The 57671-nt window shown below is 44.7% G+C and carries 54 protein-coding genes and 1 CRISPR repeat array (1 of these 55 running past the window's edge); of the genes, 28 read left to right on the top strand and 26 right to left on the bottom strand.

Going from position 1 to position 57671, the window contains the following annotated elements; translation table 11 throughout:
* The 3 genes from QT990_RS20095 to QT990_RS20085 all read left to right on the top strand — a co-directional run.
* On the top strand, positions 1–1756 hold the 3' end of the coding sequence (locus QT990_RS20095) for a PAS domain S-box protein (RefSeq protein ID WP_333147092.1). It extends 3713 nt beyond the left edge of the window; only the last 1756 of its 5469 coding nucleotides appear in the window; the start codon falls outside the window, past its left edge; its stop codon occupies positions 1754–1756.
* 281 nt (positions 1757–2037) lie between these two features.
* The gene (locus tag QT990_RS20090; RefSeq protein WP_333147090.1) at positions 2038–5112 is read left to right on the top strand and encodes a response regulator; all 3075 of its coding nucleotides are present in this window, start codon (positions 2038–2040) and stop codon (positions 5110–5112) included.
* A 10-nt stretch (positions 5113–5122) separates the two neighbouring features.
* The gene (locus tag QT990_RS20085; protein ID WP_333107148.1) at positions 5123–6097 is read left to right on the top strand and encodes a diguanylate cyclase; all 975 of its coding nucleotides are present in this window, start codon (positions 5123–5125) and stop codon (positions 6095–6097) included.
* A 566-nt stretch (positions 6098–6663) separates the two neighbouring features.
* Here QT990_RS20085 and crcB read toward each other — a convergent pair.
* Positions 6664–7062, bottom strand: coding sequence for a fluoride efflux transporter CrcB (crcB, locus tag QT990_RS20080; protein ID WP_333147087.1), 399 nt, complete (start codon positions 7060–7062; stop codon positions 6664–6666).
* 273 nt (positions 7063–7335) lie between these two features.
* Between crcB and QT990_RS20075 the strand changes: the two genes are divergently transcribed.
* From QT990_RS20075 to vapC, 5 genes are all read left to right on the top strand, one after another.
* Positions 7336–7965 carry a macro domain-containing protein gene (locus QT990_RS20075; protein ID WP_333144174.1) on the top strand — a complete coding sequence of 210 codons (630 nt, stop codon included), beginning with the start codon at positions 7336–7338 and terminating at the stop codon, positions 7963–7965.
* 381 nt (positions 7966–8346) lie between these two features.
* Positions 8347–8934 (top strand): hypothetical protein, encoded by a 588-nt coding sequence (locus tag QT990_RS20070; protein ID WP_333465672.1) that lies wholly within the window; start codon positions 8347–8349, stop codon positions 8932–8934.
* Positions 8935–9088: 154 nt separating this feature from the next.
* Entirely contained in the window at positions 9089–10876 is a 1788-nt protein-coding gene (aspS, locus tag QT990_RS20065; protein ID WP_333409514.1) for an aspartate--tRNA ligase, read from the top strand.
* Positions 10877–11105: 229 nt separating this feature from the next.
* The gene (locus QT990_RS20060; protein ID WP_333144170.1) at positions 11106–11318 is read left to right on the top strand and encodes a type II toxin-antitoxin system VapB family antitoxin; all 213 of its coding nucleotides are present in this window, start codon (positions 11106–11108) and stop codon (positions 11316–11318) included.
* Positions 11305–11712 carry a type II toxin-antitoxin system VapC family toxin gene (gene vapC, locus QT990_RS20055; protein ID WP_333144169.1) on the top strand — a complete coding sequence of 136 codons (408 nt, stop codon included), beginning with the start codon at positions 11305–11307 and terminating at the stop codon, positions 11710–11712. The genes QT990_RS20060 and vapC overlap by 14 nt, the downstream gene beginning before the upstream one ends.
* Positions 11713–11761: 49 nt before the next feature.
* Here vapC and QT990_RS20050 read toward each other — a convergent pair whose 3' ends face one another.
* The 3 genes from QT990_RS20050 to QT990_RS20040 form a co-directional block, all read right to left on the bottom strand.
* Positions 11762–12028, bottom strand: coding sequence for a type II toxin-antitoxin system RelE/ParE family toxin (locus QT990_RS20050; protein ID WP_333144168.1), 267 nt, complete (start codon positions 12026–12028; stop codon positions 11762–11764).
* On the bottom strand, positions 12025–12234 hold the full coding sequence (locus QT990_RS20045) for a hypothetical protein (RefSeq protein WP_333144167.1): 210 nt from the start codon (positions 12232–12234) through the stop codon (positions 12025–12027). Before QT990_RS20045 ends, QT990_RS20050 begins: the two co-directional genes overlap by 4 nt.
* Before the next feature lie 301 nt (positions 12235–12535).
* Positions 12536–16762, bottom strand: coding sequence for a HEAT repeat domain-containing protein (locus QT990_RS20040; RefSeq protein ID WP_333300622.1), 4227 nt, complete (start codon positions 16760–16762; stop codon positions 12536–12538).
* A gap of 106 nt (positions 16763–16868) precedes the next feature.
* On the opposite strand from QT990_RS20040, the gene QT990_RS20035 reads away from it, so the two are divergent.
* Entirely contained in the window at positions 16869–17084 is a 216-nt protein-coding gene (locus QT990_RS20035; RefSeq protein ID WP_333144165.1) for a hypothetical protein, read from the top strand.
* 68 nt (positions 17085–17152) lie between these two features.
* Here QT990_RS20035 and QT990_RS20030 read toward each other — a convergent pair whose 3' ends face one another.
* From QT990_RS20030 to QT990_RS20020, 3 genes are all read right to left on the bottom strand, one after another.
* Positions 17153–17605, bottom strand: coding sequence for an HNH endonuclease signature motif containing protein (locus QT990_RS20030; protein WP_333144164.1), 453 nt, complete (start codon positions 17603–17605; stop codon positions 17153–17155).
* Positions 17602–17835: a hypothetical protein gene (locus QT990_RS20025; protein WP_333144163.1), complete on the bottom strand. Its 234-nt coding sequence runs from the start codon at positions 17833–17835 to the stop codon at positions 17602–17604. Before QT990_RS20025 ends, QT990_RS20030 begins: the two co-directional genes overlap by 4 nt.
* Before the next feature lie 214 nt (positions 17836–18049).
* Entirely contained in the window at positions 18050–18283 is a 234-nt protein-coding gene (locus tag QT990_RS20020) for a hypothetical protein (RefSeq protein ID WP_333144162.1), read from the bottom strand.
* Positions 18284–18454: 171 nt separating this feature from the next.
* Between QT990_RS20020 and QT990_RS20015 the strand changes: the two genes are divergently transcribed.
* From QT990_RS20015 to QT990_RS20000, 4 genes are all read left to right on the top strand, one after another.
* Positions 18455–18631 carry a plasmid partition protein ParG gene (locus QT990_RS20015; protein ID WP_332983430.1) on the top strand — a complete coding sequence of 59 codons (177 nt, stop codon included), beginning with the start codon at positions 18455–18457 and terminating at the stop codon, positions 18629–18631.
* Entirely contained in the window at positions 18615–18884 is a 270-nt protein-coding gene (locus QT990_RS20010) for a ribbon-helix-helix domain-containing protein (RefSeq protein WP_332957635.1), read from the top strand. The genes QT990_RS20015 and QT990_RS20010 overlap by 17 nt, the downstream gene beginning before the upstream one ends.
* Before the next feature lie 175 nt (positions 18885–19059).
* Positions 19060–19266: a ribbon-helix-helix domain-containing protein gene (locus QT990_RS20005; RefSeq protein ID WP_083888202.1), complete on the top strand. Its 207-nt coding sequence runs from the start codon at positions 19060–19062 to the stop codon at positions 19264–19266.
* 118 nt (positions 19267–19384) lie between these two features.
* A complete protein-coding gene (locus tag QT990_RS20000) occupies positions 19385–19591 on the top strand; it encodes a ribbon-helix-helix domain-containing protein (RefSeq protein WP_333144161.1) in 207 nt (68 codons plus the stop codon).
* A 111-nt stretch (positions 19592–19702) separates the two neighbouring features.
* Here the strand turns inward: QT990_RS20000 and QT990_RS19995 are convergent, their stop codons facing one another.
* On the bottom strand, positions 19703–21169 hold the full coding sequence (locus QT990_RS19995) for a glycosyltransferase family 87 protein (protein ID WP_333465671.1): 1467 nt from the start codon (positions 21167–21169) through the stop codon (positions 19703–19705).
* Positions 21170–21601: 432 nt separating this feature from the next.
* Here QT990_RS19995 and QT990_RS19990 point away from each other — a divergent pair, with 432 nt between their 5' ends.
* The 4 genes from QT990_RS19990 to QT990_RS19975 all read left to right on the top strand — a co-directional run bounded on the left by QT990_RS19990 (position 21602) and on the right by QT990_RS19975 (position 30300).
* Positions 21602–22792, top strand: coding sequence for a M20 family metallopeptidase (locus QT990_RS19990; RefSeq protein ID WP_333144159.1), 1191 nt, complete (start codon positions 21602–21604; stop codon positions 22790–22792).
* Positions 22793–22923: 131 nt separating this feature from the next.
* Positions 22924–24306, top strand: a complete 1383-nt coding sequence (locus tag QT990_RS19985; RefSeq protein ID WP_333465670.1) for a P-loop NTPase fold protein — start codon at positions 22924–22926, stop codon at positions 24304–24306.
* 4 nt (positions 24307–24310) lie between these two features.
* On the top strand, positions 24311–28318 hold the full coding sequence (locus tag QT990_RS19980; RefSeq protein WP_333465669.1) for a WD40 domain-containing protein: 4008 nt from the start codon (positions 24311–24313) through the stop codon (positions 28316–28318).
* Between the two features lie 326 nt (positions 28319–28644).
* A complete protein-coding gene (locus QT990_RS19975) occupies positions 28645–30300 on the top strand; it encodes a SpoIID/LytB domain-containing protein (RefSeq protein WP_333465668.1) in 1656 nt (551 codons plus the stop codon).
* Positions 30301–30562: 262 nt separating this feature from the next.
* Here the strand turns inward: QT990_RS19975 and QT990_RS19970 are convergent, their stop codons facing one another.
* The gene (locus tag QT990_RS19970) at positions 30563–30862 is read right to left on the bottom strand and encodes a ferredoxin (protein WP_333109645.1); all 300 of its coding nucleotides are present in this window, start codon (positions 30860–30862) and stop codon (positions 30563–30565) included.
* Between the two features lie 947 nt (positions 30863–31809).
* A complete protein-coding gene (locus QT990_RS19965; RefSeq protein WP_333144155.1) occupies positions 31810–32109 on the bottom strand; it encodes a ferredoxin in 300 nt (99 codons plus the stop codon).
* Positions 32110–32635: 526 nt separating this feature from the next.
* Between QT990_RS19965 and QT990_RS19960 the strand changes: the two genes are divergently transcribed.
* Positions 32636–33649, top strand: coding sequence for a Gfo/Idh/MocA family oxidoreductase (locus QT990_RS19960; protein ID WP_333144154.1), 1014 nt, complete (start codon positions 32636–32638; stop codon positions 33647–33649).
* 69 nt (positions 33650–33718) lie between these two features.
* On the opposite strand, the gene QT990_RS19955 is transcribed toward QT990_RS19960, so the two are convergent.
* From QT990_RS19955 to QT990_RS19930, 6 genes are all read right to left on the bottom strand, one after another.
* Complete coding sequence (locus QT990_RS19955; protein ID WP_333144153.1) at positions 33719–34108, bottom strand: glycosyltransferase; 390 nt, start codon at positions 34106–34108, stop codon at positions 33719–33721.
* Between the two features lie 168 nt (positions 34109–34276).
* Complete coding sequence (locus QT990_RS19950) at positions 34277–34582, bottom strand: glycosyltransferase (RefSeq protein WP_333144152.1); 306 nt, start codon at positions 34580–34582, stop codon at positions 34277–34279.
* Between the two features lie 35 nt (positions 34583–34617).
* Positions 34618–34857, bottom strand: a complete 240-nt coding sequence (locus tag QT990_RS19945) for a hypothetical protein (protein ID WP_333144151.1) — start codon at positions 34855–34857, stop codon at positions 34618–34620.
* 763 nt (positions 34858–35620) lie between these two features.
* A complete protein-coding gene (locus QT990_RS19940; protein ID WP_333412240.1) occupies positions 35621–36718 on the bottom strand; it encodes a HAMP domain-containing sensor histidine kinase in 1098 nt (365 codons plus the stop codon).
* Between the two features lie 362 nt (positions 36719–37080).
* On the bottom strand, positions 37081–37353 hold the full coding sequence (locus QT990_RS19935) for a hypothetical protein (RefSeq protein WP_333307969.1): 273 nt from the start codon (positions 37351–37353) through the stop codon (positions 37081–37083).
* A 517-nt stretch (positions 37354–37870) separates the two neighbouring features.
* On the bottom strand, positions 37871–38050 hold the full coding sequence (locus tag QT990_RS19930) for a hypothetical protein (protein ID WP_333465667.1): 180 nt from the start codon (positions 38048–38050) through the stop codon (positions 37871–37873).
* A gap of 712 nt (positions 38051–38762) precedes the next feature.
* Positions 38763–39468: direct repeats of the CRISPR family, unit length 36 nt; unit sequence GTTTCCATTCAATTAGTTTCCCCAGCGAGTGGGGAG.
* Positions 39469–39799: 331 nt separating this feature from the next.
* On the opposite strand from QT990_RS19930, the gene hemE reads away from it, so the two are divergent.
* The 3 genes from hemE to QT990_RS19915 all read left to right on the top strand — a co-directional run bounded on the left by hemE (position 39800) and on the right by QT990_RS19915 (position 44660).
* A complete protein-coding gene (gene hemE / locus QT990_RS19925) occupies positions 39800–40864 on the top strand; it encodes a uroporphyrinogen decarboxylase (RefSeq protein WP_333144146.1) in 1065 nt (354 codons plus the stop codon).
* Between the two features lie 475 nt (positions 40865–41339).
* Positions 41340–42305 carry an NAD(P)-dependent oxidoreductase gene (locus QT990_RS19920; protein WP_333144145.1) on the top strand — a complete coding sequence of 322 codons (966 nt, stop codon included), beginning with the start codon at positions 41340–41342 and terminating at the stop codon, positions 42303–42305.
* Between the two features lie 762 nt (positions 42306–43067).
* On the top strand, positions 43068–44660 hold the full coding sequence (locus QT990_RS19915; protein WP_333307974.1) for a B12-binding domain-containing radical SAM protein: 1593 nt from the start codon (positions 43068–43070) through the stop codon (positions 44658–44660).
* 110 nt (positions 44661–44770) lie between these two features.
* Here the strand turns inward: QT990_RS19915 and QT990_RS19910 are convergent, their stop codons facing one another.
* The 3 genes from QT990_RS19910 to QT990_RS19900 form a co-directional block, all read right to left on the bottom strand.
* Positions 44771–45151, bottom strand: a complete 381-nt coding sequence (locus QT990_RS19910) for a type II toxin-antitoxin system VapC family toxin (RefSeq protein ID WP_333144143.1) — start codon at positions 45149–45151, stop codon at positions 44771–44773.
* Position 45152: 1 nt separating this feature from the next.
* Positions 45153–45374: a type II toxin-antitoxin system VapB family antitoxin gene (gene vapB / locus QT990_RS19905; protein ID WP_333144142.1), complete on the bottom strand. Its 222-nt coding sequence runs from the start codon at positions 45372–45374 to the stop codon at positions 45153–45155.
* A gap of 83 nt (positions 45375–45457) precedes the next feature.
* Positions 45458–45700, bottom strand: coding sequence for a hypothetical protein (locus QT990_RS19900; protein WP_333144141.1), 243 nt, complete (start codon positions 45698–45700; stop codon positions 45458–45460).
* Here QT990_RS19900 and QT990_RS19895 point away from each other — a divergent pair.
* From QT990_RS19895 to QT990_RS19885, 3 genes are all read left to right on the top strand, one after another.
* Positions 45688–46587 carry a M48 family metalloprotease gene (locus tag QT990_RS19895; RefSeq protein ID WP_333307976.1) on the top strand — a complete coding sequence of 300 codons (900 nt, stop codon included), beginning with the start codon at positions 45688–45690 and terminating at the stop codon, positions 46585–46587. The genes QT990_RS19900 and QT990_RS19895 overlap by 13 nt on opposite strands.
* A gap of 127 nt (positions 46588–46714) precedes the next feature.
* Positions 46715–47161, top strand: a complete 447-nt coding sequence (locus QT990_RS19890; protein WP_333267386.1) for a DUF6932 family protein — start codon at positions 46715–46717, stop codon at positions 47159–47161.
* Complete coding sequence (locus QT990_RS19885; RefSeq protein ID WP_333144138.1) at positions 47158–47676, top strand: DNA-binding protein; 519 nt, start codon at positions 47158–47160, stop codon at positions 47674–47676. The genes QT990_RS19890 and QT990_RS19885 overlap by 4 nt, the downstream gene beginning before the upstream one ends.
* A 94-nt stretch (positions 47677–47770) precedes the next feature.
* Here QT990_RS19885 and QT990_RS19880 read toward each other — a convergent pair whose 3' ends face one another.
* The 3 genes from QT990_RS19880 to QT990_RS19870 all read right to left on the bottom strand — a co-directional run bounded on the left by QT990_RS19880 (position 47771) and on the right by QT990_RS19870 (position 49707).
* Entirely contained in the window at positions 47771–48295 is a 525-nt protein-coding gene (locus QT990_RS19880; protein ID WP_333144137.1) for a hypothetical protein, read from the bottom strand.
* A 30-nt stretch (positions 48296–48325) separates the two neighbouring features.
* Entirely contained in the window at positions 48326–48769 is a 444-nt protein-coding gene (locus QT990_RS19875; RefSeq protein WP_333144136.1) for a Tse2 family ADP-ribosyltransferase toxin, read from the bottom strand.
* A 194-nt stretch (positions 48770–48963) separates the two neighbouring features.
* Complete coding sequence (locus QT990_RS19870; protein WP_333307978.1) at positions 48964–49707, bottom strand: hypothetical protein; 744 nt, start codon at positions 49705–49707, stop codon at positions 48964–48966.
* Positions 49708–49969: 262 nt separating this feature from the next.
* Between QT990_RS19870 and QT990_RS19865 the strand changes: the two genes are divergently transcribed.
* Both QT990_RS19865 and QT990_RS19860 read left to right on the top strand, forming a co-directional pair.
* Complete coding sequence (locus QT990_RS19865; protein ID WP_333144134.1) at positions 49970–50287, top strand: hypothetical protein; 318 nt, start codon at positions 49970–49972, stop codon at positions 50285–50287.
* A 110-nt stretch (positions 50288–50397) separates the two neighbouring features.
* A complete protein-coding gene (locus QT990_RS19860; protein WP_333105033.1) occupies positions 50398–51051 on the top strand; it encodes a Uma2 family endonuclease in 654 nt (217 codons plus the stop codon).
* A 232-nt stretch (positions 51052–51283) separates the two neighbouring features.
* Here the strand turns inward: QT990_RS19860 and ftsH4 are convergent, their stop codons facing one another.
* From ftsH4 to QT990_RS19840, 4 genes are all read right to left on the bottom strand, one after another.
* Positions 51284–53158, bottom strand: a complete 1875-nt coding sequence (gene ftsH4 / locus QT990_RS19855; RefSeq protein ID WP_333307980.1) for an ATP-dependent zinc metalloprotease FtsH4 — start codon at positions 53156–53158, stop codon at positions 51284–51286.
* 205 nt (positions 53159–53363) lie between these two features.
* Entirely contained in the window at positions 53364–53837 is a 474-nt protein-coding gene (locus QT990_RS19850; RefSeq protein ID WP_333144131.1) for a tryptophan-rich sensory protein, read from the bottom strand.
* A gap of 112 nt (positions 53838–53949) precedes the next feature.
* Positions 53950–54795: a M48 family metalloprotease gene (locus tag QT990_RS19845; protein ID WP_333144130.1), complete on the bottom strand. Its 846-nt coding sequence runs from the start codon at positions 54793–54795 to the stop codon at positions 53950–53952.
* 87 nt (positions 54796–54882) lie between these two features.
* Positions 54883–55080: a hypothetical protein gene (locus QT990_RS19840; RefSeq protein WP_333307982.1), complete on the bottom strand. Its 198-nt coding sequence runs from the start codon at positions 55078–55080 to the stop codon at positions 54883–54885.
* A 163-nt stretch (positions 55081–55243) separates the two neighbouring features.
* Between QT990_RS19840 and QT990_RS19835 the strand changes: the two genes are divergently transcribed.
* Positions 55244–56848 (top strand): HAMP domain-containing sensor histidine kinase, encoded by a 1605-nt coding sequence (locus QT990_RS19835; RefSeq protein ID WP_333307984.1) that lies wholly within the window; start codon positions 55244–55246, stop codon positions 56846–56848.
* A 172-nt stretch (positions 56849–57020) separates the two neighbouring features.
* A complete protein-coding gene (locus QT990_RS19830) occupies positions 57021–57587 on the top strand; it encodes a hypothetical protein (protein WP_333307986.1) in 567 nt (188 codons plus the stop codon).
* Positions 57588–57671: the final 84 nt, after the last annotated feature.

The raw sequence follows: 57671 nt of genomic DNA, 5'->3' as shown, positions 1-57671 counted from the left end.
TGAAAACATTTTAGGTTGGCCGCTAGAAGATTGGCAGCAAAAAAATATCTTAGCTGAGTGTTATCCTGACCCGGTTTATTGCCAAAATGTCTTAGAACATATGCTATCGGCAACCGGGAAGTGGAAGGATTTCACAACACTGACTGCCACCGGACAGCAGTTAGAGACATCTTGGGCAAACGTGCGGCTTTCTAGCGGGCATTTTTTGGGCATTGGGCAAGATATTAGCGATCGCAAACAAAAAGAACTGACACTGCAGCACGCAATGGAAGTCGCAGAAGAAGCGAACTTGGCAAAAAGTACCTTCCTAGCCAATATGAGCCACGAATTACGCACTCCCCTCAACGTGATTCTAGGATTTGCTCAGGTAATGACCCATGACCCCTCTCTAACTCCAAACCAAAAAGAAGACCTGCAAACAATTCGGCGGAGTGGGGATCACCTCTTGAGTTTGATTAACGATGTGTTGGATCTTTCCAAAATTGAATCGGGACACTTCACCGTTGAAGAAAGCGGATTGGACTTAATTGCGCTACTGCATTCCCTCCGAAATATGTTGGCGGAACGAGCAAGTTCTAAAGGACTTGACCTTTGTTTCGAGATTGCGCCAGAAGTCCCCCAATTTATGCTTGTCGATGCTCAAAAACTGCGTCAGGTTTTGCTCAATCTGCTGAGTAATGCTATCAAATTTACCCATCAGGGAACCATTACTTTGCAAGTCAGCATTGAGGCGAACGGTACAGGGGAATTAGCCACAACTCGGCCGATTCTCCAGTTTGTAGTCGCTGACACAGGTGTAGGGATTGCACCGATCGAACTCAATACCATCTTCGATGCGTTTGTGCAAGCCCAAGCTGGGAAGCTATTGACCGGCGGTACTGGGCTAGGTCTAACCATTAGCCGCAAATTGTTGGAACTCATGGGCGGAGAAATTTCTGTCACCAGCACTCTGGGAGAGGGGAGTACCTTCACTTTTACCCTTCCCGTCAGCCCCATCAGTGGAGTTAATGTTACGCCCGAAGAGAATAATCGCCTCGTGATTGGGCTGGCTCCCGGTCAACCGGATCGTCGCATTTTGGTGGTTGACGATCAAGCAGAAAATCGCTTGCTAATGGTCAGATTACTGACACAATTAGGATTAGAGGTAAAAGAAGCTACCAACGGACAGGAAGGGGTGCAGATTTGGCAAGAATGGCAACCCGACCTAACCTGGATGGACATTCGGATGCCCGTGTTAGATGGATACGAGGCTACGAAGCAAATTCGGGCAATGGAAGACGGACAGAACAGTACCATTATTGCACTTACGGCCCAGGCTTCCCAGAGCGATCGCACCCTAGCCTTGGCTGCTGGCTGCAACGACTACATCAGCAAGCCCTTCCGGGAACAAACCCTATTTCTTAAGATGGCGGAATACCTAGGTTTAGAATATGTATATCTGGAAGAGGAAACAGAAAACGGGGAACGGGGAACAGATTGTTTTCCTTCTTACTTCTGTTCTGTTGCCTCTGGGCTTTCAGATTCCCTCGATCCAACGCTTCTGGCGACATTACCAAAAGAATGGGTGGTTGAGTTGCAAGATGCTGCTTTATGTGGGGATGATGTGGCGATCGTTGAACTGGTAGCTCAACTTTCCTCTGACCTCGCTCAATTGGGTAGTTATGTGACGGAACTCGCCAACCAGTATCAATTTGAGAAAATCCTTAATCTAATTCAAGGTAATTTCCAAATAGGAATTTCTCCATTGGAGTTATAAGCTGTTGTGCAGTTAAAACTGTTTATTCCCCGGAGATCCCCCTAAATCCCCCTGATTGTTGGGGAGTAGGGGTTGACTTTGAGTAAGTTCTTGTCCCCCCCTTAAGAAGGGGGGCTAGGGGGGATCGGGCTTAACTGAACCGTATTGATTTATAAGCTGTTGTGCAGTTAAACGTTTGATTAGGACTAGGGAATTAGGAACAGCTAACAAGAATTAAATTTAATTATTGGTAAATCCTGAAAAAACTGTCCTTAATTTTTATTGATAATTACTGCTCTAAAATGCCTCAGAAAAATCCCAAAATTTTCCAATTCACTCCTTTAAATTTAAAAATTTTAGAGGAATGCAGTGAAGAATCCGTGTATGCTCCCGGTCATATTCAGCCACACGGAATCGTTTTATTGATGCAACGAAACAGCCTCAATATTTTACAAGTCAGTGAAAATGTAGAACAGTTTTTGGGCATTTCTGCCGAAGAATTGCTAGGTCAGCCATTGCCAGAGTTATTGGGTCACGATCGAGTACAAGAAATTGTTAGGTATTTAACTCAAGAACAACTAAACATTCATAAGGGTTTCGATCTAAAAATCCCTCTCAAAGACGGCTCGATTCAAACATATAGAAGCACACTGCATCAGCTACCAGATGAGTTGATTCTGGAGATCGAACCCCAATTGACTATTGAAAATAATCATTCAATCGATTTTTACGATCGTCTGCAAACAGTTATCCTGAACTTTCGCAGTGCGATCGGTCTTTCGGATTTAGCTCAAACCATTGCTAGAGAAGTGAAAGCCATGACCGGGTTCGATCGCGTGATGGTCTATCGCTTTGAAGCCGATGATCATGGGGTGGTGATTGCTGAAGAGAAAGAAAGCTATCTAGAAAGCTACCTGGGATTGCATTACCCGGCGATCGATATTCCCGTACCCGCCCGCCAATTATTTTACAGCAATTGGGTGCGCCAAATTCCCAATATTAATTACACCCCCGCCCGCCTAATTCCCACCAACCATCCCCTAACCAATACACCCCAGGATCTAAGTGCTTGTGTGTTAAGGGGAGTATCTCCCTACCACATTGAATATTTGCAGAATATGGGAGTGGCTGGGACACTGACGATTTCGTTAATTGACGATCGGCGCCTCTGGGGATTAATTGCCTGTCACCATTACAGCCCGCGATTGGTAGATTACGAAACTCGTAAAACCTGTGAATTTTTAGGACAATTTGCCTCGATCGAACTGGTGCATCAGCAAGAGCGAGAATTGAACGTTTACCGATCGCAGGCGAAAACTATTCAGGATCAACTTCAGCAGGCATTCCGGCGAGATTCTAATTTTATCGCACAGGTATTGACCGAAAATGCTTCTCAATTGCTAGATTTAGTTCATGCTCATGGAGCTGCAATTCTGCTCGATGGTCGTCTGACATTGGTAGGTAAAACACCATCTGAAGCTGAGGTTGACGAACTCGTGCAGTGGTTGCTGCAACAGAACAAAGAACGAGTGTTTGCAACAGCTTCTTTGTCTCAGTTTTATCCCCAAGCGAAGCAATTCAAAGATCGAGCTAGCGGTGTTTTAGCAATCTCAATCTTGCTATGCTACGCCAAACAAAAGTCATACCACATCCTTTGGTTCCGACCAGAGCAAATTCAAACAGTAAACTGGGCAGGTAATCCACAGGATGCTGTGTCGATCGACGAAATTGGAAAAATGCACCTGTGTCCCCGCAAATCCTTTGAACTGTGGCAAGAGACAGTGCGGGAGATGTCTTATCCGTGGCAGATTGCAGAGTTAGAAGCTGCTGCCGAAATGAGACATATCCTCATGCTGGCGGTGTTAGAATTTTCGCAAGCTGCCCTAGAACACGCTGCAGAAAGGGCCGCCATCGCCAACCGTGCCAAAAGCCAGTTCCTTGCCAACATGAGCCACGAGCTCAGAACGCCACTCAACGCCATTCTGGGATTTACCCAGCTTATGAACCGCAGCCCCCATATCCCAGAAGAATTTCAAGAGCATTTAGGCATCATTACCCGTAGTGGAGAACACCTGCTGACATTGATCGACGATGTTTTGCAAATGTCTAGGATTGAAGCAGGGCAATTGGTACTGAGTACAAGCTGTTTTAATCTGCATCGACTGCTGGGTTCTATTAACGAGATGTTCACTCTCAAAGCGGGTGAGAAAGGGTTACATCTTAGCAGCGAGTGGGATGCTACTGTCCCCCGTTATGTCTGTGGCGATCAAGCAAAACTTCGCCAAATCTTGATTAATCTGCTTGGGAACGCGCTCAAATTTACAACAACAGGAAGCATAGCCCTGCGGGGACGAGCTTTTTCATCTGATGATATGCCATGCGGTACAAATTGCGATCGCCCCACTAATCCATCCGATATTAAACCCACTATTACCCTGTCTCTCGAAGTTGAGGATACCGGATCTGGCATTTCTCCCTCAGATTTAGAATCAATTTTTGACGCCTTCAGGCAAAGCAATCGCGATCGTCACGATCGAGGAACAGGTTTAGGACTGTCTATCAGTCGTGAGTTTGCGCGTCTGATGGGAGGCGATATCACCGTGCGAAGCACCCTGGATCGAGGATCGACTTTTACCTGCCAAGTCGTTTTGGAACTACCAGAATCCCTTGATTTAGAGGAACCTGAAATTAGCGATCGGATTATCGGGATCGAACCTGGGCAACCTATCTACCGAATTCTAGTAGTAGAAGACGTTCCAGAAAATCGGCAACTGCTGGTGACGCTGCTGGAGTCAGTTGGGTTTGATGTGTGTGCGGTGGAAAATGGGGTAGAGGCGATCGATCGTTGGCAAACATGGCACCCTGACCTGATTTTGATGGACATTCAAATGCCTGTCATGGATGGTTATGAAGCGACGAGACAGATTCGAGCACAAGAGTCATTAGTCATGAGTCATGAGTCATCAGCAGACACGAGAGAGCAAATGACACGCATCATTGCCCTCACTGCCTATGCTTTTGAAGACGATCGCATCGCCAGCCTGCAAGTCGGTTGCGATGACTACATTGCCAAGCCGTTTACTGAAGGCACACTTTTCGACAAAATAGCTCATCACTTGGGCGTCCGCTACTGCTACGCCGAAAAAAATTCACCAGACTCATCAGCTTCGCCACCAAAGATATTTACTCCCGACGTAAAAACCATGCCCACCAAGTGGATTGCAGAAGTTCATGAAGCAGCACTCGATCTTAGTGATAATAAGCTTTATGAACTTATCGCTCAAATTCCCAAGGAGAAACAAGATTTCATCGAGGCGATGACATCTCTGGTCGATAACTTTCAGCTTGAAGCGATCGCAACTCTCACCCAGATTTAGGAAAAAGACCATGACAGCTTTATTCAAACTTGCCGCCCAAACGAATATTCTCATCGTGGATGATACCCCAGACAATTTGCGCCTGTTAGCCAAAATTCTAGAGTCACAGGGCTATATTGTGCGTAAAGCGCTCAACGGCAGAATGGCACTCCAAGGTGTTCATCGCGACCCACCGAGTCTAATTTTACTTGACATCAATATGCCGGAGATGAATGGGTACGAAGTCTGCCAAAAGTTAAAAGCATCGGAAGCGACTGCTCAGATACCGGTTATTTTTATCAGTGCGCTCGAACGACTAGAAAACAAGGTACGAGCCTTTGAACTGGGTGGTGTAGACTATATTACCAAACCCTTTCAAGAGCAGGAAGTGCTGATGCGAGTAAAAAATCAATTACTCATCCAACAGCAACGCCAACAACTGCTCGAACAAAATAAACGTTTAGAACACGAAATCCAAGAACGTCTGAGGGCAGAAGCAGAAGTAAGGCAGCTATCCGTGACCGATCAATTAACTGGATTATATAACCGACGAGGCTTCTTTTTACTAGCCGATCAACAACTAAAAATTGCTCGACGCACACAAACATCCTATTTTATTTTATTCGCTGACTTAGATGGTTTGAAAAAGATTAATGACACTTTCGGACACGAAATGGGAGACAGAGTAATCGTTGACGCAGCTCAAATATTAAAGCAAACCTTTCGTGAGGCGGATATTGTGGCTCGACTGGGAGGAGATGAATTTGCTTTATTTATTCCTAACTTTTCGGGAGATTCATCTACTAATTTCCATGCTCGGCTGCAAGAAAATATAGATCGCTTTAATCAAAAGTCTGAGCGAGCTTATATATCAATAAGCCTGGGTGTGGAGTTTGGGGATTTAAACAATGAAGTTTTATTAGAGCAATTGCTGGCCAAGGCTGACAAACTCATGTACGAGCATAAACGCACCAAACACTGTTTAAATCCTCAACCGTTCTTTTGAGAACAGCGATATCGGAGGGCCATAAGCATTATTTATTAAACGTGAGTTTAACCGAGAAAGAGTAAACTGAAAACAAGATAGGGAAACAGCTTGAAGACTTTAGCCCCTCAGCCGCCAAACACGATTCTCTCCCTGTATTAGGTTAAGGGTGTGTGATATCATGTCCAGTCGAGCGAGATCGATTTTTGTAGGGGCGGGTTTCCCAACAATACCTGCCAATAATTGACAATCTCAAAAACCCGCCCCGACCGGGATATTAGCGTTAATCGATCGGACATGATATGAGATCAAAAAACTTAGTAGGTATTGTCCACAATCCTGAGATCAAATCGAGTGACTGATGCTATATGGGTGGGAGCATCTCATATTGGTAAAAATACTTCTTCTAGCTCCTTCCTTATGCCTCTTTCCTCCTGCCTCCTGCCTCAAAACTCCTGCCTCACAACCTCAAAACTCCCATTTCTAGCTGGGCTGCTTTCATTGAGATGCTCCAGTATGGGTGGAGAGTTTGCCTACAGTTGCATTTATTTCTTAAACTGGTATTATTTGGAAAAAACCGATTTTATCTATTTGCCAATTCGTGCTATAATCACACCTAACTGAACTGCAATTACTCCTAGTATGGCACTGCCGGCCCAGTAAAAAGCGGCGATGCTGTAAGATCGATCGCGCCACAAGACATTCGTCTCTAAACCGTAAGTTGAAAAAGTAGTATAAGCTCCCAAAAAGCCCGTTGCTACCATTAACCGTACTTCCGACGGAATAGTCGGCACTCGTTCAAAAGCGAGGGTGATAAAAAATCCCATAGCCAAGCAACCCGTGATGTTAATAAAAAAAGTTCCGTAGGGAAAAGCCGTCCCGAAACGATTGGCAAACCACAAGGTGATATAATACCGGCTCAAAGCGCCGGCAACCGCACCTAAACTAATTGCGATCGGGTGGCGCAGATTGGGGTATTGCAGCATACAGCTATTCAATATTTGCTACTTGATATAGAGATGGATTTTAGATTCAGCGGACTTATGTAAAGTATTGTAGGATTAAATTGGCGATCGCTCTATAGCAATCCTAAATCATTCTCATAATTATTGTAGGGGCAATCCGACCCCTACTCCCCGTGGTTGCCCGATAGATAGGGGGTAGGCACGGGGAGTAGGGGTAGCACTACCCCTACAAATTTATCGGAATCATTTAGGAGCGCTCTAGCTGTTCGCAATTAAAATTAAGAGAGAGTATTTATGCAAATTGTGCTGGCTACCTTAGACGATGGCTTAGTTAGAGCCTGGGAAAGCACTTGCGGCAGTATGGAAAATGTCAAGATACATCACGGTTCAATATTTGATGTGAAATGTGATGCTATTGTTAGTCCGGGGAATAGTTTTGGTTTCATGGACGACGGCTTAGAGTTAGAAATTTCGGAATATTTTGGAGGGCAGGTTCTTGAACGCTTGCAAAAACTAATTCAGGCTCGACATCACGGCGAACTCTTAGTAGGAATGGCAGAAATTGTAGACACCGATCATGCTGAAATTCCATATTTAATAGCTGCCCCAATTATGCGCGTTCCCACAGTTTTAAGAGAAACAGTAAATGTTTATCTAGCAACCCGCGCTATTTTGACTCTCGTAAAATTTGGCTCAGTCCCAGATGGAACACCAGTGAAACATATCATTGAAACTATCGCTATTCCCGGCATGGGTACGGGAATGGGTAAAGTGCCGCCAGATATCTGCGCCAATCAAATGAAAGTTGCGCTCGAAGATATCCTCTTATCTCAGTACGAATTTCCTCAATCTTTACTGCACGCTCAAAGGCGTCACCACTTGTTATATACGGACGATAGCGAAGATTTGCAGTTGGAAGATTGAAACTCTTAAATTTGCCAGTTTTATTGTGTTGAGAAACCAAGTTTATTGGTGTGTGTTTTTTTAGGTAGAGAGACTTATCACAAATTTAAGTGCGCTAAACCGTACCTGCAAGTTGGCGGTATCCTACACACTAGAGCAACTTTGGTAGATATAATGTAATAGAACTGAGGTCATTCCAACTAGGTAAGCGCGGATACAAAAGTTGATAAAGCTGGAACAATAATTGCCTAGTTCTTATTAAATGCCAGAATTCCTTCTGGCGCTACAGGTACAAAGTCTGTATAAAAGACCACAATTCCTTCTGGCGCTACACATACAAAGTCTGCGTCCGGGGACTGTTAGTTTTTTTCAAAATGTTTGCTACCACAGGAGAAGATTGATATGACAGATCCAAAAGTAACCGAGGAACCAGTTTTAGAGGCAACTCTCGAAACGACGGAGCTCGTCAAAAAAGAGATGCCCGACGCGACTGATGAGGCGATCGCAGAAACTGCGGCGCTGTTTGAAGCAATTAAAAAACGCGCCACCGCCGAAGTGCAAGCAGCGGGCGAACTCACCCGCGAAGCTTATTTAAAAGCTGTCAATAAGGCCTCCGGGGCGATCGAAGAAAATAAGGATCTCGCCCACGAGAGATTCACAGAAGCAGTCAGGCTGATTAAAAAAGAAACTGAGAAAAATTGGCTGGTGGTAGATGCGATTAAAACGCGGGCGCAAGCGCAGGTGCAAGATGCCGGCGAAGTCAGTCGCGAAGCTTATTTGAAAGCAGTGCGACAAGCGCGAGAAGCGGTGGAACAAAATAAATTGATCGAACGCGATCGCATCGAACAAGCTGTTGACCACATTCACACGGAAGCTGAAAAGAATTGGCACCTTATTGTGAAGCAAATTGAGTCGATCGGCACTCGCTTGACGGATGCGGCTAAGTCTGCATGGAACGCGCTGACGGCGTTTTTTGACAAGAAGGATTAAACTCAGATATGACACCATTTTAAAGCACAGGCAAGATGCCTGTTCCACAAAGATTGAATTTTCTTGTGGCACAGGCATCTTGCCTGTTCATAAAAGGTTTTGACACTAAGCGCTATAATCAAAAAGCATTATTTTTAGTCCATAACCCCCAACCATGAGAAGTTACTACTGCGGCGAACTGCGAAGCGAACACATCGGAGAGACTGTCACCCTTTACGGCTGGGTGGATCGCCGCCGCGATCATGGCGGGGTGATTTTTCTGGATGTGCGCGATCGATCGGGTATTGTGCAAATTGTCAGCGATCCTGAACGCACCCCCGATTCCTATCACGGGGCTGAGGCTTTACGCAGCGAATACGTGGTTAAAATTACTGGGCGAGTCAGCAGCCGCCCCGAAGATTCCCTCAACCCGAAATTGCCTACGGGTGAGGTGGAAATTTACGCTGACGAAATTGAGTTGTTGAATGCGGTTCGCAAACAGTTACCGTTTCAGGTGGCGACGGCAGAAAATGAAAGCGTGCGCGAAGATTTGCGGCTGAAATATCGCTATTTGGACTTGCGGCGCGATCGTATGAGTCGCAATTTGCAGCTTCGCCACCAAGTTGTCAAAGCTATGCGTCGCCACCTGGAAGATGTGGGAGGTTTTATTGAAGTTGAAACACCGATTTTAACTCGATCGACTCCTGAAGGTGCGAGAGATTATTTAGTGCCCAGCCGCGTCAATTTGGGCGAATGGTACGCTTTGCCGCAGTCGCCGCAGTTGTTCAAACAATTGTTAATGGTTTCGGGTTTGGACAGATATTATCAAATTGCCCGCTGTTTCCGCGATGAAGATTTGCGCGCCGACAGACAGCCGGAATTCACACAATTAGACATGGAAATGAGTTTCATGTCTTTAGAAGAAGTTATCGAATTAAACGAAGGTTTAGTCTCCCAGATTTTCCAAAGTGTCAAAGGCATAGAATTGCCTCGTCCTTTTCCGCGTTTGACTTACGCTGAAGCGATGGATCGCTATGGTAGCGATAAACCGGATACTCGCTTCGGTATGGAATTAGTCGATGTTTCCGATTTGATGAAAGATTCGGGATTTAAGGTATTTTCCGGGGCGGTTGCTGCGGGCGGAATTGTGAAAGTTTTGCCGATTCCCGGCGGGAATGAGGCGATTTCTAACGTGCGGATTAAACCGGGTGGCGATTTGTTTAAGGAAGCCAGCGAAGCGGGTGCGAAGGGATTGGCTTACATCCGGGTGCGGGAGAATGGCGAAATTGATACGATCGGCGCAATTAAGGATAATTTGACGGAAGCACAAAAACAGCAATTGCTCGATCGCACGGGCGCGCAACCAGGTCATTTGTTGTTATTCGCAGCGGCTGATGTGACAACTGTCAATAAGACTTTGGATAGATTGCGCTTGTTCGTGGGTAACGAATTGGGATTGATTGATAAAGACAAGATGAATCTGCTGTGGGTGACAGATTTCCCGATGTTTGAATGGAACGCTGATGAGAAGCGTTTGGAAGCATTGCACCACCCGTTTACTGCGCCGCATCCTGACGATATTAATGATTTGAAAACTGCGAGGGCTCAAGCTTACGATTTGGTGTTAAACGGTACAGAAATCGGCGGCGGTTCTTTGCGGATTTATCAGCGGGAAGTTCAGGAAAAGGTGTTTGAGGCGATCGGCTTATCGACTGAGGAAGCTTACAATAAATTCGGCTTTTTGTTGGATGCGTTTGAGTATGGAACTCCGCCCCACGGAGGCATTGCTTACGGTTTGGATCGGTTGGTGATGCTGTTGGCTGGTGAGGAATCGATTCGCGATGTGATTGCGTTTCCGAAGACGCAGCAGGCGGGTTGTTTGCTGACGAATGCGCCGGCTGGGGTGGATGAGAAGCAGTTGAAGGAGTTGCAAGTGCGATCGACTTATACGCCCAAGTCATAAGTATGTAGAATACCTTGACAATTTAACTATTTGTAAATTCCTGACTTTTTTAAGAAGTCGGGAATCTGGGTAGTTTGAGTTTGGTGTCGTTGATGCAGAGGAGTTAAAGAGTTTGGTTGAGGTTGGTTTCGGTGAGTTGGGGAAACCAGGATTTGGGGAAGTTGGGCTAGGTTAAGGGTTGGGTGTGGCTATGCCATAATGAATGAGAGAATGAAATCCACCATTAACCATGACAACCACCGTTGAACTTAACGAAGAATTGGTTAAAGAAGCCTTTCGCTTAACCAATTTCAAAACAGAAAAAGAATTGATTGACTTTGCTTTGCAAGAATTAATTCGCACCCGTAAAAAGCGGAACCTACTTGATTTAAGCGGACAAATTCAATTTACGACTGAGTACGACTACAAAGCTTTGCGGGAAAACCGAAATGTTTCTGATTGATACATCAGTCTGGATCAGCGTTTTCCGCGACAGGACAGGTGTAGTACGCCAATCCCTGGAAGCAATAATCAATGAGGAAAGTATTTTTCTGAACCGATTTACTCAGATGGAACTTTTGCAAGGTTGCCGAGATGAACGGGAGTGGACACTATTAGAAACTTATCTCCAAGAACAAGACTACATCGAGTCTACGCCTAATACTTGGGTAGCGGCTGCTCGGATTTATTACGATTTGCAACGACAGGGGTTAACGGTTAGAAGTAGTATCGACTGCTGCATTGCCCAACTGGCGATCGAACACCAACTTATTCTAGTTCATAACGATCGCGATTTTGAAACAATTCAGAGAGTGCGATCGCTCAACTGCTTGCGCTTCCGGCCTGACAATAATTAAAGATTAATTTTAGTTTGAGTTGGTGAGGATGGGGTGAAGGCTAAAATGATTACGGAAAGTATCTGTAAATCTCTTTGCGGTGGAGTATCCTGACGAAATAGACTACGCCATCATTAACTTTAATACCGATTCGGTAATCACCCACTCTAAGGCGATAGTAGTCTGCATCACCTTTTAGTTTTTTAACATTGCTGACTTCATTTAATTTTTCGGCGTTCTCAACTTCTTCTATCGCTTCCTGAATTCTTTGCAACAAATCGGCCTCAAGAATCTTGAGTAAATCCTTTTCAAAGCTCTTTTTAAACTCCACATTCATGGTTGTCTCTTCAGGATTTTGAAAATTTGCTCGCGGCTGACTGTTTCAGTATTTTCGCCTTCTTTGATAGCATTTTCTATCCCTATATCTTCTAGGGCTTCTGTTAAAATTTCAGAAAATACTTCTTTTTGTTCTTTTAATAACTCAAAAATCGCTGCTTTGAGCAATTCTTTAAGTTTGGTTTCGTCTATAGTAATTTCAGACATTGCTTTTTTTCGGGGATTTATTTAAGGTTTTCATTATATCACGAAATCAAGCCGATTTATTTTCATGTTGATGTAAATTAATTAAATTTATTCTAGCCAACGTTGGTTTGCGGGTAGTCAGAAACCGGGTTTTTTCGATAATACTTCGTTACACCTCGTAGAAGCGGCCAAAAACGCGGTTTCTTTGGTTTGCGGGTAGTCAGAAACCGGGTTTTTTGCGAGAATACTGCATCCCGACCTTTAACTAAAGTGAAAAACCCGGTTTCTTTGGTTTTGATGCGTAACTCCCGACAGTCAAAACTTAGGACTCTAGATGAAGTCGTTTGAGCCAGTTTACGACAGTTTGAAGTAAATCGGGGTCATGGGGGGAGAAGGTTTGCAGGGGTGGATGAGGTGAGTCGGTGATGAGACAGATTGTACCGTGGAAGCGGGTAAGGGCATCGAGGAAAGTAGGGCTAAAACCTCGGGCCGCGGCGGATGTGGGGTCTTCGTAGAAGATGAGGATGGGGTGTTTGTTGCTGTGGCGGCGGAGTCGATTCCAGTAGGATTTGAGTTGGGGGAGGGTTTCGGGTTCGCCGTTGAGTCGTTCGGGACAGTTTTGGTCGAGGAATTGTTCGTAGATGTCGAGGGCGGGGTTATCGGAGTCGATGAATTTGCTGGTGTCGATGCAAATTAGCTGTACGGATTCGATTAATTGTGTGTCTGCAAGTCTGGCATCAAGGATGTTGGGTAAATCTGCTAAATTGAGGCTTTGGGTGAAGGGGGTAGAACCGACTCCTGTTGTTTCTGGGACTTCTGGATGGGGTGTGGTGAGTTGATGGTGCCATGCTTGATAGAAAGTTGGGTAAGGCAGATTTTGGGCGCAGTTCCAGATGACTCTGAAGGGAGGTATAAGGAGATCAAAAGCGTTTGCACGTACTTGGGAAGTTAGGTAATTTTTTAATCCTGAGACTACGGTGGCGAAGTGTTTACCTTTCATAATTTTCCCTAAGCTATCTGCCGCTTGGCTCCGAGTAGATTCATACTGAGAAGTATTGATTAACTCGACTAAAGCCGATATCGCAACTGGGTTATCTTTGCTTATTTTCCCTAAGCTATTTGCCGCTTGCCTCCGAGTAGATTCATCCTGAGAAGTATTGATTAACTCAACTAAAGCCGATATCGCAACTGGGTTATCTTTGCTTATTTTCCCTAAGCTATTTGCCGCTTGCCTCCGAGTAGATTCATCCTGAGAAGTATTGATTAACTCAACTAAAGCCGATATCGCAACTGGGTTATCTTTGCTTATTTTCCCTAAACTATCTGCCGCTAGGCTCCGGGTTCTTTCATTATCTGAATTGCGGATTAACTCGACTAAAGCGGCGATCGCCACTGGGTTATCTTTGTCTATTGCCCCTAAGCTATATGCCGCTTCCACCCGAGTATATTCATCACCTGAATTGCTGATAAATTCGACTAAAGCGGAGACCGCCACTGGGTTATCTTTGTCTAGTTCCCCTAAGATACCTGCCGCTGCACTGCGGATATATTCATCCTGAGAAGTATTGATTAACTTGACTAAAGCTGCGATCGCTAATGATTTGTTTTCGCCTCTTTCTGCTAAACTATATACCGCATCTGTCAGGGTATATTTACTAATTGCACTATTAATTAAATCGACTAAAGCTGCGGTCGCCACTGGATTATCTTTGCCTACTCTTCCTAAGTTAAATATCGCTGCTCTCCAGGTATTTCTCGTCTGAGCAGAGTTGATTAAATCGACGAAAGCTGCGAGCGCCACTGGGTGATATTTGTCTATTTCCCCTAAGCTACGTGCCGCGAAACATCGGATATGTTGATTTTGAGCAGAGTTGATTAACTCGACTAAAGCTGCGATGGCTACGGGGTTATCTTTGTCTATTTTCCCTAAGCTATCTGCCGCTTGGTACCGGGTACTTTCATCACCTGAATTATGAATTAACTGGACTAAATCTGCGATCGCAACTGGGTTATTTTTGCCTATTTTTCCTAAGCTATATGCCGCTTGCCTACAAATATCTTCATTCTGTGAAGTACGGATTAACTGTACTAAAGCTGCGATCGCAACTGGGTTATCTTTGCCTATTTTCTCTAATAAATATTCCACCTTCCTCCGGGGATCTTCATTCTGTGAAGTACCGATCAACTGGACTAAAGCGGAGATTACAACTGCGTTATTTTTGTCTATTGCCGCTAAGCTATATACCGCTTGCCACCGGGTATCTTCATTCTGTAAAGTACCGATTAACTCGACTAAAGCGGCGATCGCCCTTTCCCGATCCGTGTCTTTTAGTATCTCCCTTGCTACCTCGAAAATAGGACTAAAAACTTGCAAACTATCCTGTTTTTCTGCAAATCCCCACTTGACAATTTGCGACACAATCTCATCAGCAAGACTACAATCCTTAAACTCAGCAATCCCCGCAGCCGCGAGAAAATACGCCCGAATTTTATAAAAACCAATATCACGCCCATCCTCAAACTCAACCAACGCCTTAATAAACGCTTCCTTCTCATTCTTCCCTACACCCTCCAGCCCGAACCACAGCAAAATCACCTGCTTCCACTGCGCTTCAAAAATCCGATATGCCTTCCCCACCACCGGAAAATCAACATGATTCCGAGGTAAAAAATAATCCCAATCATCCACCGCCAACGCCGCAAAATACTCCTGAAACGTCGCATGATAAAACGCATAGACTGATTCTTCCGGTTCATCAATATCGATGCCAACCCGATTCAACCATCCTAGAGATAACGCCAATGATAATAAAGACGTTTCATCGCTTCGAGCTCCCAAATACTGACTGACTAACTGATAGGACAAGCGAAAACGACTCGATTTGCCATCAATTGCTGCTTTGGCTAATTCTCCTAACCCTTCATGTAAAAGTTTCTGACACTCATTGTGACTTTTGCCACATAGCTTTTCATATATTTTGATAATTTGCTCTTTCCAGCGATAGAAATACTTAATAAAACTGGCATATAATTTTGCCTGAGTATCCGGTAAAGTTCCCTGTCTCGAACTCCAAATTTGACACAACATCCACAACCGCAACGGATTTTGAATCAACTCCTTGAGACGGGAATTCTCCGACTCTGCTAATTCCGCCTCCAAACTTTCCCCCGTCGCAGCATCCCCCATCCCCGCAAACCAACGGCGAATATACTCCGTAACTTGTTCCGAATTAAACTCCAAATTGCGAAACACATCAAACCCCGAAAAAGCATTTTTATCCGCCTCCCAAACATTCACCCGACAAGTCACCACCACCCGCGCCGCCTGCACCCATGTCCTTGACAAATCTTTCGCTAACTGCTGCATTCCTTGAGTGTTGGCCATTTCATCCACACCATCCAGCAACAACCAAACCCGACTCATTTGTGCTTCTAAATCACCGCGCGTCACTCCTCCTGGACACCGAGACAACCACACCTTTTCCAAATGGTCACAGATACTTTGCGCGCCTAATTCAGCTAAATCTATCCAAATCGGCAACCCCAATTCTTGCTCTAAAATCCAATCAGCAATCTTCTGCAACCGCGTGGTTTTCCCCGCACCCGGTTCGCCAATAATCGCAATTTTTCGCCCTTGACTAATGTCGCTTTTCCCTTGTCGCAATACATCCTCAAAAAACCTTTCTTCAGCAATGGGAATCAGTTTTTCTGTTTCCTTTTCCTTTTCTTCCTGCTGATTCCTTGGCTGAGGTTTGGGTTTTTGGCGTTCAACAATGGCTAAGGGAACATAAACCCCATCGAGTTGCGGAGTCATCCCGCAGGCGTTGGTGAAAGGGTTGGTGGTGAGTTGCTGTTGGTGGGCGAGGTTTTGGCGGCAGATTTCTTGCCAGTTTATGGGTTCTTCTTTAGGTTTAGGAGTTTCATGGGATATCTCGACTGTGACGGAGCCAAATTTAACCTTCCACTTTTCCTCAATTACTTCTAAATTTTCTTTGGGGTTAATCTGATTCTTCAGCTTAAGGGAAAATTTCCAATAACCTTGATTTCTTGCACTAGGTTTAAGGTAAAGTATACCTAAGTCTTTCAGACAGTCGAGAACATCTTGGATTGCCTCTCCTCTTCTCTGGGAGTTATTGACATTCTTTTCATCATTGGGTTGAGAGAGTTCTAACGCCTTTCCTAAGCATTCCACCAATGTACATAAATCTTCCTTAGTTATCCCTTCAACAATTTTGGTTTTGTTGTTGTTGAGTTTTTGCTGAAATTTCCCCGATACCAGCAACTCATTTTCCTTTTCCCATAGCAACTTGAGCGTAGCTTTCAGCTTGTCCCCTGAAACGGCTATTTCCCCATTATCCTGGAACGTAACTTTCAGCTTATCCCCAGCCACGCCAATTTCCCCATTCGTGAGGGCGAGTAAGGCCTCAACCAGTTTGAAAACGTTGTTTTTTGTGGTGGCGTTTTTCCCGTATTTTCGTGCCATCGCTACCTTTTGAATAAAATTCATCGTCGCTTGGGCAAGTTTGCCCAAACCAGTTGGTTTGCCCAAGCGCTTAACCCCGATTATACAAGGGTTTCAGAATTTTTTGTTTTTGCTTGATTGGGCAAAAGCCCAAAAAAATAATTTACCTCATAAGCACAAAACGAGGTGAATTATGAACGACCAAGAAGACAGAATCAAACAACGCGAAGCATTAGAAGATGCTCATGACAACTTTGTTCAACCTTATGTTAATCAATTGATTGAAGTTAACGCCCAGTCTTCACCCAATATTGATGTTGCGCTTCCTGGGTTTTGCTGTGTGTCGGGATGGTTGGTTTTGGTTGTATTGTATTGTTTTTGGACGCGCTATCGAATGTCATCAAAATAGCCTGTATTATTCGGCGGTTGAAACCGCTTCTGGTCAAACGAAGTCTGCCTCCGCAGACTAAGAGTTTATTACGTTTCTCTGGGATCGTCTGTTGGTGGATGACAGCCAGCTTTAATCCATAAACCGCGTGCTTCCTGAATCGATCGCTCTCCTTGATACCGTTCGTCATTCACGTCAAGCCGATCGCAAGTAGCGCGACCAATTGCTGTAACTCCGATAATTTTTGTACCCTCCCTCGTCCAAATAAAATGCTCTTGCCATTGCTGACTTCGAGGATTAAATAGAGCTACTTCTGCTTGAGTTTCTAGATCGCTAGCTACTGTAAAATTGTAACGGCGTTGATTGCAACGGCTACAAGCAAGCGCTAAATTATTGACATCATCAGTACCATCTAAAGAACGGGGTTTAATATGGTCGATGGTAAAACGAGAGGTGCTGATTTCTTCTGGAGAGTGACAATATTCGCAAAGATATTTAGCCCGTTGTCTTACATATTGGCGGGTTGCTTCGGTAAGGGTCATTTTTGAGCGAGGAGGAGGGAGTTTAGGTAAGTAAAAAGGCGATCGAGTTCGTTGATGGCCTTGAGTTCGTCTTGTTCTTCAGCCGTTAGATCGTTGACTTTATTTTTTTCCAGAAGGCTTTCTAGATGGAGTTGAAGTCGATCAGTAAATTTGAACAAAGGGCGATTATTGACTGTTTCGACTTTAATTCCGGTTTCAATGAGGGAGGGAGGTTGAATGACAACTTGCATAATATTTGACTTTGTTGAATTGTTTGTCATGTTTAGGCCTTATCCATATTTTATCTCAAATTACGGGAGGCCAGAAACCGGGTTTTTTCGAGAAGACGCGCTACGCCTCGTAGTAGCGGCAAAAAACCCGGTTTCTTTGGTATTTATGGGTAAGCCCTAAATGAGACAGAAAGGCCGATCGCACTTTTTCAATTCGTGCGATCGCCCTCCAAGATTATTCTTTCCAGTAACGGGTTAAAATCCGGATTACCTCACCCGCTATCGGCGATGGTAGAGGCGGGCTCCATTCCCCAACTTCTGCAAAACCTAAAACGTGCAACAGATTAACGATACTTTCTACCGCTTTGGGAACGCCACACAACAGCAAACGAATCGGTTGCTTACCTTGAGGTACATCAGGAATTTCTTCCCGGAGCAGCTCGGTAACTGACTTTGGCTGTGATATCATAGACTTTGAATTACACGAATAGTGGAATTGCGATCGCCCTCAAGTTTTCCAGGCCAGGGGCGATCGCTTTTCCGTTTGTACATCCTCAGTCTAGCACAGCTATGGGAATATGGGAATAGGTAACTAAGGGAATTTTAAACTTTTCACACGTAAACGTGTGAAAATAAAGTTATGGCAAATGAAAAAGACACCATCAAACTTGTAATTCCCAAGGCATTGAAGATCAGGTTCAAAGCCTTGTGCGTTCGTGCGGAAAGGGATATGAGCAGCGTCGGAGGTCAACTAATAGAAAACTGGTGTCAAGAGCAAGAGCAAGCCCAGGCGAAACGGGATGAGTCAAACACCTGAAGGGGCGACACCAAAGAGGCGTACAAAGAAAGTACGATCGATCTATGAAGTAAATTCCCAGTTGCCTAACTTGCCAGCAAAAAACCTAAAACGAGTCACCAGCTACGTTCCTCCAAACGCCTACAACGTCTTGGAAGATTGGGCCAAGAAAGAAGACCGGACAGTCAGCAATCTGGTAAGTCGGATTGTCTCTGAAGCTGTAGATGCTTACTTGGCTAAAAAGACTACAGAAGATGAACCCAGCAGCAATTAACCTTTGATCTCTACGCTGATGAGTCATTCTCAACTGCCAACCTGTCAGGCCGTTGATTTTGTGTTGGAGTGGGGTTTGGTTTTTGGGTGTTTAGATTACTTTAGCCTAAACTAGATTGTGGTGTGCTACCTTGGCTTAAAAAAGCTCTAAAAAATTTGCAGTCAGCTAAAATGACATGGTGAACACGCTACCCCCAAACAATGTGAGTCCTGCAAAATCTCCTAGAGTTGCCTTTTACCCGCCACCCGAAATCAAGGAGAAGTTAGAAAAACTGGCGAGTATTGAGCGTCGTTCGATTTCCCAAATGGCATTACTTTTGGTCGAAGAAGGACTCGAAAGAGCGCAGAAGGAAGGCAAGTTTAATGAATCCAAAGACGATTAAACTACCAACTACCACTGCGGGCGATCGCTCTCAACTGCCTGCGTGTCCTGCCGTGTACTTTGTTTGAGACGGTGACGCGGTAAGGTACAATAGGGCAGTAAAAGCACAAATAACAGCCTTGCCAGCAAAACTCCCCAGAATAGTTGTATATCTTCCAGAAGAACTTAAAGCAGACCTAGAGCGGTTAGCCAAATCGCATTATCGGCCGGTCTCGAATATGGTATTGACATTAATTCAAGAAGCAGTAGATGAGGCTAAATCTGAGGGGAGAATTCAAAGCGACGATCGATCGCAGCAACAGAAAATCGACAGCGACTCTGAATGATTTAACCGCAGAGGACGCAGAGAGCACAGAGGAAGAGAAGAGAGAGATGAAACATGGTGCACACGCTACCTATTACTTAACTCTTCGCCAGATGAATGTCTATTTCCTGCTTCAGCTCGGTCGGTCAAATTCAGCAACCTGTTTTTGACCAAGAGAGGTAATTGCTAAGACTAAAACACTTAACGTAAGGCCTAAAATCGCATAACTCGGTAGTGAAAAAATAGTTACTTTAAACAAATAAGGCAACTCCCCCCCCTTCCAGTTCCACCGCCTTCCTAGAAACACCAACAGCCCGCCATGAATCACAGCGGTTTGCACCATGACACAGCCAACTCCCAATAACCAAACCGACATTCTTTGCCTAGAGAAGGCACAATTTTTAATCTGAAAACATAAATCATTCAGCAAAAAAACCACCGCCGGTGCTAACATCACAGAACTGGTGGGCTGTGAATAGTTGATAGCAATACTCAAAGTAGAAATTAGCACCATTTCAGATAAGTCAACCTTTTTTGACCAAGCATTGCGAGATTGTTTTTTGTAAAAATACCAACTCACTAAACCAACTAGCACCAGAATAATCAAGTCAGAAAATAGCTTCGCCACGAAGGGACTATCGGGGAAAAATCTCGGCCCCATAACCCTTAAATCAAGGCGACTCATAGAAATATAAGCATTATTCGATGGATCGTTGAGCCAGAGTGGAAATCCACGAGTCGCATCCTGTATAAATCCTGTTAAAGAATTGCCCGTTACAGCTAGACCTATAACTGCCAAAACAGTTACCGTGACTATAGATATAAAAACTAGCTGAAACCGTCTTTTGATTAAAAAATAAGGAATAAACAATATAACTAAAGTGGGTTTAAAAAGTGCTATTCCTAATAAAATTCCTGCAATTACATCCTGATTTTTTCTAGCATAAATAAACATCCATAACAGCATAACAGCAATAAAAGTTGCCACATTGCCAACTTGAAGATCGAAGACAAAACCGTAGAGGAATGCAACTGATATACTACAAATAGTCCGAAAAGCTCGTGAGTGCGACACCAACAAGATATTCGCTCCCCATAAAACAAAACCTGTGGCAATAAGATGCAGCCAAGTCCAGATTGTGAATGCAGTCTTCATAGGGAAATAGCCCACAAACCACAGCGGAGGAATGATATTAGGTGGATAAACAAAAGAAGGAATAAACCCACACACTTTAGTGATGCTACAGAAACCGCTGTTAAACACTTCTACATTAAAGGGACTCAAATGCTGATGGGCTAATCTACTCGCTACATAAAACCACTTAAAATCCCAGTAAGGGGGATCGGGCCGATTAGTCAGATTGTAAACCAACCAACCGGTATAACAGAGAAATCGGGTGAGAACTAATACAATAACTGCTTGCAAAATAAAGTTAACAATAGGTTGACGAAAAAAATGAGTCAACCTTTGGATCGAAGGATGTTTTAAAAACAAAGAATCTTGCCATGCTGTTTTTTCGCTATCTAATCGCCAATTAAATTTGAGAAACCCAGCCACTGTAATTATAATTATTACATTCCAGAATCCAAAGCTAATCATAGAAAATATTTTTAATAAATGTACTATTTGATGATATCACAACCAGAAATTATCTCATGTCCGATCGATCAACCATAATATCCCGGTCGGGGCGGGTTTTTGAGATGGTCAATTATTAACAGGTATTGTTGGCTCACGGGCCCCTACAAAAATCGCGGTTGCTCGACCGGACATGATATTATCAACTAAAAATCAGCCTTTGAACCTAGAATCTAGACGTTTATTCCTGGTTTCAACCTAACTCTCTTTTCTCTCTTTTCTCTGCGTCCTCTGCGCCCTCTGCGGTAAAAAAAAAAAATCTTATTCACAAACAAAATAGCATTGCCATCCAAAAGCCCGATCGCACATTTGCGCCTTATAACCCTGTTCACCCCCAAACATATGCGTTAACCTAGTTGACTACAACTTGTACCGCACTCCCCAACTAAATTCATGCTTCCCCGCATCCAAGAATTAGCCGCCACCCTAGCACCCCGCTTAATCGAAATTCGCCGCCACATCCACTCCCACCCCGAACTCAGCGGTCAAGAATATCAAACCGCCGCCTACGTAGCCGGAGTTCTCGCTTCCAGCGGAGTTCACGCCATCGAAGGAATCGGCAAAACAGGAGTGCTCGGCGAACTCAAAGGCAACAGCAGCGAGTCCCGGTGGCTGGCAATTCGCACCGATATGGACGCTTTGCCGATTCAAGAACGCACTAACTTAGAATTTGCCTCCCGCAACGAGGGAGTGATGCACGCCTGCGGCCACGACATCCACACCACCGTCGGTTTGGGCGCAGCAATGATATTGTCTCAGCTAGGGGAAAAATTGCCCGGTCACGTCCGCTTCTTGTTTCAGCCGGCGGAAGAGATTGCCCAAGGTGCTCAATGGATGATTAAAGATGGGGCGATGCAAGATGTTGACGGCATCCTCGGAGTGCACGTTTTTCCGACGATTCCCGGCGGTTGCGTCGGTATCCGCCACGGGGCCCTGACGGCGGCGGCAGATGACATAGAATTGATTGTGATGGGCGAATCCGGCCACGGTGCGCGTCCCCACGAGGCGATCGACGCAATTTGGATTGCTTCTCAGATAATTACCACTTTGCAGCAGGCAATTAGCCGCACGCAAAATCCTTTGAGGCCACTGGTTTTGACGATCGGGCAAATTAACGGCGGACGAGCGCCGAACGTAATTGCCGATCGAGTAAAATTATTGGGAACTGTGCGATCGCTCCATCCCGAAACCCACGAAAACCTGCCGGCTTGGATCGAACAAATTGTTTCTAGCGTTTGCGGGACTTACGGCGCTAAGTACGAACTCACCTACAAGCGCGGCGTGCCAGGAGTCCAAAACGACCCAAAACTCACGCAATTAGTCGAAACTGCGGCTTTAGAAGCTTTAGGTCGATCGCGCGTCCAAATTTTACCAGAACCCTCCCTCGGCGCCGAAGATTTTTCGATGTACTTAGAACACGCACCCGGAACCATGTTTCGCTTAGGAGTGGGACTGACTGACAAACCGAACTATCCCCTCCATCACCCGCAATTTGAGGTCGATGAATCTGCGATCGTGACCGGCGCTGTCACCTTGGCCTATGCCGCCTACCAATATTGGAAACAGCATCCAGGTTCACACTAATAGTCTTCGACGTATGGGTGGTCAGCTAACTAACCGTAGGGTGCTTACCCGGAAAAATGTTTAGTCTCTTGTAAAAACATTCAGCCCTGACCCACCCTACAATAACTACAAAAACTAATTTAGAAAATTTTATGAATCTAGATTTCGATCGATTCTGCGACGCCTGCAACCCCAGTCACTCCCTGATATTGGGCAATGCCGAAGATCAGCGCTACTACATTGATTTTGCTGAGGTGCGCGGCGGAAAAGTTATTAACATACTCAAACGGACAATTACCCGTCTGGCACGAGATAAACCGACTTGCCAATTGTTTACCGGACATATTGGTTGTGGCAAGTCTACTGAATTGTCGCGACTGGAAAAAGAGTTGACAGATGAGGGGTTTCATGTAGTTTACTTCGAGTCAACACAAGACCTCGATGAAATGGATCTCGATTTGACAGATATCATGTTAGCGATCGCACGGCGAGTCACCCAAAGCTTGGAAGAGGGCGACATTTCCTTGCAGCCCCAGGGCTTTAAAGAATTCTTAAAAAATAGTTGGAATTTTTTACAAACCCCTGTGACTGTAGAAGCTGAAGGAGAGCTTTTTGGCAGCAAATATAAGGGCAATACAGACGGAAATCTGGAAGTTTCTCTGCCTTCAGGTATTGCCAAAATTACTGCCAAAATCAAAAGTAATCCCGACTTGCGTTCTAAACTGAGACAGTACATGGAACCGCAAGCTAATAAAATGTTAGAACTGATTAATCAAGAAATTATTGATGTAGCAATTAATCAGCTAAAGCAGCGGGGTAAAAAAGGATTGGTGGTGATTGTTGACAACTTAGACAGGATAGTTTCTCGACCCAATGCAGCGGGGCGAGGATTGCCAGAATATATCTTTATTGACCGGGGCGATCAGTTGCGACAACTGAATTGCCATTTGGTTTATACGCTACCGTTGGAATTGATTTTTTCTAATGAAACTGAAATATTAAAAAATCGCTTGGGGGGCGGGGTTGAACCGAAAGTTTTGCCGATGGTACCAGTAAAGAATAGAGACGGTAGCGAATGTGTTGAGGGGATGAATTTGCTGCGGCGCATGGTGATGTCGCGGGCTTTCCCTGATGTGTCGCCCGAGAAATATATCACATTAATTACCGAAGTTTTTGACAGTCCTGAAACTTTAGATAGATTGTGTCGTGTCAGCGGAGGTCATTTGCGAAACTTGATGGGGATGCTGTTTGGTTGCTTGCAGCAAGATGACCCTCCCATTTCCCAAAATGTGTTGCAATCTGTGATTCGTAATTCCCGCGACAGTCTGATTCGCGGCATTGATAATGATGAGTGGGAATTACTGTTTAAGGTGGTGAAAGAACAAAGCATAAATGGAGATAAAGAATACCAAGATTTGCTGCGAAATCTGTGGGTTTTTGAGTATGTAGACGACACTCAAGGAAATTGGTTTGCGTTGAACCCGCTGTTGATGGAAACTGACAAATTTAAGCTGTGGCAGCAGCAAAATTCGTGAGATTATGGTAAACTCAAATCTAGCCGAAGATATTGCAGCAGAAAATGAGCGATCGCTCTCTACATTGGTACGGACGATCGCCCGCTTTCAAGGAAAGTTTTCTTTAACTTTAGTGCGCTGCAATTATGCTAGCTTGCGTTCTGCAATGCTGGAAAAGCTGCGCGATATATCGACAGTTGAATATCAAGAATTAGTCCTTGAGCCTGCTACTAAAATACTTCATCAAACTATTATCAATGCCGTCCAGCAGCAACCACCGAAAGCTTTAATAGTTGTGGGCCTAGAATCGGTGGTTGCTATTGATGACCTGTTAGCGGGGGCTAATAGAGCGCGAGATCAATTCAAGCAAGATTTTGCTTTTCCGTTGATATTATGGGTGACGGATTCGGTACTGTTTAAATTCAGTCGCTCGGCGAATGATTTGAAGTCTTGGGCTCCTCCTCCAATTCAGTTTACCATGCCGCCCGATGATTTGATGAATTTGTTACAACAACAAACCAGTCAAGCTTTTGCTGATGTTGATAATTTCAAATTAGATGACTGTGAAATGGAGTTGCTGGAGAAGGATTTGGTAAATGCAGCATTAGACCAGGAATTGCAAGCTAGTTGGCAATTTATTCGCGGTTTAGTTGAATTTCAGAAAAATCAAATAGATTTAGCACTCGATCATTATCAGCAAAGTTTGACATTTTGGCAGCAAAATCGCCACTTAGAAAGACAAGGAATTGTCTGCCAGAAAATTGCTCAAGCTTACAACCGCAAAGCTGAATTGCACCGGGCAGGAAATCAAGGTTATTGGCAAGAAGCTAGAAAGTATTTACAACAATCTCTGGATAGCTTTGAGCAAGTGCAGCGGCATGATTTAGCTGCGAAATGTATTAGCGAACTCGGCGAAGTGCTGCGACTTTTACAAGATTGGGAAGAGTTGCAAATTTTAGCTAAAAAAGCCTTAGAAATGCACGAAATTTACGGCACTCCGAGTCAAGTAGCTGAAGATTACGGCTTTTTGGCTGAGGTGGCGCTGCAAAGTTTGGAGTGGGGCAAAGCTTGCCAATCGGCTCAATCAGCATTGGCTATTTTGGCACAACCAGGAGTATCCCAACAAAACAATGGTTTGTATCGGTTACTTTGGGCAAAAGCGCAGCTAAATCTCACTCAAGAGTCGCAGGCAGTTAACAACTTAGAAGTAGCTAAAGAAATTACACAACCTCAAGATGACGTGCAGCTTTATTTGAGGATTTTAGAAGAGTTGAGAACTCTCTATTTTGAGCAAAGCGAATATTTAAAAGCATTTTACCTTAAACTCGAACAACAAGCAGTTAAAAGCAAATATCGACTGCAAGCTTTTATCGGTGCAGGTCGCTTGCAGCCGCCGCAACAAATAATTGAGAACGGTTTAGAATCAGGTCAATCACAAGCTGAAATTGTTGAGGAAATTATCGCCGCTTCCGGGCGGTCGCAGGATGTTAAACGAATAATTCAACGGATAGGTACACCTGCTTGCAAGCTGACAATTATTCACGGACAGTCTGGAGTAGGAAAAAGTTCGATTATTCAAGCGGGGTTAGTTCCAGCCCTGCAACTTACAACTTTTGACGCGCGGGATGTATTGCCTGTTTTATTGCAGTCTTATCACGATTGGGCGAGGGATTGCGGTCAGTGTTTGCGATCGGGAATTAAAAAAATAAAAGGTGAGAGTTTATCTACTCCTATTGACACGCCGATAGCTATTCTGGAACAGTTGCGACTGAATCAAAATCGCAATTTATTGACGGTACTAATCTTTGACCAGTTTGAGGAATTTTTCTTTGCTTATCAAGACCAAACTAGCCGGAGAGAGTTCTATGATTTTTTGGCTGAATGTTTAAATGAGATTGGTGAACTCAAAATTATCCTGTCGCTGCGGGAAGATTATCTTTTCTACTTGTTAGAATGGAATCGCGCCAGCAATTTGTCAATAATTGATAACGACATTCTCAATAAAAAAATCTGCTATTACTTGGGCAATTTTTCGCTAGCCGATGCTAAAATTGTTCTCCAAACCTTAACAAAACTCTCTCAACTTGACTTATCCGAAGATTTGGTAAACGCGCTGGTAGAAGATTTAGCAGGTGAAGTGCGGGAAGTGCGGCCGATTGAGTTGCAAATTGTGGGAACGCAACTAGAAAAACGGCCGATTACTCGACTGGGTGAATATCAGCAACTAGGCAGTCCGGCTAAGGTCAAACTGGTTGAGGAATTTTTAGCAGAAGTTATCGCAGACTGCGGCCAGGATAATAGAGAAATTGCCGAACTTGTCTTGTATTTGCTGACGGATGAAAACAACACTCGTCCTCAGAAAACTCTGGCTGAGTTAGCAGCAAACTTAGGAACTGAGTCAGAAAATTTAAAGTTAATTTTAGAGATTGTCGTTAAATCGGGATTGGTGTTAGAAGTGCCAGCAACTCCGATTGAACGTTACCAACTTGTCCACGATTATTTAGTGCCTTTTATCCGCAAACAGCGCGGTGCGGAATTACTAGAATTACGCGAAAAATTTAAGCAAACTGAAGCGAAAAATCAGATATTAGCAGAGGCCACACAAAAAGCCGAACTGTTGTCAGTAGAATCACAGCGAAAAGCCCAGAGACGAATTGGTATTGGTACAGCGGTATTGGGTATTAGCATAGTTTTAGCTGCAACTGTAATGGGATTAGCGCGGCAGCAAGTGGACCAGGCACAGAAATTGACAAAATTAGAGCTATCGGCAAGTGAGGTTTTGAAACTATCTGAGTTGGGTAATAATCAAATAGAGGCTTTAATCTCAGCCGTGAAAATTGGAAAAGAACTCAAAGCCACAGTCAAGGAAGTTCGTTCCTTTGCAGATAACCCGATATCTAATCCGCAGATTGCCCTCAATCAGATTCTCGACAACATCCGAGAACAAAATTGGTTTAAAGGACATCAAGGTCAGGTAACAAGTGTCAGTTTTAGTCCCGACGGCAAATACATTGCTACGGCATCAGAGGACAATACAGCAAGGTTGTGGGATGTTACAGGTAAGCTGATACAAGAATTTAAAGGAGATCAAATTTGGGTAACAAGTGTCAGTTTTAGTCCTGACGGCAAATACATCGCTACGGCATCATGGGACAATACAGCAAGGTTATGGGATTTAACAGGCAAGTTGATAAAGGAATTTAAAGGACATCAAAATGAGGTAAGGAGTGTCAGTTTTAGTCCTGACGGCAAATACATCGCTACGGCATCAGAGGACAATACAGCCCGGTTGTGGGATGTTACAGGCAAGCTGATACAAGAATTTAAAGGACATCAAGGTTCGGTATCGAGTGTCAGTTTTAGTCCCGACGGCAAATACATCGCTACAGCATCAACGGACACAACAGCCAGGTTGTGGAATTTAACAGGTAAGCTGATACAAGAATTTAAAGGACATCAAGGTTCGGTATCGAGTGTAAGTTTTAGTCCTGACAGCGAATACATCGCTACGGCATCATTCGACACAACAGCCAGGTTGTGGGATGTTACAGGCAAGCTGATACAAGAATTTAAAGGACATCAAGGTTCGGTATCGAGTGTAAGTTTTAGTCCTGACAGCAAATACATCGCTACGGCATCATGGGACAAAACAGCCCGGTTGTGGGATGCCACAGGCAAGCTGATACAAGAATTTAAAGGACATCAACATGAGGTAAGGAGTGTAAGTTTTAGTCCCGACGGCAAATACATCGCTACGGCCTCATTCGACAAAACAGCCCGGTTGTGGGATTTAACAGGTAAGTTGATACAAGAATTTAAAGGACATCAAGATGGGGTATGGAGTGTCAGTTTTAGTCCCGACGGCCAATACATCGTTACGGCATCAGGGGACAATACAGCCCGGTTGTGGCGAATTAAAACTTTAGATGAAATGCTGGTGCAAGGCTGCGATTGGCTGCACGACTATTTGCAGAATAATGCTGAGGAAAGCGATAAACACGTCTGCGATGAGATTAGTGCTCAGAAAAAATGATTAGCCAATCAATCGGTAGGTGCAAATAAACCTGACAGTGTAACAGAATGTAAAGCGATCGCAACTTTTGCGATTCCTGCGTTTGACTCGCAATGACAGATTTACCGCAGGGGGCCCAGAAACCGGGTTTTTTACGAAAAGACCAGTTGCAGCGCCCACACTCGGTAAAAAACCCGGTTTCTTTCGTCTGAGTGCCTAAGTCCTGACTTAACAGAATTCTGGCAACCAAACCACCTTATCTTCCGGAATTCCGCTCTAGCAGCCGCCAAATGTGCTAACGTACAATCAAAAATCCCCAAATTTCAACTATCGCGAGACAGATAACCGTGTTCGCTCAAGCACCTCCAACTCCCAATTACAAATGGTTTAGCTGCGTTTCTAGCACTGTTTTCACCGCATTGTGCCTGTTGCCCATTTTTAGCGCTGCGGGATACGCCCAAACTCCCCAAAATAGACCCATCAAAATCGGTGTGGTGCAGCGGTTTGGCACCAAAGCAACCGACAAACTAACGCTGAAAGCATTACCGGGCGACAGCTTAACATTGAGTTACAAAACTCCTCAAGGCATAGAAACCAAAACGGCTGCCAGCATCAAGCTAGAAATAGCCCCGAAACCGCTGGAATCGGCATTAGTAGAAGAACGAGTTGTTCTGAGCTCCCACCGCAGTTTCGAGAGTGCGGAAGATAGCGCCAATCAGTGGCGGGCTAAGGGAATTGAGGTAGAAATTGCTCAACCTTTTCGCTGGCAAGTTTGGGCGAAAAGAGATACTTACAACTCTCCTTTGGTGCGACGCTGGCTGTTGCAAAGTTTGCAAGCTCAAGGGAACACAACAGCTTTTTTGGATTCCAAAGTTTTAAAACAAATACCCCAGGCATTTTGGGTTTTAAACGGCTTTCGTTTCAACCGCAATGAGTTGGATGTCACGGCGGGGAAAAATGTGATTGAGGTATTGGAACAAACCACCCAAGAGGCGACAGCTATTGAACCCGAAAAAGCAATTCAACAAACTCACCGTTATGGCGGCAGTTTGCACCTGCAAAAAAATGCTTACGGCACTTATACTTTGGTAAATAAAGTGCTGACGGAAACTTATTTGCGGGGTGTTGTTCCTCACGAAATTGGGGCTTTTGCGCCTTACGCTGCGATTGTCGCTCAAACTATTTTAGCGAGAACCTACGCCCTGAGAAATTTGCGCCGGTTTGCTGTGGATAATTATGAGTTGTGCGCTGATGTTAACTGTCAAGTTTATAAGGGTTTGACCGAGGTTTACCCGCAAAGTGATAAGGCGATCGCCCAAACGAGCGGTTTGGTGCTAACTTACGAAAATCAGCTAGTAGACGCGCTTTATTCCGCCTCTAGCGGCGGCGTGACAGCCTCTTTTAACGATGTGTGGCAGGGCGCGGAACGTCCATATTTGCGATCGATCGTCGATTCCCCTAATAATATTTGGGATTTGTCCAAGCAGAGTTTGTCTGACGAAAACAATTTCCGCCGCTTTATCAGTTTGGAAAAAGGGTTTAATGAGGAAAAAGAAGACACTTTTCGGTGGCGCGAACCCGCTTCTTTGACGGCAATTGGTGGATTTCTCAAACAGTATCTTCAGAAGAAACAGCACCCGCTGGCTAATTTGAAAACTGTCACTCAGGTGGAAGTGACAGAAAGGTCGCCCGCTGGTCGAGTTTTGAAAATGAAGGTTCAAACTGACTTGGGCCCGATTGATATCGACAAAGACGAGATTCGCAATGCTTTTTACCCGCCGATTAGCACGCTTTTTTACCTAGAACCAATTTACAATCCCGACAAAACTCTCAATGGTTATGCTTTTGTCGGAGGTGGTTTCGGGCACGGGGTGGGAATGAGTCAGACTGGTTCTTACAATTTGGCTAATTTGGGCTGGAATGGATCTCAAATTCTGGGCTTTTATTTTCCCGGCGCTCAAGTTGTGCCGCTCAGCGATAACATTACATTTTGGCAACCATAAAATTAAACTCCCAAAATTCAGTGAGGACTTGCGTAAAAACTATCGAATGCAAGCAGGAGCAATGCAATCTCAATGCCGGATTTTTCCGAATCTTTAGCGCAAGCCCTAAAATTTTGAGATTTTAGATTTTAGATTCTAGACAGGATTTTACGAGTTAACTAAAATCTGCTATCTAAAATCTAAAATTATTCGGTCAGCTATCGCCTCAAACTGCTATTAATCAATAGCTTGGAGTTAGAGCAGATGACTGACGGCCCCCTTTTTAGTACAGCTCTTCTTCTTTGTGAGTTTCTATCGTACAGTCAGACTGGGGATAGGCGACGCAGGTGAGGATCATTCCGGCCTCGATTTGGTCGTCGTCCAAGAAAGATTGGTCGGATTGGTCAACAGTGCCTGATATGATTTTGCCGGCGCAGGTGGAGCAAGCTCCAGCGCGGCAAGAGTAGGGGAGGTCAAGTCCTGCTTCTTCAGCAGCATCGAGAATGTAAGTATCTTCATCAACGTCAATGGTCTGGTTAAGTCCTTCGGCTTCGCTGATGAGGGTAACTTTGTAAGTTGCCATGCACTAAATCCTCTCAAAAATTCAACAAGATTGATAATTTTTCCTAATGCAACCTTCAAGGCTCTATGAGCTTTGAGGTTAGGCATTAGGTTCGTTCCCTCTATGATAGTAGGGGATAGAAGCCCGGTTGCAACACTCATTTACAAAAAATTTGAATGGGATTAGTTATCACTTTTTTTAATTTCATCTTTATTACTTATACCTACTAAACTCGGCGATTTAAATCATCGGCACTACACAAACAAAGTCCGCGCAACGCGAGACTAAATATCAGTCGTAAAACTTTTAGATTTTAGACTTGGGATTCTAGATTGGTTTCACAGTTAATCTAAAATCTGCCATCTAAAATCTAAAATTATTTGGTCAGCTATCTGCTCAAAGAGTTACGAATTTCTAGCTGGGAGTGACAGACTGATACTTTTAATCCAGACAATCTCCGACAACCTGAGAGAATCCAAATATAGCACACTCATCAGACAGGTCCCAGAGCATGGTGGTATCCCACAAAGCTTTAAGGAAAATCCCTAAAGCGCTACTCAAACGGGGTGTTTTCTAACCACAGTTGGGGTCTTTAAAAAGTTTAGATCCACCTAACTTTTATGGCTCTAACCGTATTTTGCACAAATCAAGGAGGTGTATTCTTCACTGGTTTTGACCAACCTCGAACCGCAAGGATTACAGAGATGCTCTCACGCCAAAGCTTGAGAGAAGTGAGAGAAAGTCCAAGTCATCATTACTGATGGTGTTATGCAGGCTACTTCAGTCTACACCAATTGTCATGAGTATTAAGTAAAAGTCTAGGAAAATATCATCCTAGTAATTGCTCCTGGGGGATTGTTTCAGTCTTAGATACAGAAACCCGGTTTCTTAACATAATTGCCGTATTTCAGCTTAATTCTGGAAACGAGCAACCGGGTTTCTTAGGGTATCACGCAGAGCGTCCTTTCTTAGTAGAGCTCTTCTTCTTTGTGAGTTTCTATGGTACAGTCAGACTTGGCATAGGCGACGCAGGTGAGGATCATTCCGGCCTCGATTTGGTCGTCGTCCAAGAAAGATTGGTCGGATTGGTCAATTGTGCCTGATATGAGTTTGCCGGCGCAGGTGGAGCAAGCTCCAGCGCGACAAGAGTAGGGGAGGTCGAGTCCTGCTTCTTCAGCAGCATCGAGAATGTAAGTATCTTCATCAACCTCAATGGTCTGGTTAAGTCCTTCGGCTTCGCTGACGAGGGTAACTTTGTAAGTTGCCATGCACTAAATCCTCTCAAAAATTCAACAAAATTGATAATTTTTCCTAATGCAACCTTCAAGGCTCTATTAGCTTTGAGGTGAGCTCTTAGGTTTGTTCCCTCTATGATAGTAGGGGAAAGAAGCAAGGTTGCAACACTTATTTACAAAAAATTTGAATGGGATTAGTTATAACTTTTTCTAATTTCATCTTGATTACTTATACCTATGTTGGGTTCAGCCTTGTGATACTGTTGCCGCAAGACTTGCGCTAAACCACCGGGTTTCTAGGAAAAATCATATTTTGAGCCCTACAGCACAAAAACCGGGTTGTTGGTATGCGGTGTGTCGATCGAGTTTCAGCAAGACTGGCTGCAAGGCAAGTCCCCGCCGGCGTTGAAATGTATAGTTAGAATCGCATCAAGACTTGGGTGTTGAAGGCTCGATCGAATAAATCGCACCACAACCACAGCTTAAAATCGGGGCGATAAAACCCTAAACCCCTGCAGCGCAAGTCTGTAACTATCTAAAATCTTAAATCTCAAATCCCATGACTAATATTGATACTCGCTTTGGTTTTTCGGTTAATTCTCCAATTCGCGTGGGGATTGTGGGTACTGGTTTTGCCGCTAAGTTGAGGGCCGAGACAATTCAAGCTGATGGGCGATCGAACTTGGTAGCAGTTGCGGGCCACTCCCCGGATAAAACCGCAGCATTTTGTCAAGGCTTCGGGGCAGAAGCTGCGGTTTCCTGGCGCAAGCTAGTAGAAAGAGACGATTTAGATTTGGTAATCGTCTGTACCGTGAACCGGGATCACGGGGCGATCGTCCTGGCGGCGCTAGAAAGTAACAAGCACGTTGTGGTGGAATATCCTCTATCTTTAAACGTATCTGAAGCAGAAAGGGCGATCGAACTTGCCGCCCAAAAGCAAAAACTCCTCCACATCGAACACATCGAACTGTTAGGCGGTTTGCACCAAGCCATCAAAGAATCTTTGCCATTAGTCGGTAAAGTTTTTTACGCCCGCTACATTACTATGAGTCCTCAACACCCAGCGCCGCAGCGGTGGACTTATCAACATTCCCTCTTTGGCTTTCCGTTAGTTGGTGCAATTTCGCGACTGCACCGATTTACTGATTTGTTCGGGGAAGTGGCAAGCGTTAACTGTCAAGCTCAATTTTGGGACAGTCAGCCGGATTTCTACAAAGCTTGTTTGTGCAATGCACAGTTGCGCTTTGCCAATGGCCTTGTCGCTGAAGCTGTTTATGGAAAAGGAGAGACTTTTTGGCAGTCTGAAAACATTTTTACTATCTACGGTGAAGAAGGAACGCTGGTTTTTACTCCCGAATCCGGTCAATTAATTCAGGGAGAAAATCGGCGCAACCTCAAAGTAGGAACGCGGCGCGGTTTGTTTGCCAAAGACACCGATATGGTGTTGGAATTTTTGTTAAAAGGTACGCCTTTGTACGTGGATAATGCCAGTAGTTTGTACGCTTTGAAGGTGGCAGATGCGGCGAGGCGATCGAGCGAAAATAGGCAAAATTTCGCACTTATAAATCCGTAAAAAGGAGCGAACATGAGGTTATTAGACTTTGGTAAAAATCGCTGATAACTCATAAGATATTGGGACAACTCAGCTAAAAGTGCTGCTCAGCAACTCCGCAATCTGCCGATCGATATTGGTCTGGTGAAAACGCCGACTAGCCATATAGTAGGCCGATTGGGCGATCGCGATGTTATACTCAGGTTGGTTATGACAGGTATTAATAACTTCTGCGAGTTGGTCTGGCTTGCCGGGAGGAACCAAAAAGCCATTGATGCCCGGTTCTATTAATTCAATAGCCCATCCAGATTGAGCAGCAACTATAGGTCTACCACACAGCATAGCCTCGACAATAACTCGGCCAAAAGGTTCGGGTGCGTTTGAGGTATGTGCAACTAAATCACAAATTGCCATTAACTGCGGAATCTCTGAACGAAAGCCTAAAAACTTAACTCGATTTTTAAGTCCTAATTCTGCCACTTGTTTGTGTAATTGCTTGGACAGAATCCTGCTCGCCCAAGAGCCCATCACCCACTAAAATAGCTGTTACATTTTTGGGACAGTAGGTAAGTGCTTCAATTAAAATATGTTGACCTTTCCAAGGTGACAATCGGCTGAAATGACCTACGATAAATTGCCCATCAAGTTCTAGCTGTGTCTTGAGTTGGCTAATTTTAGAGCGCTCTGATAGACTTCAGGTTCAAAGCCATTGTAGACGACATCGATTATGTCCGAGCGTCCTCCTGCTTCGAGGAAAGCAGCCTGACTTGCTTTGGAGTTAGCAATAACCAATGGTGCAAAGGGATTAGCCAAAGTTACAGCTACTTTTAAGTTAGTTGGGCTGAAATAGCCTGTAGATAAAATGTCATGCAAATGATACACGAGAGGGCGACGACTCAAAAAGCTAGCTAATGCACCCACCACTAAAGCTTTTTGCGTGTTGGCGTAGATCAAATCCTATTGACGAGCTTTTGGAACAATTTTAGCAATCAAAGGAGTAGCGCGGTTACACTACTTAAACTCTGGCTCAAGCTGCTTTCTTTACGAACTTTGATCGCTTCATTCGCTAACACCTCAACGGGAATTTGCTGTTGCTCTAATAATGGCTTAAAAGAACCATCTACAAATAAGCCAACTAGACAGCTATCTCGATAGGGTTTGGCAATATTTATTAGGCAAAGCTCTGCGCTACCAGGCTTACCGCTCTGGTCGAAAAATAGTATTTTCATCTGTTTTTTAACCGGACAAGTTTTCCATATATTCTACAGGAATTACGCGATTTTTCAAGTGTGAAACTATCTGTAGTGGTAAAACTTGCAAAATAGGAAAACTATATATAGCAATCCTAAATCATTCTCATAATTATTGTAGGGGCAATCCGACCCCTACTCCCCGTGGTTGCCCGATAGATAGGGGGTAGGCACGGGGAGTAGGGGTAGCACTACCCCTACAAATTTATCTGAATCATTTAGGATTGCTATAGTGAAAAATGTAGATTAATTGCATCAGGTTTGGCATATTTACTATGCCAAAAATTGGAGCGAATCAACCAAAGCCGTTCCCAGAGTCGCTGTTCGGGTTCAGCTAAATTAGTGAGTTTTACGCCGGAGTTTGACTGAGTTTCTGGTAGACCTACTCCACACAATTCAACTCGATCTTGACTGGCTGCTAATTGATGCGTAAGCTCATATATATCAATCCTAAATCATTTGCATAATTATTGTAGGGGCAATCCCACGCCCGGTTGCCCGATAGATAGGGGGTAGGCACTCTTAGCACTACCCCTACAAATTTATCTGAATCATTTAGGATTGCTATACATATCGATCCAAGCGTACTCGCTCAGGCTGTGTTTCGCATCTTGACGGCTTATTAATTCTGTAATTTAGAGTGTGTGTGCTGAAACACCTGATCTGTGGGTTGGCGCGAAAATATTGACTGTGAATTCATTATTTTATCCCTTATTTTTATTGTTAATCTTAATGTCCCGAACTAAACAATAACCTTTAGTAAAGTGATAATAAAGCTTGTCCCCTTGCCCTCTGCACTTTCAACCGCAAGTGTCCCTTTATGGGCTTCAATAATACTCTTTGCTAAAAATAATCCTAATCCCCAGCCGGTTTGCTCCTGGGCACAAATGGTTCGACGAAATTGTTGAAATAGGATGGATTGAGCGTCTATGGCGATCGGATTGCCTTCATTATGGATAGTAAGGCTGACCTGCGTTTGGGTTTGCTGGAGCGTGAGTGTAATCGGCGTACTAGGCGCACCATATTTCACAGCGTTAATTGCTAAATTTTCAATCACCCGCCGTATTTCTTTACGGCTGCAAAAAGTCCTGATAGCAGGGTCAGAAACCACAATAAACCGCTCTCCATAGGCGAATCTCAAATCGTTTACTACCTCTTGGACTAGCATCTCAAAATCGCATTCTTCAAATTCAATCTTTAAGCTCTGCCCTGCCCGCAGCCGACTCGCATCTAGCAGATTTTGAATCATCGAATCCAGCCGATTGATCGCACTGAGCATCCTCGTCGCCACATCCCTATGGCTGTCTCCTGTTTCAAGCCGCCGCAGAGTTAGTTGAGTTCCCATTTTTACGACATTGATGGGATTTCTGAGGTCGTGAGTTAGCGTCACCATAAATAATTCTTGAATATCTCGCAGCGTTTCGGAGAATTGAGTGGCGGCGTCATTAACGACTTGCTCGATGGAGGCGATAATAATGTCTCGATCCTGCACTCCTAAAGGTGCTTCTTCTTCTAAAACTTGAAATATTACTTGACGGAGGAGGTGATACTCGAAAATGAGGTGAGTCATGGAGTAGTCAGCATACCCCGCCCGTTCATGCCCATGCAGCTTGCCAATCCGCGTACTTTCTACCTCGTCGGCTGTGATTCGGGCAGGTGTCCTGACAATTCTGTTTGAGAGTTCATCTACCAGTTGGTTTAAGTACAGAGGTAGGGAATCTTGCAAGACAAGAGAATTTTGATGCGTTGATGCACCGACTTCATCACGCGCCCGCTTCTCCCACATCCCCATAATTTTTTCAGCATTTTCTTTAAGACGGTCAGACGCTTCGTTCGACATCGATTCTGATTTTCTGCATGAGTGGCTCTTGAGAAAGCATTATACAGGACTTTCCCGATAATATAAGTGAAGTACCCCCCGGAAGCCGAGTTTCGTGCTGAAACTCGGCTTCTGGGGGGTACTTTATAAAGGTGAAATTTGCTGTGATTAAGGAACTAAACCCGCCATGATATTAATACTACTCCCTACAAGTGCGGTATTCAAGAAAGAGGAGAGAATGCTAGAGCAATCAAGCTCATCGCCTCAGCGCGAGCTACTCTGTACATCTGAAACTTGAGTAGTCATGCCAAGAACAAAAGAAGAGTTTGCGTAGATTTTTGAGGTAAGGTCATGGTCGATAGGATTTATTGATTTTTACCTACTTATTGAAGTTTCCACGCCATTAGACCAACAAGCACAATCAGACCTAATGCTCTACGAAAGTAATTAACGCCTTGAAATAATTCTTCCCAAGCCCAAGTAAACAAAGAGCCAAAGGCTACTAGCTCCAACCCTAAATTAATTTTACCTGTTGTAACTATGAGCGTTAATAAACTAGCTACAATCCCCACGCTCAGTGGTAGATTTGGCATCTGAGCTATAACAATTTTGCCTTCGCTGTCCCGGAATGTGCGATCGAACAATGTGTTTTCCATGAGTTTCTCGTGTCAATGTAATAAACAGAACTAGGTTAACAGTAAATACTGTAGACAGTTTTGGGAACGATACTACAAGCTTTACAGAACAAGAAGCATAAAAAAGTCAACTTAAATGCAAGTCAGGAGGGGAGATGACATTGATTTAATTATCCGCCGTGGCTCAAAGTATTTAGTAAATAAGCCATTCAGACCTAGAAAAACTGTCCGCGCTCTTGAACAACATTTAAACATCAGGTTTATGCTTGTTTATGCTTGAGAAAGTTGGTTTTATTGATTCCCATTCATGAATTTATCCGGGTTATTTTTGTCATTATTCTAAATATTTTTGCCGTGAGGGGTTATACAGTAGTTTTATAGTAAAATTAATAAATTTAAATATCCTCTCTCGCTTGGAATAGTTTAGATGAGAATATTATCTATAATTGGACAGACATAATCTTTTTTATACTATCGCATCGAGAGCGATCGACCTCATGCTCAAATCCAAGGTTAGCAATTCACAGGTCTAAACCTTTTAGTAAAGCAGGCTTGAACCTCTGTTGGCAGTGGAGTTTTCTGTTTCCACACCTTGAATTGATTGTGTAGCCGCTATTTCTGCTCGATCGCTCTCAGCATCCTGACTCAGAAAAAATGTAGCCAGCATGGCTCTCAAATAACTGCATACGCGATCGCACACAACGCCAGCAAAAAACAAAGCACCCCTCCTTGGGCTGGTTTCGGAAAGTAATCAGAGCCGATCGTACTCATCAACATTCCCGTCAACCACAGCGCAGTGCTATGGGAGCATCTCAGTATTTGTCAAAATACTTCTTCTGGCTCCTTCCTTCTTCCTCTTCCCTCCTGCCTTCTGCCCCGCAGCAAGAGAGCCTCAAAACTCCAATTTCTAGCTGGCTGCTTTCATTGAGATGCTCCCAGTGCCCTAGTCATTAATGCCAGCACTAGCATTAGGAAATTCGCACTCAAAAGAGAGACAGCCCAGCAATAGCACAACATCATCGAAACCCCCAATTGTCTGGTTTTGGATAGGGACTCATGGGGATTACGATGCAATATTAGCTCAGAAATAGAGTCTTCGATAGACTGTCATGATAGACGTTTAAAACTTTTTTTATTTAGAAAATCAGGCAATCAAAGTGTTGGATAATCTAGCCAAAATGATGATTTATATACAAAAAAGATTGTTTGCATAAATAACTTCCCAGCGCTACTCTGCCTTCTAGAACTTTCTTCATCCGCAAAACCAAAGAAACCGGGTTTTTTACCAAATTTGTGGGCTGTAACGAAGTATTTCGCAAAAACCCGGTTTCTAATCACCCTTCCGTAAGTCTTGTAGAACTTTTTTCATCCTATCTTAGGCATGGGTAGATCAAAGAAAAAGTAGGAGCAATTCATGAATTGCCCCTACTTTTTCGATTCAATTAGTTTCCCCAACGAGTGGGGACTTCGGTTAGATATACGCTTAGTCCTGAGCCTTATGTGGCTGTTTCCATTCAATTAGTTTCCCCAGCGAGTGGGGACATACTGACTGGCGACAGTTCCTTCGACACCTCTCAGTTTCCATTCAATTAGTTTCCCCAGCGAGTGGGGAGTGGTTGCCGGAAAATACGTCTCCGTCGCGTGGCGAACAAGTTTCCATTCAATTAGTTTCCCCAGCGAGTGGGGAGAAATTATCCATCAGACGATCGGTTTACTGCTGATAATTTTGCGTTTCCATTTAATTAGTTTCCCCAGCGAGTGGGGAGTCGGCGCTCGGTTTGTAAGTAAAAAAGTAGCTGAGGTCAAGTTTCCATTCAATTAGTTTCCCCAGCGAGTGGGGAGTACAAACTACTAAAATCCGGGATCTGGTAGGGTTTGGGTTTCCATTCAATTAGTTTCCCCAGCGAGTGGGGAGGTTATCTTCTTTATCTACAACTTTACCTATTAAGTTTCCATTCAATTAGTTTCCCCAGCGAGTGGGGAGTCACAATGCTTTTAGTTGCGGACATGGACCAAACTCTAAGTTTCCATTCAATTAGTTTCCCCAGCGAGTGGGGAGTTTAAGAGGTAATATTTATGAATTGGGAAACTAAAAGTAATGTTTCCATTCAATTAGTTTCCCCAGCGAGTGGGGAGACCTCCATCTTACACCCTATTACAGCGCAAAGTGTCCAGAGGCAATTTGCGAGGCTCAAGCATTTTTCATGGAAATCAAACCTGTGTTCGCTCACAAATAATCCCTGAAACCCTTACCCAGCAATGCTGCGAGGCTCACGACGCAAAAATGTCATTTCAGCTAATTTACCGCCAGCCTCGCAACCAACCTGACTCCGACTCCCCAAAATCGAACTCAGCCACTCCCCTCATCTCCCTCCCCGCTGACAGATGAATTTTTTGTCAAAAAGGACGATCGCACAGTGGTAAGCTACCAAAGGCATTGAAATATCTAAGGTAGAGAAAAGTTAAAATGTCGGCATTAAATGAAGTTCCCTTGTTGTTGCGGGCAGCCCGCGGCGAAACCCTAGACCGCCCGCCCGTGTGGATGATGCGTCAAGCCGGCCGCTACATGAAGGCTTATCGAGATTTGCGAGAAAAGTATCCCTCGTTTCGCGAACGTTCCGAAATTCCCGAAGTTGCGATCGAAGTTTCCCTTCAGCCGTGGCGCGCGTTTCAACCCGACGGCGTAATTCTGTTTTCCGATATTGTCACACCCATGCCCGGTTTGGGTATTGACATGGACATCGCCGAAGGCAAAGGCCCGATTATCCACTCACCCATCCGCACTCAGCAGCAAATCGACAACCTGCAACCCCTGAACCCGGAAGAAAGCTTGCCGTTTATCAAAACAATCCTGAAATCCCTGCGCGAGGAAGTCGGCAACAAATCCACCGTGCTCGGCTTTGTCGGCGCGCCGTGGACGCTGGCGGCCTATGCCGTTGAGGGCAAAGGTTCTAAGGATTATGCCATCATCAAAAACATGGCATTTTCCGATCCAACTTTACTGCATCAGTTGCTCTCAAAATTCGCAGATGCGATCGCCGTTTACGTGCGCTATCAAATCGACTGCGGCGCGCAAGTAGTGCAAATGTTCGACTCCTGGGCCGGGCAACTGTCTCCGCAAGACTACGACACCTTCGCTTTACCTTACCAGAAACAGGTGTTTGAGCAAGTCAAAAAAACCCATCCCGACACCCCACTAATTCTGTTAGTCACCGGTAGCGCCGGCCTCCTCGAACGCATGACAACATCCGGCGCCGATATCATCAGCGTCGATTGGACGGTTGACATGGCCGACGCGCGCCGACGTTTGGGCCCCAATATGAACGTTCAGGGAAATCTCGATCCGGGCGTGTTGTTTGGTTCTCAACCGTTTATTCGCGATCGAATTCTTGATACAATTCGCAAAGCGGGCCCGCGCGGACACATCCTCAACTTGGGACACGGCGTGTTACCGGGAACTCCCGAAGACAACGTGCGTTTCTTCTTTGAAACGGCAAAACAAGCCGACAAATTGCTTGCAGTTGCTGCTTGAGTCCGACAATCCGACAGGGGTTGCAACCCCTGTCTCATAGCTAAAGTCCTCTTAAGAGGACTAAAGATTAATATTTCAGTCGGTTTTAACTGACATCTTGCAGCAATATCAATAAGAGGATTTTTCGTGGGGTCGGGCGGGTTTATAGAACCTATTTGCAAGCTTTAAGGCTGTTAGCGAACCCGCCCCTACGGCTAATTGAGAATGGTGCAAGATCTCAGTTTTAACTCACCGAAGAGTACCCTTGCCAATAAAACATCCCGTAGGGGCGGGTTCACCAATAGCTTTAAAGAGTGCAGACAGGTTAAATAAACCCGCCCCCAGCCACAAAAAAGCCCTTTATTAACAATGGTGCTCTTCAGTCGGTTTCAACCGACTTTTGCTATTAGCCAGGGGTTGAAACCCCTGGCAGATTGCAGGAGAATGAAACAGCCCTATTCTCCCCCTTGCCGTCCCCCCCTTCCCCTTCTGCAAAATGAACGCCAAAAAAATTTTCATAACGGGTGCAAGTGGCTGTATCGGTCACTACATGGCCGAAACTTTGATTCAAGAAACAAACCACGAACTTTACCTCTTAGTTCGCAACCCCGAAAAATTAAAATTTGACTGGAAAGCCCGCCCCGGCATCCATATATTACAAGGCGATATGCGAGATATCGAGCAATTTGCCGAACTTCTCCAAACAATAAATGTAGCAATTGTAGCAGCTACTGCTTGGGGAGGAACTCAAGAGGTGTTTGATGTTAACGTAACGAAAACTCTCCAGCTAATTCAACTACTTTCGCCACAGACTTGCCAACAAGTAATTTATTTCTCAACAGCAAGTATTCTGGGTCGAGACAACAATTTGCTCAAAGAAGCCGGGGAACTGGGGACAGATTATATCAGCTCAAAATACAACTGCATGGTGCATTTGTCTGCCTTAAAAAATGTGGCTCCCATTACGGCACTTTACCCGACATTAGTATTGGGAGGAGACGCCGAAAAACCAGTCTCTCACTTGTCATCGGGCCTGCCACTTGTGGCTAAATGGATTGGTTTGATTCGCTGGTTTAAGGCAGATGGTAGTTTTCACTTCATCCACGGCGCAGATATTGCTAAAGTAGTTAATTATTTAGTTGAACATCCGCCTGCTTCCGAGGAACCGCGACATTTTGTGCTAGGAAATCCGGCGATTACAGCTAACGAAGTGGTAGAACAAGCTTGCCAGTATTTGAATAAAAAGATATTTTTTAGGATTACTCTGTCACCTTGGCTAGCCGATTTCTTTATTTGGCTGTTCCGAATTCAGGTGGCTGCTTGGGATAGATTTTGCATCAGCTACCGCCATTTTACCTATCAAAATCTTGTGAATCCCGAAAGCATAGGAATGCCGAGTTACTGCGGCACAGTTGCCGATATGTTAAGAACTAGCGGGATTCCAGGCAAAGATTCAAATTAGTCCGTACACTCCGCACCAATAATCGGACGGGCTAGAAGCCCATCCCACAAGAAAGATTGTGGGATGGGCTTCTAGCCCGTCCCTAATTATTTTTGCGCTTCTCAAATCCCATCCCACAAGAAAAACAATTTTTGGGATGGGCTTCTAGCCCATCCCTAATTCTTTATGCTATTCAAGTCTAGTGTTTCAAATTCTTTTTTGCCTTAGTCCCATGCTTTTTAAATGCGATTATCGTCAATTAAGGGTCAAATAGGATAAGATATCAGCATTTGCACACTTTAACAGGGAACTGCAAGCTAAAAATTGCGCTCATTTTGTTGGTCTTAGGGGGTGTCACCCCTCGCCAGATATTCGATCGAGTGCAAGATCGTAATTTTAGCCTTAACGTCAGAAACCTCAGCCTAAAGGCGTGAGGCTTGAAAGAGAAATCTAACAGGCCATTCTGACCAGACTAAGCTTTAAATAGCTACGTTATTTAGGTCACGACACCCGCTTGATGCGAAGCTAGTCCCTTGCTCTGTCGCTAGTGGTTAAACAGTCTTAAGGTCACGCTCGACAGTGCTGCTAGCCGGCGCAAGCCTTTATAACTTTGTCGAAGCTAACTTTACCCCAGAAATGGGAGTTTGGGGCAACCATTCCCCAAAAATCGGAGAGGTTGCATAAAATTCCCTCTCCGACCCCGAAAGGGGATTTAATTCAATGTAAAGCCGTCCTATAAGGACGGGGCTTCAGACCCAGTTTTTTGGTGAGGTTTAACATATAATGCGAGTTCTTCTAGTTTACCCGCTGTTTCCGAAAACATTTTGGTCTTACGAGAAAATCCTAGAATTAGTCGATCGTAAAGTGCTGCTGCCACCGCTGGGTTTGGTAACGGTAGCAGCTATTTTACCCCAAGAATGGGAATTTAAGTTAGTCGATCGCAATATTAGACAAATCACCGAAGCAGAATGGGAATGGGCAGAGCTCGTTATTCTCTCGGCAATGATTGTCCAAAAAGAAGATTTGCTAGACATAATTCGCGAAGCAAAACGGCGCGGTAAATCCGTAGCTTGTGGCGGCCCTTACCCCACCTCTGTACCCGAAGAACCTCAAGCAGCGGGCATAGATTACCTGATTCTCGACGAAGGCGAAATCACCTTGCCGATGTTTGTCGAAGCAATAGGGCGCGGCGAAAAAAGCGGAATTTATCGATCGGACGGCGTAAAACCCGATGTTACCACAACCCCAGTCCCCCGCTTCGATTTGCTGGAATTAGACGCCTATGACTCGATGTCAATTCAATTTTCCCGAGGCTGTCCTTTCCAGTGCGAATTCTGCGATATCATCGTCCTCTACGGCCGCAAACCCCGCACCAAAAACCCCCAACAATTGATAGCAGAATTAGACTGTCTCTACAACTTGGGCTGGCGACGCGGCGTGTTCATGGTAGACGACAACTTTATCGGCAACAAACGCAGCGTCAAACTGTTGCTAAAAGACTTAAAAGTCTGGCAAGAAGAACACAAATTCCCGTTTACTTTCAACACAGAAGCATCCATCGATTTAGCCCAAGATCAAGAATTGATGGACATGATGGTTGCTTGCAATTTCAATGCAGTGTTTCTAGGGATTGAAACTCCCGATGAAGAAAGCCTGCAAATGACCAAGAAATTCCAAAATACCCGCAATTCCCTGATCGAATCCGTAGAGTTAATCGCCAAATCCGGTTTGCGAGTAATGGCCGGATTTATCATCGGATTCGACGGGGAAAAACCCGGTGCCGGTCAGCGGATTGTCAAGTTTGCCGAAGCAGCAGCTATTCCGAGCACAACCTTTGGAATGCTGCAAGCTTTGCCGCATACTGCATTGTCCCACAGACTAGCAAAAGAAGGGCGGTTGCGCGACAAATCTGGCAACCTCAACCAGACTACCTTGATGAACTTCATTCCGACGCGGCCTCTCGAAGATATTGCCCGCGAATATGTCGAGGCATTCTGCGAAGTGTACGATGCTGAGAAATATTTAGACCGGACTTATCGCCATTTCTTAATGTTAGGTGCACCCACAGCAAAGATACCTGCAAGAGTTCCCAGTTGGATAGACTTGCGAGCACTGCTAACTGTGGTTTGGCGGCAGGGAGTCAAGCGCAAAACTCGCTGGAAGTTTTGGCATCATTTGTTCAGCATTCTCAAACGCAATCCTGCTGTTTGGGATCATTATTTAACAGTGTGTGCTCACAACGAGCATTTCCTGGAATACCGCCAAATTGTGCGGGATGAAATTGAAGCTCAATTGGCTGACTTTTTGGCTAATGAGTCTCAAACTGTATATCAAGAACCTGTTGCTGTTGAGGAAAAGCAAGTGCAAGCGGTTTAGGGTTGGAGAATTCTACCTAATAGCCAGATAGCCGACTTCTTAAACAAGTCGAGTATCTGGCTATTCTCTTTTGTTATCTGGGCTTACTGATAAAATTTTTGCCTTCTTCATCACCACACCCGCTGAATTGGATAAGCATCAAAAGCCTCATCACGACTAATCAAAACCAGCGAATGATTCATCGTCTGTGCTACCAGAATGCGATCGAAAGGATCTCGATGATGCAGAGGAAGACCTGCGTAAATCTCAGTGTCTTCAAATGTAATTGGTAGAATTTGAGCGTTAATGTATTGCAATTCCTTCGGCAGGTCTTCAAATGGCCGATTCAGTTGAAGCTTACTGACATTGATTTTAATAGAGATTTCCCAAAGGCTGGCAATACTAAAATACAAACCTGTTTTAGTATCGATCGCTTCTTTTGCTTTACTACCTAGATTGGAATCGCCAAGCAAATACCACAGAAAGGCATGAGTATCTAAAAGGAAGTTCATGTTACATATATTCCTTTAAATCTTCCAGCGGTTCATCGAAATCATCAGACATAACGATCTGACCGGCCCAACTACCATAACCATGAGGTTGTTCAAGTTGTTCTTGAGATGATTCAGTTTTTGCGTGTTTTTCAAGTAAATATTTTGCATAATGCAATATCTCTTGTTTGAGAGATTCTGGCATCTTGACGAGAGTTTGAAAAATCTCTATATCGATAGTCATGATTTATGTGGAATTTTTACTATGTCATATTCACCAATTATACCGTAATTGCAGTCACAGGGTATTTAGAATGGCTATCTCGTTTAATCTAGTTTCCAAGCAGAGTCTGGAAATGTCATATCCTGCGGCTCTACCCCCTCTTGAGAGCAGGCGAGAGAGCCTCCAGAGGCATTCCCAGTTTCTGACTGAAAACTTGAAATACTACTATTGGCGACAGCAGTTATTTCGGCAGATAGAGGCGCGATCGCCCCCAAATATGAAAATCTAATTAGAAGCTCAAAAATATCAAAATAGCGATCGCCCTCAACCCGCCATGTTAGGAACAAATCAACTCAGAACCGCCGCTCTCTTAGGACTCCTAAGCGGCCTTCTCGTTTTAGGAAGTTATTATTTAATCGGCAACGAGCAAGGACTTTACATCGGTTTAGCGCTAGCCGCCTTCTCAAGTTTTAGCTCTTGGTACTATTCCGACACGGCCGCGTTAATGGCTTACCGCGCTCAGCCGATCGCCCGCAGCGAAGCACCAGAAATCTACGATATGGTAGCATCGCTGAGCGAAAAAGCCCAAATTCCGGTGCCGAAAATTTTTCTAGTTCCTACTCAATCTCCCAACGCATTCGCCACAGGGAGAGACCCGGAACACGCGACAATAGCAGTTACTGAAGGCATCATCAAGCTGCTTTCCCGCGAAGAATTGGAAGGCGTTTTAGCGCACGAACTGACACACATCCGCAACCGCGACACCCTCACTCAAGCAGTTGCAGGAACAATTGCCGGCGCAATTACATTTGTCGGGCGAATTCTGACTTTTGGAGCGCTTTACGGCCCGGTAACGCGGGATAGCAGACAAGGCGCGAATCCGTTTGGTTTGCTGTTTTTAATCATTTTAGCACCGCTATCAGCAACCGTAATTCAATTGGCGATTTCTCGAACCAGGGAGTTTGCAGCAGACAGCGGTGCAGTGGAAATTACCAATAACCCGATCGGCTTAGCAAACGCGCTGCAAAAATTAGAGAAAATGGGTCATGAAATTCCGATGCACGGCAATCCTGCGATGTCGCCGCTGCTGATTGTGAATCCTTTTTCGACTAAAGGTTTGCAGTCACTTTTCCGCACTCACCCGCCGACAGAGGAGCGCATTCAACGCCTTTTGGAAATCGCGCAGCAGCAGCAGCAAGGTACTCCAGTTATGGCTTACGTGCCCGGAATTTGAGCGTCGAAAATGCAGCAAGAATATTGAAAAACCAGGTTGTTTGAACCAACCTGGTTTTTGTTTGTTTATAATGGTAGCTGTGGTACGATCGACTCGCACAACTAATTTGCGGCGCGGGTGTGAGTAAGTGATTCCAGAATTCGATGAAAACGGCAATCTACCACGGGGAGTTCATTGGTGCGAATGGGAGGAGTTTGAGGAAAGATTTGGTACGACTGTTCCCAGAAAGAACATGATAAAGGGGTTGAAACTGGCAATGACTCAGTTAAAAGCGGCAGGTGCTAGAACTATCTATATTGATGGTAGTTTTGTTACCAGCAAAGACAAACCTAATGATTTTGATGCTTGTTACGATAGAGAAACTGTAGACAGGGAGTATCTGAGAATCAATGCTCCTAGATTGTTCAATCATCAGGATCGAAATGCCCAAAAAGCTAAGTATCGAGGGGAGATTTTTCCCTCAGACGAACCTGTAGGCAATTACGGAGAAAATTCCTTTGAATTTTTTCAAAGCGACAGAGGGCAAAACAAGAAAGGAATTATAGCGCTCGATTTAATGAGGTGGGAACCGTGATTAAAAATGAATTTGAGTACGGAGTCAGCAAAGATTGGGTGCAAAAATTCAACAAAACTCTAGCAGCAATGGAGCGGGATGAAGAAGCAAAAAGAAAGGACTTCCTCAAATGGGATGCTGGTAGAGGTTCGATTCAGCGCCATTTGGATCAGTTGCACGAAGAAATAGCAGAATATGAACGATTGATGGCGTGGGACAAGAGTAAGCCGATCGAACTTGTAGTTGAGAATTTCAATAAACTATCAGATGCTTTAATTAAAGCTCGAATGGCAGCAAAAATCAGCGTGGAAGAACTAGCAGAAAGGTTGGATATGGACCCTGAACGCCTTAAGGAACACGAGAAGAAAGATTATCAAGGTGCTAGTTATATGGAACTCCTTGAAATTAGCTGTGTTTTGGGGCTGGAGTTTAAGACGGCTGTGATGCAGGTCGATTTTGAGGAAATAGAGTTTACCAAACAAACAATAGCAGAATCGCGCTATCGAAAAAAGAAGAAGGCAAGTAAAACCGCCTAAAGATTTGAGGGTGCGATCGCGAAGACTACTGAGTTGATTGGGTTTGTTGGGTGTAAATTAGATAGGCGGGGGGCGAGGTCTCCACTAAAAGGATTTACCCCACGCTCAGCAATTCATCCAGCTTGTTCTTTAAGTCCGGTGATGCTAGTAGTGGTCTATAAACTTCACCTTCATAGGGCTTCCAAACATATCCAAGACTGAACGATCGAAAAACCGAAGATGCTCCCGTTGCTTGCCAAACAGCTTCAGCTAAAACCAATCCAGGAAAAACCAAGGCAGGCTCTTCAATCAATTCGCTGTAGGTTCTAAACTCATCTACTTCCATACCAACTAAAGCATACCGAAACGGTGGAGCAAACCGCAAACTCTGATACAGAAATATACCTATTTCCGTCATTAAATAAGCACTTTCTGGAGTGTCAATGCCAATCTCACTGATGCCACTTGGACAAACTCGACACCACCAATTTTCTTCTATGTCCTGAAAAATTTCTGCCCGACATTGGGAATGTCTACCGTTTGAGATCACCCAGGAAATTTCATTGAAATATTGAGCAAATTGCTGTGCTTCCGATTGCTTTGTGCCACATTCAGCCGATAAGCTAAACACCCATGCCATTTCTGTTCTCCCGTTGAGTAAATTAAACTATCAAACTTTTTCCCATTCGCTCTGTGTCTGGGCGAGGGCTGCTTCATATTTCTCTAAAAGCATTGTAGCGCTTGGCAAAATACTCACATGAGTTGGACTATCTTGCACAGCTTCAATATCTCCGAGGATCTTGCTGTCGTCAATCTGCCAAAGAGGATCTTTTCCTGTTCCGCCAAATTTTGGGGGTTTGCGGAATGGTGGTAAGCCTTCGATAGAGAGGGATACAGACATTCCTTTTGTGTTTCTAATGGCTACAGTGACAGACTCCTCTGAAGACTTGCGTTCTGTTTCTGGTAGTAAATAACCTTGTTCATCCAACCACTCTTTGGGCACTTGCTCAACATCAATGTCAATACTGGGTCTGACTCCCAGTAGCCTCGCGTTGCGTCCCATTTTGGGTTTACCGTTTTCTTCTGCCATGCCTCGATAATAGAGTCTTGCCATTAGCCTTTTATCAGCCCAACTCGATCACCCAACCAATCATAATGTAATTGCTGCATTGGTTTCATGCGCTCCCCTTTTGTGCGTGAAGGGCGATCGCGCAACTCGTAGAATCATCGCGCTGTTTGGTATTTGCTGCAATACACCAATATCTTTCAACCGTCCACTGCCACGGGGTTTTTATGCGGCGAGGGTAGTCACTCAGCAACCTTATTGACGTTTGCTTTAGGAATTTTATTAATTTCGCAGTACATATTACATTGCTGCACCAACTCTGATTTAATAGCAAAAAACTCGTTGCACACCATGAAAATTCTGCAAGCATCTCCAAGTGCTCGATGAGGTTTGATCTGATATTTATACTTTGAGGGAAATTTATACTGAAAATTATTTGAGCCAAAGGATTTATTTTTAGCATAAAATCCGATAATCAACGATATTTTATCGAGAGAAAAGAGATAGCCTATCTCTTTTTCAATAATAAGTTGTATGTCAATGACTTGAATATTCGACTTATTGACTTTTGCCCTTTTCAAAAGCCTGAGATCCTCCCTCCCACCAAACAATACAATCTGGTCAACTTTATTCCTATTAAACAGGTTGTGAATGTATTCGCGTAATTCCTTTAGGCATTTAGACCGTAGCTCTCTGGCGAGAACTTTATCAGAGTTTTCTAAGCGGTAGCTAGGATCGAATATTTTCTGATACTCTCCTCTTTCAATGTTGGCAACTCTTTCCGAGAATCCAACAGTTTTACCAATGTCATTGATAATATTTTTTCTGACAACTATGTCTACATCATAGGAAAACTTTTTGCTTTCCAATAAAAGCTCCTTGCGCTTTAAATCATATATCACCGCACCAATTTCTGTTGGAAAGAAGTCTGCTCTACTAGAACCATAAATGGGTCCAAACTCCATATCTAAAAATAGAGTATTCATCCACCTACCTCTTAACTAGCCCAACTTTTTAATACGTGACCAAGAATGCATGTCCAAAACTCTCCCCCACTAACTCGCTTAATTTGCAGAATTATTATTATGATACTTATAAATCAAAAGTTTGTCTAGTCAAAAAATGTTCAACTTTGTCCCCCATCGGCTAAATTTCATATACATTAGACATAAAGGCTTAGAATAAATCGACAACTAATAAGCACTCATTCACCTCTCCCAAGGCAACCCGTTATGGTAAAAAAAAACTGTGGGGAATCTGATTGAAGAGTTGGGAATCAGGGCGATAGAATTATTACTAGATGATACCATATTGTTCCCGGAAGATTTGAAAGATGTTTTACAGAAGCAGTTCGATCGCACTTCCGAACTAGAAAAACAAGTTATGTCTTTGTTGGCTAGGGAAAACCAGCCAGTCAACATAGCAAAATTACTAGAAAAAGGACAACTATCATCATCGGATTTACTCAACGCGCTGCAATCTTTATCGCGACGCTGCTTGATAGAAAAAGAAGGAAGTCTTTACACTCTTTCACCTGTATTCAGGCAGTATATCAAAGGGTTGTAACTGAGATGTTGCACCAATATCAATAAAAACCCGGTTTCTATGCTCAATGCGTAAGTCGTATAAAATAGATATAAAATATAAATTGATGCTGCTAGCAATGGAGTCATCCCATGACCGCAACAATTCCTACTCAAACCTTGCCAGAAATCATCTACCCAGACAGCGACGGAAAACCAATGTCTGACAACACCAAACAGTTCCAATTAATCGTCAAAATTCAAGGCGGAATAGATGCTTTATTCAAAGACAACGAAAATGTCTTTGTAGCAGGTGACTTGCTGTGGTATCCCGTCGAAGGAGATAACAAAACACGCCAAGCACCTGATATTATGGTAGCTTTTGGCAGACCAAAAGGCGACAGAGGTTCCTACCAACAGTGGCTTGAAGATAATATTGCGCCGCAAGTTGTCTTTGAAATCATCTCCCCCGGCAACCGACTGGGAGAAATGTTTAAGCTGTTTAAGTTCTACGAGAATTATGGAGTCGAAGAATATTATATCTATGCTCCAGAGGATAATGAGTTAATGGGTTGGGTGCGAAGTGACGGAGAACTCAACTATATTGAATCAATAGAAGGTTGGGTAAGTCCGCGTTTGGAGATACGTTTTGAAACTGCATCGGGAGACTTGGAAATTTATCGTCCCGACGGACTGAAATTTTTGTCTTATGTGGAGTTGTCAAGACAGATGGAACAAGCACAGCAAAAAGCCGATCGCCTATCTGAAAAACTACGAGAAATGGGGATAAATCCTGAGCAAATTTGAAACTAAATTAACTCTACAACGGTTTAATTAAACAGGATTTACGAACTCCGAATCAAGAAACCGGGTTTTTTACCGAATCTGCGCCTACAGCGCGTCTTCTCGTAAAAACCCGGTTTCTGGGCCTCTACTCCCAATAAAGAAACCGGGTTTTTTACCGAATCTGCGCCTACAGCGCGTCTTCTCGTAAAAACCCGGTTTCTGGACTCTCATGGGTAAGTCCTATTCAACCCTATTAAACTGAAGCCGCAACCTTATCTAAAGGCCGCACTTGACCGAGGAATTCGCGAAGTGCATCACCTTCCACTACCTCAGTTTCCAACAGTTTCTGCGTAATTGTTTCCAACAATTCCCGATTTGCTTTCAGAATATCCAAAGCTTGCTGGTGTGCAGTTTCGACAATTTCCTTCACTTCTTGGTCGATCGCCTCAGCAGTCTGAGCACTTACCGCACGGCGGGCATTTCCCATACCGTCATTGAGGAACATTGATTGTTGACCTCGATCGTAAGCTAGAGGCCCCAAAACCTTACTCATCCCGTAAGTCGTCACCATCCGTTCAGCTAAATCAGTCGCCCTTTGCAAGTCGTTGGAAGCACCAGTAGTAATGCTACCAAACACGACTTCCTCAGCCGATCGCCCGCCCAACAAAGTCGCAATTTGACCCCGCAATTCCGACTCATCTAACAAGAAACGGTCTTCAGTCGGTAACTGCAAAGTATAGCCCAAAGCAGCCATACCGCGAGGGACGATCGAGATTTTGGCAACTTCGCCATTACCAGTCATCAAAGCACCCACCATTGCGTGGCCGACTTCGTGATAAGCAACAATGGTTTTCTCTTTTTCGTTGAGCACGCGGCTTTTCTTCTCCAAGCCAGCCACGATGCGTTCGATCGCCTCTGCAAAGTCTTCCTGTGCTACAGTTAGGCGTTTGTTGCGCGCCGCCAACAAAGCAGCTTCATTCACCAAATTTGCCAAATCTGCGCCGGAAAAACCAGGCGTGCGAGTGGCGATCGCCTTCAAATTAATATCCGGGCCCAGCTTGACTTTTTGAGCGTGAATGTTCAAAATTTCTTCGCGGCCAGATAAATCCGGGCGATCGACTAAAACTTGGCGATCGAAACGGCCAGGGCGCAACAAAGCAGCATCCAAACTTTCCGGGCGGTTAGTTGCAGCCAGCACAATTACCGTAGTATTGCCCGCCGCAAAACCGTCCATTTCAGTTAATAATTGATTGAGAGTTTGTTCGCGCTCATCATTCCCACCGAAGCTAGCGTTACTGCTACGAGATTTGCCTATCGCGTCCAATTCATCAATGAAAATAATACAAGGAGCCTGTTTCTTAGCCTGCTCGAATAAATCTCTAACTCTTGCAGAACCAACACCTACAAACAGTTCCACAAACTCCGAACCGGAGATGCTAAAAAACGGCACGCCAGCTTCACCAGCTACTGCTTTTGCTAACAGCGTTTTGCCCGTTCCCGGAGGCCCGACTAACAGCACGCCTTTCGGAATTCTCGCGCCAATTGCCGTAAAGCGATCGGGAGTTTTCAGGAATTCAACAACTTCGACTAATTCAGTTTTAGCCTCTTCTACTCCAGCCACATCAGCAAAAGTAATTTTCGCCGATTCGCCTTCTACATAGACCTTAGCTTTGCTTTTGCCCAGCGAGAGCGCGCCCTGTGGCCCGCCGCCCTGCCTGTTCATGAAAAATTGAAAAATCGCCACAAAAATCAGCGGCGGCACTACCCAGCTTAAAACACTGCCGATCCAGCCATTTTTAGCCGGGGGAGTTGCCGCAAATTCAACGCCTTTTTCTTGCAAAAGTTTAGGAAGTTCCAGGTCAAAAATCGGCGTAGTGGAGAGCACTTGACCGGGTTTATCGCCTTCGCCTTTGAGTTGGTAGCGAATTTCATTTTGACCTACCGAAGCTCGCACTACATCTTGTTCTTGTACTTGATGGACGAACAAGCTGTAAGGCACTTGCGGAATTTGCGGGCCGAACAAATTCGGCAAAAAGATATTGGCCAGCAGAAACAGACTTGAGAGCAATAACAAAATATTGCTAATTTGCCGAAAACGAGGTGGTTGGGGCTGGTCTTTAATTGCCATTGATAACCGTCATCCTTTAATTTAAACCAGTTTTATTCATTTATTTTCTCACCAAATACCCACACACTGTTAAGCGGATTTCCTCACTTGATGGGTGGGTTAACCAGCCACTGTTGCTTTGAGCAAATTCAAAACTAACAATAATCGGATGGTGATATTCGGTGCACCTTGCCTCTATCTCTGGTGAGCATTTCGCACCGAATATTTATGCAGCTTCCGGGTTTAACTGAATCATTTCCCAAGTGGTATAAGTGCCGATCGCACCCCAAATCGCGTAAGGCAAAAGTAACAAAGCGGCGGTTTGAGAAATCGGCAAAACAGCCAACGTCAACACAACTCCCAAAATCTCGCCAGCCCCTCCCAAAATCGTCCCTACTTTGAGACTTTTGGCTCTGAGAGTAGCAGGAATATAAGCAACTGTGACAATTTCTAAAAGCAAGTACAAAGCCATCAACAGCCATGTTTTGAGACTACTGGGTTCCTGTTCCCACACGAAAGTAGCGCTGCCGGCCCCGCAAGCAAAAATCACCGTCCAAATTAACGGAATAGCAGGCTCAAAAAACATCCAATCCGGTCTTTGAAGTTTGACGGCCCAGTTAATATCGCGCAGTTTAAAAAACAGAGTACCGAAGGCGACTGAGAAAGTCACACCGCCGATAATCATCCAAGATTCAATCATGATTTTCAACTTTCCAATTGCTCGATCGCTCATTAAGTCGATCGTGTCAAATCAAAGCCGAACTTAGATCCGCCTATAGTAATAACTTTTGTAAAGCCCGATGCAATTATTGCTAACCGCCCGACACATTTTTAGCAAACTCTTCGCGTCCAGACACCAAATTAGCTGGAACCCCGTTAGGGAAATTTTGCGCGATTAAAGCTTGCAACTTTTGAACTCGGTTTTCCGGGTTTGGGTGAGAACTCAAAAACTCCGGCGGCGCTTCGCCCTTCCTAGCGGCACCGAGGATTTGCATCACCTCAACAATACCTCTAGGATCGTAACCAGCTTCGGTCATAAACCGAAAACCGAGCCGATCGCTCTCAAGTTCATCGGATCTACCGTACCGCAAACCGACAACTTGATTGACAGCTTGAGCAATTAATGCTGCCTGCTGCCCGCCCCCGCGATCGTCGCTAGTAGCCACTCCAACCGCCGTTACCAAAGACCTGCCCAACTGCTGTTTTGCCAAGTGTTCCGCACCGTGACGCGCCACAACGTGACCGCTTTCGTGCCCCAGTATAGCGGCCAACTGAGCCTCGGAATTTAGCCGCCCCAGGAGTCCGGCGGTAATGAAAACTTGTCCGCCAGGTAGAGCAAAAGCATTGACAGTTTGGGCATCTCGCAGCAGGTGGAATTCAAACGGATAACCCGCTTGTTTCGCGGCCGAACCGTTGACAACTCGTGCTCCTACTCGATCGAGATACTGCTGAAGACTCTGGCTGGGATAAAGCCCCCCGTGCTGCGCGGCCATTTTATCTCGCGCCTGCAATCCCAAAACTATCTCTTGGCGGGGAGAAAGCTGCACTCGCTGTCTTTCTCCAGTTACCGGATTTTGTACGTCGTTTGTAAAATAGGTGATTGCCCCAAAAAATGCCATTAATAGCCCGATCGCGGCTCGAAATAAAAATTTATTCACAGGCTTTTACCTAAAAAGTTTAGCGATTATAATACTAGGGTGACTACTCTCTCGACATCTGTCTGAAGTATCAAGAAGGGAAAGTTGTTAGAGTTTTTTGATATAATTGGCGAACAAGGCTTTTTTTAACGAACCGCGCAGGCGCGAAGGACACGGAGGAAGAGAAGAAGAGAAGATAAGAAGGTTATAGTTATTAAATTGGTTAAACTGAGATGTTGCACCATTGTCAGCAACAGGCTTTCCGGCCTGTTCCACAAAGAATAGATTTTCTTGTGGAACAGGCATCTTGCGTCAGCAACAGGCTTTCCGGCCTGTTCCACAAAGAATAGATTTTCTTGTGGAACAGGCCGGAAAGCCTGTTCAGAAAAGGCTAATTTAGAATGGTGCAACATATGAGTTAAATCTGTTGAATCAATTACACAATCCGTTGCCGAACTTCCTTCGCAATATGTTTCAAGCTACCCGCCGCCGCCTCGCTATTTGGTACACTGCCGTTACTGCTGTATTGTTACTTGTATTCGCCACTGGTTTCTATTTCTACGTCCGCACTACTTTGATCGATCGCATTGACGACACCCTCCATCACGTTGTCGAAGTAATAGAGCGAACTCTCGTTATCGAGCCGCTAACTTTCCCTAGCACCACAGATAAAAATAAATTGCAAGTTAATATTCAAGCCAGTTTTCGAGATAGCACCGATGCTGTAGAAGACGACCATATTGATTTAGAATGGTTCAGTCCTACGGGCGAATTGCTGTGGTCTACTTTATCGGAACCGCTGAATATTCCCATTCACGCTAATCGCACCGGCGAAACAGTTTGGATAATTAATAATAAGTTGCAGTTTGAGGGCACAAATCAGGCCGAAGAAAGTTGGGCAACGGGCAATGTACGGGATGTCACGGATTTAATGGATAGAGAGAAGAGGGATTTAACCGCAGAGGCGCAGAGGGCGCAGAGGGGAGAAAGAAGAGATTTTGATGGCGGTTTGAATGCAGGTTGGCAGGAAAATCTAAATTTAGGTAGTGAAAAGTCTATTGCACAAAATACAAATCGCGTTTCTACTAAACCAATTAGCATTCGGACAACTCAAAACTATTCCCTCAGACAAGTAACGCAGCGAGTACAAATCGGCCGCCAAGTTCTGGGATATTTGCGAGTCAGCCATCCTTGGTTTGAAGTGACAAAACCCATCCGCCAATTAATTCTCGATTTGATTTTGGGCGCGAGTTTAACTCTAATTTGCGTGGCGGCTATTGGCTGGCTGCTGTCGGGATTGGCGATGGCACCGATTCGGGAGTCTTACGGGCGTCTCAAACAGTTTACCGCTGATGCTTCTCACGAACTCAGAAATCCGATCGCCACTATTCAAACTAACGTCCAAGTAGCTTTGGCGGAACCGGATATCGAACCGCAGCAGCATCAACAGCTACAAGTTATCGAACGCCTAACGCGGCGTTTGGGGCGCTTGGTTGATGATTTGCTGTTTTTAGCCAGACAAGACAGCGGTATCGTTCAGCAGCAGTGGATTGAGGTTCCCCTCGATGCTTTGCTGATGGAGGTAATTGAAGAACAACAGGCGATCGCCACTACCCAAAATCTCTCTCTTTCTTTGGAAATTGTCGATCTGCCCAACGCTGAGGACAACTTTACACTGTTGGGCGACTGGGATCAATTAGCCCGACTGTTTACCAATATCGTCAGCAACGCCGTGCAGTACACGCCCTCTGCCGGCGAAATTGAAGTAGAATTGCAACTTGCAGCTAAAAACAAAAGAAATTCGCCGATGTTAAATCCAGCGCTGCAAATCAAAGTAACAGACACCGGCATCGGGATTTCCGCAGAAGCCCTGCCGCATTTGTTCGATCGATTCTACCGCGTAGATCCCGCCCGAACCCACCGCAGCGCCGCAGGTTCCGGTTTAGGATTAGCAATCGCCAAAGCAATTGTCGAAAATCACCGCGGCCAAATCCGCATTGACAGCCAAGTCGATCGAGGTACCGCCGTTACCGTCACCCTCCCCGCCCACAAATCAGAAGCATCCCACCTCTAAAACTTCCCCTCCTCCTCTGCGCCCTCTGCGCCCTCTGCGGTTAAAAAAAATCTCCCCCTCAAGCCTGATTCTTCTTACCTCGCGCCCAAACCAAGCTATTAAAATTCAATTCCCGCATAGATTAACATGAACTGTGTTGGACAACCTCGATCGAACTTGTGAGGAGTTATTTATGTTTCGCCACAATCTACCGTTTAAAAAAATCAGCTTGCTAGCAGCCACCTGCGGAGGTTTACTCGTTAGTATCGCAACACTTTCCCAGGCCGGCGGCCCACCGCCCCAACAAGGAAAACCCGTTTCCCAACCCGCAGAGACTCCCGCAGCCACTGAAGAACCCGTCAGCGAACCAACTCCGGCTGCGAGTCCGGGCCTCAGCGGGATGCCCTCTACACCAACAGACGCGCCTGCCCGCTTCCCGATGCCCAGTGCGCGAGTTACGCCTGCCGAAGGCATGATAGTAATTAAACTGGTGAATACCACCAATGCTGTCATCAATTATCAAATCGTAGGCGTGACCCAGCCGCGCACTCTGGGCGAACAATCGGAAATTTTGCTGAAAACCATCCAAGTACCAATCACCCTCACTTACCAGCGCCCAGACGGCGGATTGCTGCTGGTTCGCCCCCAAGCAACCGCGACGCCGGGAATGTTGCAAGTCAGTTTCGGGGCGACAACTGAGTTGGACGCTGATACAAAATCGCTGCAAATTCAGGAAGATGGCAAGGTAGTTTTGAATTAGTTTAACGGTTGACTGTTGACTGTTGACTGTTGACTGTTGACTGTTGACTGTTGACTGTTGACTGTTGACTGTTGACTGTTGACT

Source organism: Microcoleus sp. T3_B1 (genome assembly GCF_036700445.1).
Taxonomy (GTDB): Bacteria; Cyanobacteriota; Cyanobacteriia; order Cyanobacteriales; family Microcoleaceae; genus Microcoleus.
The sequence above is the reverse complement of the archived record's forward strand: the minus strand, read 5'-3'. Positions and strand labels throughout refer to the sequence as shown.

Excerpts from the sequence above, each read along its gene's own strand:
- QT990_RS19895 (WP_333307976.1), top strand. The coding sequence starts at position 45,688 with ATGTTAGGAACAAATCAACTCAGAACCGCCGCTCTCTTAGGACTCCTA.
- vapC (WP_333144169.1), top strand. The coding sequence starts at position 11,305 with ATGTTTCTGATTGATACATCAGTCTGGATCAGCGTTTTCCGCGACAGG.
- QT990_RS20050 (WP_333144168.1), bottom strand. The coding sequence starts at position 12,028 with ATGAATGTGGAGTTTAAAAAGAGCTTTGAAAAGGATTTACTCAAGATT.
- QT990_RS19850 (WP_333144131.1), bottom strand. The coding sequence starts at position 53,837 with ATGATTGAATCTTGGATGATTATCGGCGGTGTGACTTTCTCAGTCGCC.
- QT990_RS20045 (WP_333144167.1), bottom strand. The coding sequence starts at position 12,234 with ATGTCTGAAATTACTATAGACGAAACCAAACTTAAAGAATTGCTCAAA.
- QT990_RS19880 (WP_333144137.1), bottom strand. The coding sequence starts at position 48,295 with ATGGCATGGGTGTTTAGCTTATCGGCTGAATGTGGCACAAAGCAATCG.
- QT990_RS20020 (WP_333144162.1), bottom strand. The coding sequence starts at position 18,283 with ATGATATCACAGCCAAAGTCAGTTACCGAGCTGCTCCGGGAAGAAATT.
- crcB (WP_333147087.1), bottom strand. The coding sequence starts at position 7,062 with ATGCTGCAATACCCCAATCTGCGCCACCCGATCGCAATTAGTTTAGGT.
- QT990_RS20060 (WP_333144170.1), top strand. The coding sequence starts at position 11,106 with ATGACAACCACCGTTGAACTTAACGAAGAATTGGTTAAAGAAGCCTTT.
- QT990_RS20005 (WP_083888202.1), top strand. The coding sequence starts at position 19,060 with ATGGTGAACACGCTACCCCCAAACAATGTGAGTCCTGCAAAATCTCCT.
- ftsH4 (WP_333307980.1), bottom strand. The coding sequence starts at position 53,158 with ATGGCAATTAAAGACCAGCCCCAACCACCTCGTTTTCGGCAAATTAGC.
- vapB (WP_333144142.1), bottom strand. The coding sequence starts at position 45,374 with ATGACTATCGATATAGAGATTTTTCAAACTCTCGTCAAGATGCCAGAA.
- QT990_RS19915 (WP_333307974.1), top strand. The coding sequence starts at position 43,068 with ATGCGAGTTCTTCTAGTTTACCCGCTGTTTCCGAAAACATTTTGGTCT.
- QT990_RS19935 (WP_333307969.1), bottom strand. The coding sequence starts at position 37,353 with ATGGAAAACACATTGTTCGATCGCACATTCCGGGACAGCGAAGGCAAA.
- QT990_RS20025 (WP_333144163.1), bottom strand. The coding sequence starts at position 17,835 with ATGCAAGTTGTCATTCAACCTCCCTCCCTCATTGAAACCGGAATTAAA.
- QT990_RS20035 (WP_333144165.1), top strand. The coding sequence starts at position 16,869 with ATGAACGACCAAGAAGACAGAATCAAACAACGCGAAGCATTAGAAGAT.
- QT990_RS20075 (WP_333144174.1), top strand. The coding sequence starts at position 7,336 with ATGCAAATTGTGCTGGCTACCTTAGACGATGGCTTAGTTAGAGCCTGG.
- QT990_RS19875 (WP_333144136.1), bottom strand. The coding sequence starts at position 48,769 with ATGGCAAGACTCTATTATCGAGGCATGGCAGAAGAAAACGGTAAACCC.
- QT990_RS19990 (WP_333144159.1), top strand. The coding sequence starts at position 21,602 with ATGCTTCCCCGCATCCAAGAATTAGCCGCCACCCTAGCACCCCGCTTA.
- QT990_RS19995 (WP_333465671.1), bottom strand. The coding sequence starts at position 21,169 with ATGATTAGCTTTGGATTCTGGAATGTAATAATTATAATTACAGTGGCT.
- QT990_RS20010 (WP_332957635.1), top strand. The coding sequence starts at position 18,615 with ATGAGTCAAACACCTGAAGGGGCGACACCAAAGAGGCGTACAAAGAAA.
- QT990_RS19835 (WP_333307984.1), top strand. The coding sequence starts at position 55,244 with ATGTTTCAAGCTACCCGCCGCCGCCTCGCTATTTGGTACACTGCCGTT.
- QT990_RS19985 (WP_333465670.1), top strand. The coding sequence starts at position 22,924 with ATGAATCTAGATTTCGATCGATTCTGCGACGCCTGCAACCCCAGTCAC.
- QT990_RS19940 (WP_333412240.1), bottom strand. The coding sequence starts at position 36,718 with ATGTCGAACGAAGCGTCTGACCGTCTTAAAGAAAATGCTGAAAAAATT.
- QT990_RS20030 (WP_333144164.1), bottom strand. The coding sequence starts at position 17,605 with ATGACCCTTACCGAAGCAACCCGCCAATATGTAAGACAACGGGCTAAA.
- QT990_RS19860 (WP_333105033.1), top strand. The coding sequence starts at position 50,398 with ATGACCGCAACAATTCCTACTCAAACCTTGCCAGAAATCATCTACCCA.
- QT990_RS20070 (WP_333465672.1), top strand. The coding sequence starts at position 8,347 with ATGACAGATCCAAAAGTAACCGAGGAACCAGTTTTAGAGGCAACTCTC.
- QT990_RS19870 (WP_333307978.1), bottom strand. The coding sequence starts at position 49,707 with ATGAATACTCTATTTTTAGATATGGAGTTTGGACCCATTTATGGTTCT.
- hemE (WP_333144146.1), top strand. The coding sequence starts at position 39,800 with ATGTCGGCATTAAATGAAGTTCCCTTGTTGTTGCGGGCAGCCCGCGGC.
- QT990_RS19980 (WP_333465669.1), top strand. The coding sequence starts at position 24,311 with ATGGTAAACTCAAATCTAGCCGAAGATATTGCAGCAGAAAATGAGCGA.
- QT990_RS20090 (WP_333147090.1), top strand. The coding sequence starts at position 2,038 with ATGCCTCAGAAAAATCCCAAAATTTTCCAATTCACTCCTTTAAATTTA.
- aspS (WP_333409514.1), top strand. The coding sequence starts at position 9,089 with ATGAGAAGTTACTACTGCGGCGAACTGCGAAGCGAACACATCGGAGAG.
- QT990_RS19910 (WP_333144143.1), bottom strand. The coding sequence starts at position 45,151 with ATGAACTTCCTTTTAGATACTCATGCCTTTCTGTGGTATTTGCTTGGC.
- QT990_RS20015 (WP_332983430.1), top strand. The coding sequence starts at position 18,455 with ATGGCAAATGAAAAAGACACCATCAAACTTGTAATTCCCAAGGCATTG.
- QT990_RS19840 (WP_333307982.1), bottom strand. The coding sequence starts at position 55,080 with ATGCCTGTTCCACAAGAAAATCTATTCTTTGTGGAACAGGCCGGAAAG.
- QT990_RS19920 (WP_333144145.1), top strand. The coding sequence starts at position 41,340 with ATGAACGCCAAAAAAATTTTCATAACGGGTGCAAGTGGCTGTATCGGT.
- QT990_RS19965 (WP_333144155.1), bottom strand. The coding sequence starts at position 32,109 with ATGGCAACTTACAAAGTTACCCTCGTCAGCGAAGCCGAAGGACTTAAC.
- QT990_RS19830 (WP_333307986.1), top strand. The coding sequence starts at position 57,021 with ATGTTTCGCCACAATCTACCGTTTAAAAAAATCAGCTTGCTAGCAGCC.
- QT990_RS20085 (WP_333107148.1), top strand. The coding sequence starts at position 5,123 with ATGACAGCTTTATTCAAACTTGCCGCCCAAACGAATATTCTCATCGTG.
- QT990_RS19945 (WP_333144151.1), bottom strand. The coding sequence starts at position 34,857 with ATGAAAATACTATTTTTCGACCAGAGCGGTAAGCCTGGTAGCGCAGAG.
- QT990_RS19960 (WP_333144154.1), top strand. The coding sequence starts at position 32,636 with ATGACTAATATTGATACTCGCTTTGGTTTTTCGGTTAATTCTCCAATT.
- QT990_RS19970 (WP_333109645.1), bottom strand. The coding sequence starts at position 30,862 with ATGGCAACTTACAAAGTTACCCTCATCAGCGAAGCCGAAGGACTTAAC.